Origin of the sequence: Nonomuraea mesophila (assembly GCF_004352805.1) — a bacterium.
Taxonomy (GTDB): Bacteria; Actinomycetota; Actinomycetes; order Streptosporangiales; family Streptosporangiaceae; genus Nonomuraea; species Nonomuraea longispora.
The window spans coordinates 1-52,840 of the sequence record NZ_SMLD01000053.1 but is presented as its reverse complement, the minus strand read 5'-3'; the positions used below and the strand labels follow the sequence as shown (position 1 = coordinate 52,840).

Sequence of the window (52,840 nt, the reverse complement as noted above, 5' to 3'; positions counted from 1 at the left end):
GGCGGTGGTCGGTGGGGGCAGGTCAGGCATCGGTCTTTCCTGAGACGAGGTCGTGTGCGACGGCGCCGGCCCCGACCACGCACACCCCCGCGCCGAGCTGTGCGAGCTCGATGCGGGCGGCGCGGGCGGCGGGAGGCATGGCGTCCCTGGCGACGGCGGCGGTGACGGGGTCGAGGAGCCGGGCTCCGGAACGGGTGACGCCGCCGCCGAGGACGACGAGTTCCGGTTCGAACGCGTTCACCAGGTCGGTGATCGCGGTGCCGAGCGCTTCCGTGGTCTCGTTCCAGATCTCGGTGGCCAGCGCGTCACCGGCGGCCGCCGCGAGGGAGACGTCCTCGGCCGTCGGGAGCTCGATGGCGGACAGGGACGAGGTACGTCCCGCGGCGATGGCCTCGCGGGCGCGTTCGGCGATGGAGGTGCCGGACGCGTACGCCTCGAGGCAGCCCCGCCGGCCGCAGGAGCAGGCGCGCCCGCCGGGCCGGACCATGACGTGGCCGAGTTCGCCGCCGTTGCCGGCCGCGCCCCGGTGCAGGCGCCCGCCGATGACGGCGCCGCCTCCGACGCCGGTGGACACGGTGAGGTAGAGCATCGTGGAGGTGCCGCGGCCCGCGCCGTGGCGGTGTTCGCCCAGCGCGGCGGCCGTGGCATCGTTCTCAAGCGCCGACGGCACGCCGTACGCCTCCGTCGCCATCGCGCCGATGGGGATGTCGATCCACCCCGGCAGGTGCGGCGGGCATTCCAGCACTCCGGCGGCCGCGTCGAGCGGCCCGCCGCAGGAGATGCCGACGGCCGCCACCTGGGGCACGCCCGCCTCGGCGATGGCCTTCCTGCCCAGGTCGAAGAGCCTGGACAGCACCCGCCGCGGCCCGTCGTCCCTGAGGGTGGGGGCGAGTTGCCAGCCGTGGATCCGGCCGTCGCCCGTGACGACGCCGGCGGCGAGTTTGGTGCCGCCGATGTCCAGCGACAGAACGGGGGGAAGATCGTGCTCCATTGGGCCTCCGACGGGAACGCGCGTCACACAGGGGCCGTGTGACATCGTTCCCACACGGGATCCTAGGACGACCTTTCCCCGCGGGTCAACGCGACATATGCCGAAATGTCAGACCGCGGGGGGTGGTGCGGTGGACTCGCGGCTGATCAGCCGCACGTTGAGGACCGTGGTGACGGAGTCGGCGTCGGGCATCTCGATCCGCTCCGACAACCGGCGTACGGCGGTCGCGCCGAGCCCGTAGGTGTTCTGCGAGACCGCGCTGACCGTGGGCGAGACCATGCTCATCCAGGGCGCGTCGTCGAAGGCGACGAGGCTGATGTCGGCGGGCACCCGCAGCCCCAGCTCGCCGATCGCCCGCCAGACGCCCTCGGCGAGCACGTTGTTGGCCGCGAAGACGGCCGTGGGCCGGTCGGGCCCGCGCAGCATGTCGAAGGCCCTGCGGCGGGAGTCGGCGACGTCCCAGCCCGACGAGACGACCAGTTCGGGCTCGACCTTGATGTCGCCGGCCGCGAGCGCCTCCAGATAGCCCTGGTAACGCTCGTAGCCGGTGGTCCAGTCGGTCTCGTCGATGAACAGCGCGATCCTGCGGTGTCCCAGTTCGACCAGGTGGGAGGTGGCGGTGCGGGCGCCGACGCGGTTGCCCACCACCACGCCGTCGGTCGAGCCCGCCGCGAACTGCCGGTCGACCTCGACGACCGGGATGCCATGGGTGCTCAGGTAGGTGGAGACGGCCGAGGAGTTGGGCGTCACGACCACGCCGGCCACCCGGAGCGCGACGAGTGCCTCCGCGGCCTCGCTCTCCGCCTCGGCCGACAGGCTCGTGTCGGCCAGGACCATCGTGTAGCCGCGTTCGCGGGCCTCCCGGCTCGCCCCCGCGGCCAGCTCCGCGTAGAACGGGTTGCGCAGGTCGCTCACCAGGACGCCGACGGACCTGCTCACCTGCTGTTTGAGGGTGCGGGCCATCACGTCGGGGACGTAGCCGAGTTCGGCCGCAGCCCGCAGCACCCGCTCGCGTACGTCACTGGCCGCGTAGCCGCGGCCGGTCAGCGCCCGGGAGACGGTGGAGCGCGAGACTCCGGCGGCCTCCGCGACATCCTTGATCGTGGGACGCCGCGAACGACCAGGGGACGGGCGCCGCTCCATGGTCATCGAAGGCCTTCCCCGACCACGTCGACCAGCGCCTCGGCGTGCTGCCCGAGGCGCAGATCGCCGATGGTCACATCGACGGCGAGGCGTACGCGGCGCCGCGGCACGTCGTCGGCGCCGAGACGGAGACGCACCTGATCCATACCCCCTCCGTCCAGCCTTAGCGTCGAAGACCCGCTTTCGCGGCGCCAGCCCGGTGGAACGACCGGCTCCACCGTGACCGTCGCCTTGCCCGGCCACGGGTTGCGCACCGTGGCCGTCAGCGTGATCTCGCCCCCGGCGGGGACGCTCGAATAGTAAGGGGTCAGGCGGCACAACACCGTGTCGGCCCCCACGTCGAGCCGGTCGAGCGGGAGCAGGTCGTGGTGGAGGGCGACGAGTTCCTCCCCGCGCTCGGTGAGCATGCGCAGGTAGTCGTCGTCGACCCAGCGGGGCCGCCAGTGGCCGCTGACCATGAGGTCGGGGCGGAGCCGCCGGTAGAGTGCGGCGCTCCCGCGGTAGTCCTCGATCCTGAACCGGTTCTTGTACTGGAAGTTCAGGATCTCCTGGCGTTCACCCGGGACACCGCTGCCGTCCTGCTGGTCGCCGGTGACGAGCACCCGATGCCCGTCCACCTCGAACTCGTACGCCGCCGCGTACAGCGTGTGCCCCGGCAGGTCGTGCACGGTGATCTCGTACTCGTGCCAGCGCACCGTCTCCCCCAGCCCCAGCACCCGGTCGGCGGGGATGGGGTCGAACCACTGGCAGGGCAGGTCGTGGTGGAGGGGCGTGGCCAGGATCGGGGCGATGTGGGACGGCGCCCAGATCTCGGTGCCCTCGACGTCGCGCAGCAGGGGCATGCCGGCCACGTGGTCGTCGTGGTAGTGGGTGGGCAGCGCGGCCTCGACCTCGGTGACGCCGTGCAGCTCGCGCAGGGCGGGCAGCGACGCCAGCCACGGCCGGCGGGCCTCACGCGCGGTGCTGCTCACCAGGCCGGTGCACATGTCGTAGCCGAAGTCGAACACCATGGCCGCGCCCGACTCCGACAGCAGGACATAGCTGTAGGACTGGCTGCTCCTGTTCATCAGCAGGTGCGGGGTGACCTCGATGAACGGTTCGGCCAGCAGCCCGCGCACGTTCCAGGGGTGCGGGCGGCGGAAGTCGACGTAGCGCTGCATCGCCGCGGACAGCCGGGTGAGGGCGTCCGCGGGGTCGGTCATCGGCTCGCCGTGCGAGGGCAGCAGCACGTCGGGCCGCTCCCGCTGGAGCAGCTCCGAGCTCAGCACCACCATCGCGGGGCCCTCGTTCTCGGTGTAGGACCACTGGGTGGCGGCCAGCGACCACACCTTCCCCGGGGCGTAGATCAGGTCGCCGGTGAAGGCGGCCCTGGTGCCGCCGGTCTCCACGAGGTAGCTGACGGAGCCGGGGGTGTGACCGGGGGTGGGCACGGCGCGGACGTCCACGCCGCCGTAGCGGGCCGTGCGGTATTCGGGCACCACGCCGTCCACCCGCACCGGCTCCAGCAGCGAGAAGCGGTCGTCGCGCAGGTCGTAGTCGTTGCTGATGCGCCGCCCCTGCCACATCTCGCCGACCTTCTCGAACAGGTCGCGCTCGACCGGCGGCACGTGCACGGCCACGTCGGCCTCGACCGCCTTGGACAGGCCTTGCGCCTGGTCACGGTGGTGGTGTGTCATGAGAACGTCGGTGAGCCGGTCGAGGCCGAGCTCTCCCAGAAGGTCGAGCACCCGGCCGGAGCCGAAGTCGATGGCGATCCCGGTGCGTTCCGCTCCCGGCCGGGCGGGAGCCGCGATGACATAGACGTGGCAGGTGTCCAAAATTCGGAACACCCCGGGCAAAACTTCGGTCACATCCTCACTCACGGGGCGTGATTCTATCCGGTATCGTTCCCACAATGCATGCCCTGGACTGGATCGTCCCCCTTCCGAAAACACTCACGACCGGCCGATCGCACGTCGACCTCAGCGGATGCCGCATCCAGCCCGGCCCCTCCACCGCCACCGCCGCGTTGCGCGCCCTCGAACCGGCGGACGCGCCCGCGGGGCGGCCAGGGACGGGCGAGCCGGTGACGGTGGAGGTCCGGGTGGACGCCGGGACGGAGCTGCCGCCGGAGGGCTACACGCTGAGCGCCGCCCGTGACCGGGTGCTGATCGTGGGCGCGGACCCGGCGGGCGCGTTCTACGGCGCGCAGACCCTGCTGGCCCTCGCCGGGTCCCCGTCGTCGTGCCCGGAACATCGGGTGTGCGTGCCGGAGGCCGAGATCCGCGACTGGCCCGACCTGCCGCTCCGGGGCACCATCGAGGGGTTCTACGGCACCCCGTGGACCCACGCCGACCGCATGGAACACCTGCGCTTCTCCGGCAGGCACAAGCTCAACGCCTACGTCTACGCCCCCAAGGACGACCCGTTCCACCGGGAGCGGTGGCGGGAGCCGTACCCGGAGGAGGAGCTGGCGAGGCTGGCCGAGCTGGTGGCGGAGGCGGCGGCGCGGCACGTCAGGTTCGTGTTCGCGCTGAGCCCCGGCCTGTCCATGGTCTACAGCGACGCCGGCGAGCGGGCGGCGCTGCGGGCCAAGGCCGAGCAGGTGTGGGAGGCGGGGGTCAGGGAGTTCGCGCTGCTGTTCGACGACATCCCGCCCGAGCTGCGGCATGAGCCCGACCGGCGGGAGTTCGGCACGGAGGAGGGCGCGAGCGCGAGCGCCCACGCGGCCGTGTGCCGCGACTTCGCCGCGGAGTTCCTCGCCGCACGCGGGGCCGACCGGCCGCTGACCATGGTGCCCACCGACTACGCGGGCACCGGCGCGACGGCCTACCGCGACCGGCTCGCCGCCGAACTGCCGCCGGACGTGCTGGTCTGGTGGACCGGGCCCGACATCGTGGTGGGCGAGATCTCCGCGCGGGACATGACGGCCGCCGCGGCCTCCTACGGGCACCGGATCGCCCTGTGGGACAACTTCCCCGTCAACGACTTCGACTTCGACCGGGTCTTCCTGGGCCCGCTGACCGGCCGGGCGACCGAGCTGGACGGCGTCCCGCTGGAGGGCGTCACGGCCAACCCGATGGTGGAGGCGGCGGCGTCACGGATCGCGCTGACGACCGTGGCCGACTACGCCTGGCATCCGGCGGCCTACGATCCGGCCCGCTCGCACGAGCGGGCCGTGCGGCTGCTGCCGGGCGCCACGGAGCTGCTGCCGCTGGTGGAGGCGTGCTCGTCCTGGCCGCCCGGCGCCGACCAGAGCCCGGTGCTCACCTCGCTGTGCGCTGCCGCGCTGAAGGGCGAACCTTCAGAACGGCTGCGCGCCGAACTGACCCGGCTGGCCGGGCTGCCGGTGGACGTACCGGGTCCGATCGCCGCCGAGCTGTCCCGCTGGGTGGCGGCCGCCAAGGACATGGCCGCGGCGGGCCTGGCCGCCCTCGACCTGCTCGGCGCCGCCCCGGACGCCCGTTCCGCCCAGGCCCCCGCCGTGGCGCGGGCGCTGGCACGGGCCGAGGAGCACCAGGCGAACGTCCTGCGCCGCGTGATCCCGCCGTTCGTCCGCGCCGCCCTGGAATCCGCCCTGGAACAGGCCGGCCCCTGACCGTATCCCTCACCATCCCGGCCTGCCCACTGCCCGCACCTGCCCGCCCGCGCCGTCACGGCGGCGCGGGCGGACTCACAGGGCGAGCACCTGGCCGGCGGCGGACAGCTCGTCCTGCAGGGCGGTGACGTCGATGTCCTGCACGGCCTCGCCGCCGCCCGCCGCCCGCGCCGCGGCGAGCCCGGCGGCGTGGCCGAGCATCTGGTACTGGACCTCCATCCGGATGGAGGAGAACGCCACGTGCGAGGCCGACACGCAGACCGGCACCACGAGGTTGGCGCATTCCTCCCGCCGGGGCACGAGCGCCGCGTACGGGATCTGGTAGGGGGCGACCCCCACCGACAGGTAGCCCTCGGTGACGACCATCGGCACCGGGTCGGGGTGCTCGTACACCCACCGCCAGGTCCGCTGCACCTCGCGGATGTCGAGGTGGTACGACCCCATCGCGATGACGTCCTCCTGCGGGCGGCTGTGCACGAGGTCGTGTTCCGTCAGGTGCCTGTCCCCCAGCATGCGCCGCGCCTCGCGCACGTACAGCTGGTGGGGCAGGTGACCGGTGTCGCCGAACTCGTCGGGCGGCAGCCCCCAGCGCCCCAGCTCGGCCCGCACGCTCGCGGGCACCTCGGGATCGTGGGAGAGGAAGTACAGCAGGTCCTGGGCGTGGTGCAGGTGGTGCAGCCGGATGCGTTCGCGCTCACCGGGACCGGCCTCCGGATAGTCCCAGGCGGAGCGGTCGAGCACGCTGAGGGAGAACGGCCCGAGCGAGTTGCCGTCGCACTTGCCGTTCGGGAGGTTCGGCGCCAGTCCGACGAGCCGTCCTGCGCGGGGCTCGACGCCCTGCTCGCGCCAGTGCCGGAACAACCGCCGCCCGAGCTCCCAGTGCTCCTCGTCGTAGCCGGGCCGGCGCTCGATCGGGATGCGGTCGGGGGCGCTGGTCAGGCAGACGCGGTAGCCGTACGACATGACGCCGCCGTCGCCCTCGCCCACCTCGGCCATGGGCCCGTCGGCGACCTGCGGCAGGAGCGTGCCGTCGGCGCGGAACGGCGAGATCCACGGCGGGAAGTTGTGCATGCCGGGCACGACCTCGCGGCGCCCGGCGAAGCTCTCCCCGTGCAGCGTGCGGTCCTCCCTGCCGACCCGGTACGACACGCCGGCGGCGGCCATCAGGTCACCCTCGTAACCGGCGTCCACGAAGGCGCCGGCGCCGTAGTCGCCCTGAGGGGTGACGACGGAATAGATGCGTTCGCCCGAGGTGACCACCGTGCGGAGCGGGGCGTCGTACACGACCTCCACGCCGGCGCGTTCCAGCCACGACAGGAAGATGGCCTCGGCGACGTGCGGCTCGGGACCCGCGTAGTGGCCGGGCTCGACCCCGTAGGCGGCGGCGACGGCCCGGCGGAACTCGGCGGCCATCCCGCCGAGCACGCGCGCGTCGCCGATGTCGGTGTAGCCGAGCCCGCCCGAGGTCATGCCGCCGACGTGCCGGCCGGGTTCGAGCAGCACGGTGTCGAGGCCGCGGCGGGCGGCGGCGACGGCGGCGCACACGCCCGCGGACGTCGCACCGTACACGACCACCTCGGCCTGCCTCATCGCCGCCACCACGTCGCCACCTGGCGCAGGTCGTCGCCGGTGATCTGCTCGCCGGTGTTGTCGATGGACTCGACGTAGTACAGGGCGGGCACGCCGAGCGAGGGCTGCTCCCGCGCGTACGCGAGCCAGTCGGCCCTGCTGGGCATGGGCCACTGGTCGGTGTCGACGAGGTGTTCCGGCATGGCGTGCGCGGCCACCGCGTGTCGGAAGCGGAGCTGGTCGACGGCGGGCACGGGCTCGCCGCGGGCGTCGAGCTCCAGCACGTCGTTGAGCCTGATCATGTCGGTGACGTCCCCGAACGCGGGGTGCGGGGTGTGGGTGATCATGAGGGCGTCGGGTTTGACGCGCTTGGCGGCGGCGTACATGGTGGCGAGCAGCTCGTGCAGGAGGGAGAACCCCCAGGTGGAGCCGTACGCCTTGAGGTGCGACCCGCTGGGGAACCACTGCGTGAAGTCGATCTTGAATCCGTCGGCGTCGAGGTCGCCGAGCAGCCGCCGCATGATCTCGCCGATCCTGCGCCGGTAGGCGGGGTTCGACGGGTCGGCGGCCACGGCTCGGCCGGCTGCGTCGGTCACGCACTCCTCGGCGGGCAGGCCGTCGGGCGACCACGCGCGCCACCACAACAGCACCCGCTGCCCGCGCGCGTGCCGGTCGGCGATCCATTCGCGCAGTCCGGGCCACTTGGCGGGGTCGGGCTCCTGGTTGCCGTAGGTGAGCTGCCACCGGTCGTCGATGACGACGGTGGCGGGCACGACGCCGTGCTCCTCCAGCCTGGCCAGCCACTCGTCGTAGAGGTCCTGCCGGGACAGCTCGACCGGGGAGCGTCCGGCGGCCCGCGCGCACTGGGCGCCCCAGCCGCAGAAGATGGTCCCGCTCCACCAGTCGTGCCGCTCCGCGACCGGGCCCTGGGGGGCCAGGCCGTGCTCCACGAGGTCCTCCCGGTGGTGGGAGACGGCCTCCCAGGGGGACGACGCCGCGCGGAAGACCACGGCCGGCGACGTCCACGCGCCGCTCACCGCCGTCTGGCACTCGTAGTCGAAGCGCAGCAGCGCGCCGCCATCGAGGGGTTCGTACCGGAGCTCGGTGAAGGTCAGGTCCGCGATCCCGGCGCGCACCGACGCCCCGAGCCAGGGGCCTTCCGGTACGGAGGTCGCGCCCCCGTCGGGCTCCCCCTTGCCGAAGGCGAGAGCCAGCGGCGGCGGCGAGAAGACGGCGTGCAGGCGGCCCGGCGAGGCGTCGCCGATCACGGTGAGGGCGAGCGGCGCCGACGCCGGCCGCACCACGTGCACGGGGTGCGTGGGCGTGGGGTTGAAGACGCCGCGGGCGTGCACCCCCGAGCGGAACGTGCCGGCCGCGCGGGTGTTGAGCACCGCCCGCCCGCCGAGCAGCGTCACGTCGCCGATCACGCCGTCGCCCTCGACCCGCACCTCCAGCGCGATCGTCTCGGGGGTGCAGGTGAGGCGGACGGTCTTGGCCTCCCACGCGGTCGAGCGCTGCGGGAAGTCGAAGACCGCCACGTCGCCGCGCTCGGCGAGCACGGGCGGCAGGGTCTCGTACGTCTCGTCGCGGTCGCTCCTGGTGGCGACGGAGGCGATGAGACTGAGGGTCATCCAGCCTTCCAGCTCGGCGCTGGGGTCGGTGCGCGAGACGGTCAGCCGGTAGTGCCCGCTGTCCAGGTGGTAGGCGGTGTCCGTGGTGGTGATCCGCATGGTCTAGCCGTAAGCCTCGATCCTGGGCAGGGCGGGGGCGGTGCCGCCCCCGGCGATGAGCCGGGCGTAGTAGCGCCCGGAGTCCTTGATCGTCCGGGCGCCGGTCGCGTGGTCGACGTGGACGAGCCCGAATCTGGGCCGGTAGCCCAGCGCCCACTCGAAGTTGTCCATGAGCGACCAGTGGAGGTAGCCGCGCACGTCGGCGCCCGCGTCGATGGCCTCGCCGACGGCCGCGACGTGGTCGCGCAGGAAGGCGATCCTGCGCTCGTCGTGGACCTGGCCGTCGTGGGAGGGCGTGTCGCCGAAGACGCCGCCGTTCTCGGTGATCATCAGCGGCGTTCCGGGGAAGCGGCGGCTCAGGCCGATCAGCAGGTCGCGCAGCGCGCCCGCGTTGATCTCCCAGCCTTCGTCGGTCCGCGCCACGTCGCCGCTGGGCCCGACGACCCGCCAGGGGAACGGTCCCGGCGGCGCCGCCGCCATGACGCGCCTGGTGTAGTAGTTGACGCCGAGGAAGTCGCTGCGCCCGCCGATGGCGGCCTCGTCGCCGTCCCGGATGAAGTCCAGGCCGTGGCCGAGCGCCCGCTCCCAGTGCCCGCGCATGTCGGCGGGATAGCCGCCGGCGAGCAGCGGGTCGAGGTACCACCGGTTGACGTAGCCGTCGGAGCCGGTGGCGGCGGCCCGGTCGGCCTCGCTGCCGGTGGCCGGGTCGCAGGGGAAGAGGCTGAGCGCCGAGCCGGCCAGCACGCCGGGATGGGCGTGCAGCACGTCGGCCGCCGCGCCGTGGCCGAGCAGCACGTGGTGCCCGGCCTTGACGGCCGTGCCGAGGTCGGCGACCCCGGGGGCGTGCAGCCCGAGCTGGTAGCCGAGCAGCGCGATGATCCACGGCTCGTTCTGCGTGATCCACCAGGTGACGCGGTCGGCCAGCCGCGCGGCGACCGCCTCGGTGTAGGCGGCGAAGGCGGACACGGTGGCCCGCTCGGCCCAGCCTCCGGTCAGCGCGGAGGGCATGTCCCAGTGGTTGAGCGTGAGCACGGGCTCGGCGCCGGCGTCGAGCAGCGCGTCGGTGAAGCGCTCGTAGTGGTCGAGCGCCTTGGGGTCGGGGTGCACGCCGTCGGGCATGACCCGCGACCAGCCGGTGGAGAACCGGTAGGCGCGCAGCCCGAGCTCCTTGACCAGCTCGACGTCCTCACGCCAGCGCACGTAGGAGTCGCACGCCCGCGAGCCGTCGCCGCCGCCCTCGACGGCGCCGGGCCGGCGGCAGAACACGTCCCACACCGACTCGCCCCTGCCGTGGTGGCCCTCGATCTGGTACGCGGACGTGCCCGCGCCCCACAGGAATCCGCCGGGGAAGCTCATCCCTTGCTCCCGGTGGTCGCGATGCCCTTGACGAAGTGCTTCTGGCCGAGGAAGAACAGGATGATCATCGGAATGGTGGTGATCACGCTGGCCGTCATGACGATCTCCCAGTGCCACTCGCCGCCGAACCCGAACTGGTCGAGCAGCGCCTTCAGCCCGCGCGGCACGGTGAACGTGCTGGAGTCGCGCAGGTAGATGAGCGGCCGCATCAGGTCGGTCCAGGCCGCCTGGAACTCGAACAGCAGCGTCACCACGACGGCCGGCTTGCACAGCGGCAGCGCGACCCTGGTGAAGATCTGCCAGTTGTTCGCGCCGTCGATCTTCGCCGCCTCGAACGGCTCGCGCGGCAGCCCGAGGAAGAACTGGCGCAGCAGGAAGATGTAGAAGGCGCTGCCGAACAGGTTCTGCGCCCACAGCGGGGTCAGCGTGCCCACCATGCCGAGGGAGTTCCAGATGAGGAACACCGGGATCATGGTCACCGCGCCCGGCAACATCATGGTGCCGAGCACGACGCTGAACAGCGCGCCCCTGCCGGGGAAGCGGAAGTAGGCGAAGCCCCACGCCACCATCGCGCTCGTGATCGTCACGGCGACCGCCGCCAGCACGGTCACGAACAGCGTGTTCACCATCCACAGGGCCAGCGGCGCCTCCTGCCAGACCTGGATGTAGTTGTCGAAGGTGAACGTCTCGGGGATCAGCCGGTGGTCGAACACCTCGCTGCGCGGCTTGAAGGAGGCGCTGAGCAGCCAGACGAACGGGTAGATGAACGCGATGGCGAACGCGCTCAGCGCGGTCCAGATCAGGATCAGCCGGGCGCGCCTCACGGGTTCCCCCCTTCGTAGTGGACGAACCGCCTGGTCACCAGGATCTGCACGACCGTGATCGCCATGATCACGATGAACAGCAGCCAGGCCAGGGCCGAGGCGTAGCCCATGTGCAGGAACTCGAAGGCCTGCTGGAACAGGTAGATGGCGTAGAACAGCGCGGCGTCGTTGCTGTAGGTGGTGTTGCCCGAGCCGAAGAAGGCGGTGTACGCCTCCGTGAACGACTGCAGGGCGTTGATGCTGTCCACGATGAACAGGAAGAACAGGGTGGGGCTGATCATCGGCACGGTGATCCGCAGCGTACGCCGCCACCAGCCGGCCCCGTCGACGACGGCGGAGTCGTACAGCTCCTGGGGGACGCCGCGCAGCGCGGCCAGGATGATGACCACCGACGAGCCGACGGTCCACAGGCTCATCAGCACCAGGCCGGGCTTGACCCAGTTCGGGTCGGTCGTCCAGGCGGGGCCGTCGATGCCGAAGATGCCGAGGAAGCCGTTGATCAGGCCGCTCTGCCCGTTGAACAGCATCAGCAGCAGGATGCCGACGGCGACCGGCGGCGTCATCTTGGGCAGGAAGAAGGCCGTACGGAAGAAGCCGGTGGCCTTCGTGGCGCTGTTGAGCAGCAGCGCCAGGCCAAGGGAGACGATCAGCTGGGTCGGGACCGACATCACCATGAAGATGAACGTGTTCCTGAGCGCCAGGCCGACCTTGGGATCCTCGAAGAGGGTCCGGTAGTTCTCGAGCCCGACGAACGACGGGTCGTTGATCACGTCGTAGTCGGTCAGCGACAGGTAGGCGCTGTTGATGACGGGCCACGCGGTGAAGATCAGGAAGCCGAGGATCCAGGGGCTGATGAACAGCAGCGCCGCCCGGGTCTCGACGAACCGCATGGACTTCCGGAACAGGGGCCGGGAGTGGGATCGGGAGCGGGGCATCTCAGTTCGTACGCTTCGTCCAGCCGGCCCATGCCTCGTCGAGCGCCTTCTGGGCGTCCTGCTGGGCCTTGTCGAGTGCGGCCTTCGGCTCGTCCTGGCCGTTGAGCACCCGGTTCACGGCGCCCTGCCAGGCGTCCTTGAACTCCTTGTCGGCCGGGTTGGCGGGAAGGCTGAAGGTGTTCGCGTTGGCCTCGTAGATGGCCTTGACGCCGGCGTCCCAGGTCTCACCGCCCGAGGTGAGCATCTTCTCGATCTCCGCGTCGGCCTTGACGTTGCCGGTGAGCACGCCGGTGAACGGCTTGCCGTCGGCCTTGCGCTTGTCCAGGCGGGCCTGGGCGGCGGCCTTCCAGGTGTCGACGAGCGTCATGGTCTTGGCGAAGCGGCAGGCGGCGCCGGGGTTCTTGGAGCCCTTGGGGATGGCCCACGACGAGCCGGACGAGTAGGCCAGGGGCTCGCCCTGCGGGGTGCGGAAGGTGTCGAACACCAGGGGCGCCTTGGGCGAGACGTCGTTGAGGACGTTGACGTACCACTGCTCCATCGGCATGGCGCCCAGCTCGTTCTTGGCGAACTGGTTGCCCTTGCCGAAGAAGTCGGCGGAGTCGCGCACGGCCTTGACCTTGGCGAAGCCGCCCTGCGCGGTGTAGATGCCGACGGCGAACTCCAGCGCCTTGACCACGGCGGGGCTGTTGAGCTGGGCCTTCCTGCCGTCGGCCGACAGCAGGTCGGCGCCGTTGGCCTTGGCCCACAGCGGCAGGAACTCCGGCAGCTTGCTGTCGTAGCCGATCACCTTGAGCTTGCCGCCCGGGGCCTTGACGAGTTTCCTGGCCGCCTCGGTGACCTTGCTCCAGTCGGAGCCGTTGACGTCCTCGATCGTCAGCCCGGCCGCCTTGAGCAGGTCGCCGTTGGCCATGGTGATCTGGACCTGGTTGAACTCGGGGATGGCCCAGACCTGCTCGCCGAACGTCACCTGGCCGAGCGCGTTCTTGTTGTACATCGAGGTGTCGATCGACTCGCCCTTGATGCACTCGGTCAGCGGCATGATCGCGCCGCGTGAGGCGAACGTGCCGATCTGGTCGCGGTTGGCGTAGATGATGTCCGGCGGGTCGCCGGCGGCGACGGCGGACAGGAACTGCTGGATGTCGAGGTCGCCCTCGATCAGCTTGATCTCCGCGCCGCCGAGGGCCTTCTCGGCCAGGTCGACGCGGGTCGTCCCGATCTCGTCGGTCGCGCCGAAGCCCATCACGGAGATGGAGCCGCTGAAGGTGGCACCGGGGTCGAACTGGCCGGCCGACGGGGTCGGGGCGGCTCCGCCACCGGTGCCCTTGGCACACGAGGTGAGCGCCAGAGCCAGCGACACCGACAGGACGGACCAGCGGACGAGGGGGGATCTCATGGGGTTTCGCCTCCACACTGAGCAAGCGGGGCATCAGGCATGCTGATGACGGCCACGTGGCGCCAGGCCAGTGTGGCAACGTTCACACATCTGAGAACGTACCCATATCGCCGAAAAGGCGTCAACCACTCAGATCACTGCGTTTCAGTGTCGTTAACAACAGCCACCGGTGTGGGACGCCCGCCCGAACGCCGCAAACCCCTACGAGACAGCCCGCAACAGCACAAAGGCCCGGCCTGGGAAGGCCGGGCCTTGAGCGAGAAAGGTGTCAGTGCTTGACGGCCTTCTCCGAGCCGACGCCGGTGAGGGAGCGGACCTCGATCTCGGCGTACTTGGCGGCGTTGTACTCCTTGCTCATGATCGTGCCGATCCAGCCGCAGAGGAAGCCGATCGGGATCGACAGGATGCCCGGGTTGCTCAGCGGGAACCAGGAGAAGTCGGCGTCCTTGAACAGCGCCGCCTCGCTCCCGGAGACCACCGGCGAGAAGATCACCAGCAGCAGGGCCGAGATCAGGCCGCCGTAGATCGCGCTGACCGCGCCGGAGGTGTTGAACCTCTTCCAGAACAGGCTGTAGAGGATCGCCGGCAGGTTGCCCGAGGCGGCGACGGCGAAGGCCAGCGCCACCAGGAAGGCGACGTTCTGGCTCTGCGCCAGGATGCTCAGGCCGATGGCGATGGCGCCGATCACCAGGGCGGAGATCCTGGCCACCACGACCTCCTGCCGCTCGCTGGCCTGGCCGCGCCGGAAGACGTGCGCGTACAGGTCGTGGGCGAAGCTGGAGGAGGAGGCGAGCGTGAGGCCGGCCACCACCGCCAGGATCGTGGCGAAGGCGACGGCGCCGATGAACGCCAGCAGGATCGTGCCGCCCACCGGGCCGAAGATCTCCTCACCGATCCGCAACGCGAGCAGCGGCGCCGCCGTGTTGCCTCCCGGGTCGCCGGCGACGATCTCCTCACGGCCGACCAGGGCCGCGGCGCCGAAGCCGAGCACCAGCGTGAGCAGGTAGAACACGCCGATGATGCCGATGCCCCACAGCACGGACTTGCGGGCGTCCTTGGCGGTGGGGACGGTGTAGAAGCGGATGAGGATGTGCGGCAGGCCCGCCGTGCCGAGCACCAGGGCGAGGCCGAGGCTGATCAGGTCGATCTTGCCCGCGATGCCCTGCGCCTCGGTACCGTACTTCAGGCCCGGGACGAGGAAGCTGCCGGTGTTGCCCGACGGCCCGCTCGTGGCCGCCGCCTGGCTCAGCAGCGCCGACAGGTTGAAGCCGAACTTGCCCAGCACCAGCACCGTCACCAGGGCGGCGCCGGTCATCAGCAGCACGGCCTTGACGATCTGCACCCAGGTGGTGCCCTTCATGCCGCCGAACACGACGTACACGATCATCAGCGTGCCCACGCCGACGATCGTCCACAACTTGCCCGCCTCCGACTCGATGCCGAGCAGCAGGCCGACCAGCGCGCCCGCGCCGACCATCTGGGCCAGCAGGTAGAAGATGCTGACGACGATCGTCGACGCCCCGGCGGCGGTGCGCACCGGGCGCGGGCTCATCCGGAAGGCGAGCACGTCGGCCATGGTGAACTTGCCGGAGTTCCGCATCAGCTCGGCCACCAGCAGCAGCGCGACCAGCCACGCCACCAGGAAGCCGATGGAGTACAGGAACCCGTCGTAACCTGACAGGGCGATGATGCCGGCGATGCCGAGGAAGGAGGCGGCCGACATGTAGTCGCCGCCGATCGCCAGGCCGTTCTGCGCGCCGCTGAAGGACCGGCCGCCCGCGTAGTAGTCGGCGGCCGTCTTGGTCTGCCGGCTGGCCCAGACGGTGATCCCCAGCGTCGCGGCGACGAACGTGAGGAAGAGGATCATCCCCAAGGTTGTCGAGCTCACTTGGCCTTCTCCTCAACCTCGTGACGGAGCTTGTCGGCGATCGGGTCGAGCGCCTTCTCCGCGTGCCTGGAGTACGCCCACGCGATGAGGAAGGTGGAGACGAACTGCAGCAGGCCCAGAATGAGACCCACGTTGATGTCGCCCCACACCTTGATTCCCATGAAGTCGCGCGCCCATCCCGACAGCACCACGTACAGCAGGTACCACGCGAGGAACGCGACGGTCATGGGGAAGGTCCAGCGGCGGAATCGCCTCTTCAGATCCTGGAACTCACTGCTCCCCTGCACTTGTTCATAAACCGATGCGTCATGTTCTTGAGACGTCACGAGCCCTCCACTGTGATGCGGATCACGCCCAACGTAAGAGCGCAACCTACCGCTCGTGGAGATCTACGGCCGAGTTGTTCGGCGAGCCGCCGTCGCTCGGCGCTTAGTTGGCACTGTCCTGCGGTGAAAGGTCTGTATGACGCGGTGAGCGGTCGGCTTTCCCTTTCACCCCTTTACGGCCCCAGCGGTCAGCCCTTCGACGATGTAGCGCCGGATCGCGGCGAAGAGCACCAGCGTGGGCAGCACGGAGATCACCGTGGCGGCCGCCATCGAACCCCAGTCGATGTCGTACTGGGTGATGAAGGAGTTCATGGCGACCGGGATGGTCTTGGCGTCCTCGCTGTCGATGAAGGTGATCGCCAGGAACAACTCGTTCCAGCACTGCACGAACGCGAAGATGAAGGTCGCCGCGATGCCCGGCAGCATGACCGGGATCACCACCCGTACCATCGCCACCAGCCGCGAGGCGCCGTCCACCTGGGCGGCCTCCTCCAGCGCCACCGGCACCCGCTCGTAGAAGCCGCGCATGATGATCGTGGCGAACGGCACCAGCATCGCGACGTACACCAGCATGAGCCCCGCCAGCCGGTTGAGCAGGTCGAGGTCCGACATGAGCAGGTAGAGCGGCCCGAGCGCGATGAACAGCGGGATCATCTGGGTGACCAGGAAGGCCAGCATCACCGCTCCCCTGCCGGGGAAGGCGAAGCGGGCCAGCGTGTAGCCGCCCAGCACGCCGATGGAGGTCACCGCCCCGGCCGAGACCAGCGAGACGAGCAGGCTGTTGCCCAGGTAGACGCCGAAGTCGGCGAAGGAGAACAGCTCCTCGTAGTGCTCGAACGTCACCTCGCCCGGCCAGTACTTCAGCGGCATCGAGAAGATCTCGGACTTGGGCTTCAGCGACGTGACGAGGATCCAGTAGAGCGGGAACAGCGTGACCAGCAGCCAGACGCCCAGCACGACGGCCTTGGCCGCGGTAGCGACGTGTCTCATCGTGCCGTTCACCGGGCCTTCTCGAATCGGGTGGCGTTCAGGTAGAAGACGCTGAAGGCGAGCAGCAGGCCGAGCACGAGCAGGCCGACCGCGCCCGCGCGGCCGTAGTCGCCGCCGATGACCTGCTGGATGAGGAACGTCGTGATGATGTCGGTGCCGCCCGCGGGGCCGCCGCCGGTCATCGAGTAGATGAGGTCGGGGAAGTTCAGGATCCAGATGATGCGCAGCAGCACGATCAGGGCCAGCGTGGGCCGGATGTGCGGCAGCGTCACGTGCCAGAACTGCCGCAGACGGGAGGCGCCGTCCACGGACGCCGCCTCGTAGAGGTCACGGGGCACCGACTGCAGCGCGGCCATGATCATGATGGCGAAGAACGTGACGCCGTACCAGATGTTGGCCACGATCACCGAGGTCATCGCCCAGCCCGGGGTGGCGAGGAAGCCGATGCGCTCGTCGATGAGACCTGCCTTCAGCAGCAGGTCGTTGATCACGCCGAACTGGCCGTTGAACATCCACCGCCACAGCAGCCCGATGAGGAAACCCGACATGGCCCACGGGAAGAACACCCACGCCTGGTAGAGGCCGCGACCGCGGAAGTGCCTGCGCAGCAGCAGCGCGAGCCCGAAGCCGAGGAAGAACTGGAAGAACAGCGACACCGCCACCCACGTGCCGGTGTTGCGCAGCGCCGTCCAGAACCGGTCCTCGGCCAGCACGGCCCGGAAGTTCTCCAGCCCGGTGAACGGCGTCGAGGTCAGGTCGAACAGGTTGTAGCGCTGAAAGGCGATCACCGCGCCGCGGATCATCGGATAGTAGGTGAACAGCGCCACGAAGACCGCGCCGGGCAGCAGGCACAGCAGGATGAAGCGTGCTCTGCGGAGCGTGAAGGCGCGGCCCGCGGGGGTGCGTGCCGTGCTCAAGAGACCTTCTTCGCCTGGTCCGTCCAGAAGGCGTCCCACGACTTGAGCACCTCGGCGACGGTCTTCTTGCCGGTGATCAGCGCCTGGATGTCACGGTCGGAGTCGACGGTGAACTGGCTCCAGCCCGGATAGTCCACCGGCCTGATCGTGATCACCTGCTTGGGGTCCTCCTGCGCCTCCAGGTACGCCTTCCACGCGCCCTGCGAGAACTGCGGGTCGTTCTGGGCCTGCTTGGAGATCGGGATGAGCGAGTTGCCCTTGGCGAAGGCGATGCTCTGCTCGGCCTCCGACAGGAACTGCACCAGCTTGACCGCCTCCTTCGGGTGCTCGCTGAAGGAGGTCGCGCCCCATCCGGCGTAGCCGACGGGCTGGAAGGCGTAGCCGGTGGGCCCCTTCGGGATGGGAGCGGTGGACCAGGCCGTGACGCCGCTCTCCTCCACCGACTTGATCACTTCGGGGTCCTGGATGAGCATGCCGGTGACACCCGAGGTGAAGCCCTGCACCATCTCGGGGAAGCCCCACGACACCGAGTCGGGCGGCGAGGTCTCCTTGAAGATCTTGACGAAGAGCTCCAGGGCCTCGGCCGCCTCGGGGGTGGAGAAGATCGTGCTCTTGTCCTTCAGGAAGAAGGACTTCTCGGGGTCGAGCCTGTCGCCGTTGTACGCGCTGATCATCATGACCGCGTAGTCGGCGCCGCCCTTGCCGCCCCTGAACGAGTAGCCGAACCGGTCGCCCGTGGTCATCTTCTTGCCGGCCTCGTAGAGCTCCTGCCAGGTGGCCGGCGGCCGGCTCATGCCCCAGTCCGTACGGTAGAACAGCGTGCGCTGGTAGAACCCGTACGGGATGAGGTAGGGCTTGCCGCCGACCTCGACGGCCTTCTTCTGGGCCAGCTCGGTCAGGTCGGACCAGCCGGCCCAGCCGGTGGTGGGCAGCTCGGCCAGCCAGCCGTTGTTGGAGAAGGACTTGGCCGTGTGGTCGCGCACCTCCAGCACGTCGAGGTCCTTCTTGGTCTGCAGGATCTGCAGGATCTTCTGGTCGGCGCTGTCGAGCGGGGGCGAGATCAGCTCGACCTCGATGCCGGGGTTCGCCTCCTCGAAGTCGGCGATCAGCTTCTTGATGAGTTTCGTACGGTCGGGGCTGGTCAGGCTCTCGATCATGCGCAGGCGTACCTCTCCCGAGGACGAGCCCGAGCCGCAGCCCGCGAGCACCAGCGTGACGGCGACCGCGGTCGCCAGAAGGGGGGTTTTCATGGCTGTTCTCCCGCGTGTTCTGGACAGCGCTGTCAGTCACGCTATGGTCAGCCGCGTTCGCCGGTCAATCGCCTGGGGCCGCCCCGCGTTCTAGGCGAGCGACGCCTCCAGGGCGTGATCGAGGTCCTTGATCAGCGCGTCGGCGGGCTCCAGCCCGACCGAGAGCCGGACGAGGCCGACGGGGATGCCCATGGTGGCGCGTACGCTCTCCTCGGTGGAGAGGGCGGGTGCGTTCACGAGACTCTCGAAGCCACCCCACGACACCCCGATCCTGAAATGTCGCAACTTATCGAGGAACGCCGCGACCTCCTGGCGGGACTCCGTGTTCAGCACCAGGCTGAACAGGCTGGAGAACCCCGACATCTGCCGCAGCGCGATCGCGTGCCCGGGATGCGACGGCAGGCCCGGATGGTGCACCGCCCGGACGGCCGGATGCCCCTCCAGGAAGCCCGCCACCGCCAGCCCCCGCTCCTGGTGCGCCGCCATCCGCACCGGCAGCGTGCGCAGCCCCTTGATCACCTTGGCCGCGTCGTGCGGCGACATGGCGGCGCCGTAGAGCTGGTACTCGGTCAGCGCCAGCGGCCGGACCAGGCGCGACGGCCCTGCCACGACGCCTCCCACCAGGTCGCTGTGCCCGCCCACGTATTTCGACAGAGAGTGCACCACCAGGTCGACGCCCATGGTCAGCGGCTTCTGGAAGATCGGCGTGGACCAGGTGTTGTCCATCACGCTCACCAGCCCCCGCTCCCGCGCCCACGCCGCCACCTCCGCGATGTCGACCACGGCGTAGGCCATGTAGGACGGCGACTCGAAGTAGAGTAGGCGCGTGCTCGACCTGATAGCGCTGTCACATCCCGCGAGGTCGTCGACGTGCGTATGCGTGACCCCGAACTTCTCCAGATAGCGCAGGAACTGCGTGGTCGGCCCGTAGACCGCGCCCAGCACCAGCACGTGGTCGCCCGCCGACACGAGCGACGAGATCGTCGCCGAGATGGCCCCCATGCCCGAGCCGAAGCACTTGGCCCGCTCTCCCCGCTCCAGCGCGGCCAGCTTACGCTGAGCGAGATCGACCGTCGGGTTGGTCCCCCGCCAGTAGACATAGCGCTCGTCCTCGTTCCTGACCGCCTCGCCGAGCTCCTCCGCCGTCGCGAACGCGAACAACGAGTTCTCGAACACCGGCGGGTTGACCGCGCCCAGCATCCACGGCTCGTCCTCACCCAACCGGCCACAGATCCATTCGTCATCCATGGGGGCACACTATGACAACGAGGAAACGGGCCGAGGAGCCCCGCCCGCGCACGAGCACGCGCAAGCCGACCATGGCCGACGTCGCCAGGCACGCGGGCGTGAGCCTCAAGACCGTTTCCCGCGTCGTCAACCAGGAGCCGCACGTCAGGGCGTCGCTGCGGCAGCGGGTGCAGACCTCCATCAGCACGCTCGGCTACCGCCGCAACGAGGCCGCCGCCCGCCTGGCCAGAGGCGCCACCATGCTGACGCTCGGGCTGGTGATGGAGAACATCTCCAACGAGTTCTACTCCCGCCTGGCCGCCGCCGTCGAGGCCGCCTCGGCCGAGCACGAGGCGCTCGTCGTGTTCGGCTCGTACGAGGAGAGCCCCGACAAGGAGCGCATGCTGATCGAGTCGATGTACACCCGCGGCGTCGACTCCCTCATCGTCGTCCCGTCGGCGGCCGACCACGGCTGGCTGGCCGAGCACGCGAGCCTCACCACGGTCTTCGTCGACCGCGTGCCCTTAGGCCTGGAGGCGGCCGACGTCGTCATGCTCGACGACGTGCGCGGCGGCCGGGCCGCGACCGGGCACCTGCTCGCCGGCGGACACCGGCGGATCGCGCTGATCTCCGACGACGACGGCGTCAGCTCCGTGCACGACCGCGCCGACGGCTACCGGCAGGCGCTGCGCGCCGCCGGGGTGCCGGCCGACGACGCGCTCGTGGTGCGGGGGGTGTTCGACCCGCCGCGGGTGTCGTACGAGGTGGGCAGGCTGCTCGACCTGGCCGACCCGCCCACGGCCTTCTTCGCCACCAACAACCGGGCCGCGATCGGCATCCTGCACGCGCTGCGCGAGCGGCCCGAGCGGCCCGCGTACGTGGGGTTCGACGACTTCGCGCTGGCCGGCGTCTTCAACCCGGGGGTGACGGTGGTCCGCTACGACGTCGCCCACCTGGCCCGCAGCGCCGTCGAGCTCCTGCTCCACCCGGCGAGGGCGCCCCGCAGGGTCAAGGTGCCGGTGGAACTGGTCGCCAGGGGCTCCGGCGAGCTCCCGCCCCCATGACCCCCTCCTTCACGAGGAGCGCGGCCGCCAGTCGCCGCGGTCGAGGTCGAGGGCCTCGGGCGTGTGCAGCCTGACCATCGTCCTGGCCACGCCGAGCGGCACCCGGTCCGGGGTCAGGAACGACACCGACACCATCACGGCGAACGCGATCGGCACCGTCCAGGCGGCCGGCTGGGCCAGCAGCGCCCCCGCCGGCCCCTCGAACGGCCCGGCGACGATCGTGACGAGCACCGCCGCGCACGCCAGCCCGCCGCCCACGAACAGCCCGGCCAGCGCCCCCGTGGTGCTCAGCCGCCGCCACCAGATGCCGAGCACGAGCAGCGGGCAGAACGACGAGGCCGCCACCGCGAAGGCCAGCCCCACCACGTCCGCGACGGGCAGCGCCCGCGCCCACAACGCCAGGGCCAGCGGCACGGTCACCGCCATCAGGGTGGCGATCCTGAACGACCGGACCCCGCCCTTGAGCAGGTCCTGCGCGATCACGCCCGCCACGGACACGGTCAGCCCGGACGACGTGGACAGGAAGGCCGCGAACGCCCCGGCCGTGACGAGCGCCGTCAGCACGTCGCCCAGCGTGCCCCCGACCATGCGCGAGGGCAGCGTCAGCACGACCGCGTCCGTACGCACCAGGTCGGGCGCGTAGATGCGGCCCAGCCACCCGTACACGGCGGGCAGCAGGTAGAAGGCGCCGAGCAGGGTCAGCACCACCAGCGTCGTGCGGCGCGCGGCTCGCCCGTCGGGGTTGGTGTAGAACCGCACGAGCACGTGCGGCAGCCCCATGGTGCCCAAGAAGGTGGCCAGGATCAGCGAGTACGTCGTGTAGACCCCGTACTCCTTGCCGCCGCCCAGCGGCACCTGCCAGGTGGCCTCGTCCAGCGCGGTCACCCCGGGCGCTCCGTCGGCCTGCCAGGCCATCAGCAGGAAGACCAGCGGCACGGCCAGTGCGGTCAGCTTGAGCCAGTACTGGAAGGCCTGCACGAACGTGATGGACCGCATGCCGCCCGACAGGACGTTCACCGCGACGACGCCCGCGACCAGCAGCCCGCCGGCCCACACGGGCGCGCCGGTGATGGTCCGCAGCACCAGGCCGGCGCTCTGGAACTGCGGCATCAGGTAGAGCCCGCCGATCAGCACGACGAGCACGCTCGCGGTGCGGCGCACGGTCATCGACTCGAGCCTGGCCTCGGCGAAGTCCGGCAGCGTGTACGCCCCCGAGCGCCGCAGCGGCGCCGACACCAGCACCAGCAGCACCAGGTAGCCCCCGGTCCAGCCGACGGGCAGCCAGAGCATGTCCACGCCGAACGACAGGATGAGCCCGGCGATGCCCAGGAAGGAGGCCGCCGACAGGTACTCGCCGCCGATGGCGGAGGCGTTCCAGAGCGGGCTGACCGTGCGGGAGGCGACGTAGAAGTCGGAGGTGGTGCGCGAGACCCTGATCCCGAACGCACCGATGAGGATGGCCGCGACCACGACCACCAGCACCGCCGTCAGGCTCATGCGCGTGGCTCCGCCCCGGAGAAGTCCCTGCTCACCGGCGTTCGACCAGTTCGGAGAAGTGGCGTTCGTTGCGCTCGGCCTGGCGCACGTACAACCATGCGCCGACGACGAAGGCGGGGTAGATCAGCCCCGCGAGCACCGCCCACGCGAGGGGCACGCCCAGCAGGCGCACCTCGCCCAGGTCGGGCATCAGCAGGAACAGCAGCGGCAGCCCGCCGATCACGCAGGCCAGCACCGTGCACACGAACAGCGCCAGCCTGAACTGGGTGCGCAGCAGCGAGCGCATGTAGACCTCGCCGAGCCGGGTCTGCTCGTCGATCTCCCGGGTGGCCGGGTAGCGGGGCCGGCGGGCGGCGGTGGTGCGCGGGCTCGTCACGGTGATCCGCCGCGAGGTGGCCTCCCGCGACAGGGGCGTCCTGCGGCTCGGACGGGGCTCGTGGCGGCGCGCCTCGATCCGGCGGGGCTCCTGGCGGCGTGGCTCCTGGCTCAATCGGGCCTGCCTTTCCTCGCGCGGCGTACCAGCAGGTCGCGCAGCTCGCGCGTGTGGCGGCGGCTCACCGGGATCTCGGTGTCGCCGACCCGGACCGTGCACTTGCCCGAGTCGATGTGCAGTTCCTCGATGTGCTTGACGGCCACCAGGTGACTGCGGTGCACCCGCATGAACCCGGCCGAGGCCCACCGTTCCTCCAGGGTGGCCAGCGGGATGCGCACCAGGTGGCTGCCCCCGGCCGTGTGCAGCCGCGCGTAGTCGCCTTGCGCCTCCACGTAGATGACGTCGGCGCTGGACACGAAACGGGTGACCCCGCCCAGTTCGACCGGGATCGTGTCCGTCTCACCGCCTTCCACGGGCACGTCGGCCGAGACCGCGACACGTCTGATCGCCTCGGCCAGCCGTTCGGGTCTGACGGGCTTGAGCAGGTAGTCCTCCGCCTTGATCTCGAACGCGTCCACCGCGTGTTCCTCGTACGCCGTCACGAACACCACGCGCGGCGGGTTCGCGAACTGCGACAGCAGCCGCCCGAGCACCACGCCGTCGAGACCGCGCATCCGGATGTCGAGGAACACCGCGTCGATCGGCCTGCCGTCGGCGATGGCCCGGTCGAGCAGGCGCAGCGCCGCCGCGCCGTCCCGCGCGGTCGCCACCTCGCCGATGCGGGGATCGGCGCGGAGCAGGTAGGACAGGTCTTCGAGGGCCGGCAGTTCGTCATCGACCGCGAGGACCCGTAGTTGTGCCATAGACAGTGATAAAACCGACAAGAAAGATCGAGGTCAACGGGCAGAGACGCCTGGGTGATATTTCGGCAACCTGATGTTGACCTTGGTGCCCGCGCCGGCGCCCGTCTCGACGGACAGGCCGTAGTCGTCGCCGTACACGTGGCGAAGCCGCTCGTCCACGTTCGCCAGGCCGACGCCGCCTTTGGGAGCGACGTCACCTGCGAGGATGCGGCGCAGCCTGTCGGGGTCCATGCCGAGCCCGTCGTCCTCGACGCTGATGCGGCACTCGGCGCCGGCGTCCTCGGCGATGATCGTGATGCGGCCGACGCCGTTGCGGCTCTCCAGGCCGTGCCTGACGGCGTTCTCGACCAGCGGCTGCAGGCACAGGAACGGCACCGCGACCGGCAGCACCTCGGGCGCGATGCGGAGCGTGACCTGGAGCTGGTCGCCGAACCTGGCCCGCTCCAGGATCAGGTAGCGGTCGATCGAGCGCAGCTCCTCCGCGAGCGTGGTGAACTCGCCGTGCCGGCGGAAGGAGTAGCGGGTGAAGTCGGCGAACTCCAGCAGCAGTTCCCTGGCCCGCTCCGGGTCGGTGCGGACGAAGGAGGCGATCGTGGTCAGGGAGTTGTAGATGAAGTGCGGGGAGATCTGCGCCCGCAGCGCCCGCACCTCGGCCTCCATGAGCAGCGTGCGCGAGCGGTCCAGCTCGGCCAGCTCCAGCTGCGAGTCGACCCAGCCGGCCACCTCCTGCGCGGCCCTGACCAGCCCGGCCGAGGCGCTCTGCCCGTAGGCGGCCAGCGCGCCGACCACGCGGTCGTCGGTCGTGAGCGGCACGACCACGGCCTGCCGGATCGGGCATTCGAGCAGGTCGCACTCGATGGTCAGCACCTGGGTGCGGCCGTCCTGCAGGGTCGCCTCGGCGTGCTCGAAAGCCACGTCGGCGTGGTGGTCGTCGCCGGCGCCGTCGTACACCAGCAGCCGCTCGCTGTCGGTGATCGCGACGGCGGCGGAGCCGAGCAGGGCCCGCAGGTGCCGGGAGGCGCGCTCGGCTCCGTCGGCGGTCAGCCCGGCCCGCAGCGGCGGCCCCGCCAGGGAGGCGGTGTGCAGGGTCTCGAACGTGGCGCGCTCCGCCGGGCTGGTGCCGAGTTCCCTGCGGCCCCGCATGACCCGCCACAACACGATCGCGGGCACGCTGACGAGCACGGCCACGACGGCGACCCCGACGAGGTACTCCACGCGGCCTGAGCTTAACGGGTGCGTCGCAGGGCGGTGGCGATCGCGTCGGCGTAGGAGACGGCCTCGTCGGCGGAGGCGTATTTCGTACGTGGCCAGAAGAAGCCCCGCAGGCCGTCCTTCTTGGTGCGCGGCACCACGTGCACGTGCAGGTGGGCCACGCTCTGGCTGACGCGGTTGTTCATCGCCACGAACGTGCCGCCGGCCTCCAGGCCGTCCTCCACCGCCCGCGCCACGGCCTGCACCCGCTCGAAGAACGGGCCGACGTCGGCGAGGTCGGTGAGGGTCTCGACGTGGGCTCTCGGCACGACCAGCACGTGTCCCTTGAAGACGGGCCGGGCGTCGAGGAAGGAGACGGCCACGTCGTCGGAGTGCACGATGTGGGCCGGTCGCTCGCCCGCGACGATCTCGCAGAACAGGTCGGCGCTCACCGGCCGGCCCGGTCCGCGAACGCCGTCCAGCTCGTCATGTTGGGGCCCGACCACTCGGCGGGCGCGCGCAGGAACCGCTCCCCCACCCGCTCGCTCAGCCGCCGCGGCACCTCGCTCACCTTGGCGCCCCTGCAGTGGTAGACCAGCCCGCCGCCGCGCTGCCCCATCGCCATCCACGGCAACCACGGCGAGACGCGGCACCAGGAGAACACGCACGGCACGCCGGGAGCGCCGGAGTCGAGGTCCTTCGCCGCGACGAAGAACTGGAACAACTCCATCGCGCGGTACGTGTCGCTCGCGGAGTTGTCGGGGTGGTCGGCGACCTTGAGCGGCGAGGGGTAGGCCAGCCGGACGTCGACGTTGTAGACGAGCTGGTCGCCGAGGCGGGTCACGGGCACCGGATAGGCGCCGAGCCGCTGGTTGACCGGGTCGTTGAAGACGTGCTGCACCTCGACCGCCCGCCCGGTCAGCGGGTTGTCCCAGGTGCCGAGCACCTCACGGGTCCGCGGGTCGAGGTAGAGCGCGGCCTCCCTGGTCAGCAGCTGCCAGCCGCCGTCGGCCTCGACCGCCCTGGCCACGTTGAGCCCCTCGAACCCGAACAGGTGGTGCGGGCCGTCGTCGTCCTGCCACCCGTAGACGTCGCCGGTCCAGTAGGAGATCGTCTCCGCCCCGTCGGCGGACGCGCGCACCCGGATGAAATCCATGATCTGGAGCTTATCCGGTCCTTTTCGCGACAGGGTGTTGCTATGTTGGGGACATGGTGTCGCTAACCGAGCGGACCCGGCAGAGCTGGCTTCCCCTCATCGTGCTCGGCGTCGGCATGTCGATGATCATCATCGACGCGACGATCGTGAACGTGGCCGTACCCACGATCATGGACGAACTCAAGCTGGCGGCCACCGACGTCGAGTGGGTCAACTCGATCTACTCGCTGTCGTTCGCCGCCCTGCTCATCCCGCTCAGCCGCATGGGCGACGCGCGCGGCCGGCGCAGGACGTTCGTCATCGGGCTGATCGTGTTCCTGGCCGCCAGCATGCTGGCCGCGGCGGCGACCAGCGGCGCGCTCCTCATCGGAGCGCGGGTGCTGCAGGGCGTGGGCGCCTCCATGGTGGTGCCGATGACCCTCGCGATCATCAACGCGCTCTACACCGGCCCGCGCAGGACCATCGCGTTCGCCGTGTGGGGTTCCATCATCGGCGGCATGGCCGCGCTCGGGCCGCTGCTCGGCGGCTGGGTCGTGACCGACTTCGGGTGGCGCTGGGCGTTCTGGGTGAACCTGCCGATCGGCCTGCTCGTCCTGCTCGGCACGGTCAAGGTCCCCGAGTCGAAGGACCCGGGCGCGGGCGGCTCCGACGTGCCCGGCGTGCTGCTGTCGGTGCTCGGCACGTCGGCGCTCGTGTTCGGGCTGATCGAGGGCCAGCGCTACGGCTGGTTCACGCCGACGGGCGACCCCGGCTCCGCCTGGCCCTTCGACGGGCTGTCGCCCATCCCGTTCGCGTTGGGGCTGGCCGCGTGCTCCCTCGTCGCGTTCGTCCTGGTCGAGCGGGCCAGAGCCAGGGCCGGCCGCCCGGTCGTCCTGGACCTGTCGCTGTTCGCCATCCCCTCCTTCAGGTACGGCGGCGCCGCCGCGATGATCATCACGCTGGGCGAGTTCGGCCTCATCCTCGTGCTGCCGCTGTTCCTGCAGACGGCCATCGGGTTCAGCGCGTTCACGACCGGGCTGATCATCGCCTCGCTGGCGGCCGGGACGTTCCTGGCCGGCGGCATCGTGCCCAAGCTGCCGCTGGCCCCGCGCCTCATCGTCCGGCTGGGGCTGACGCTGGAAGCGGCCGCCGCCATCGCGATCGGCCTGGCCGTCTCCCCCTCGCTCGGCCCGTGGACCCTGGTGCCGTGGCTCGTCACGTACGGCGTCGGCGTGGGGTTCGCCTCCGCCCAGCTGCCGAACGTGATGCTGGCCGAGGTGCCCGCGCACCAGTCGGGCGTGGCCTCGGGGCTGCAGAGCACGATCCGCCAGCTCGGCGCCGCCATCGGCATCGCGGTGCTCGGTTCCGTGCTCGTCACCGGGCTCGGCTCGGCCATGGCCGAGCGCCTGCCTCACGAGCCGGCGCTGGCGCGGACCGTACGCGAGAGCGGCGGCGCCGCCATCCCGGGCATCAGGAACCCCGCGCAGCACGACGCGGCCGTCGCCGCCGCGGCCGACGCCACCCGCCGGGTGACCGTCGTCACCGGGATCGTGCTGTTCGCGGGCGTCGGCGCCACCCTGCTGCTGCCCGATACTGGAGGCAGGCGTCGCGAGGAGGAGTGAGTACGGTGCCGAGGATCAGCGCGGCGACGGTTGCCGACCATCGGGCGGGCCGGCGAGCGGCCCTGCTGGAGGCCGCCATGGAGATCCTCGTGGCCGAGGGCCCGTCGCGGCTGACCCCGGCGGCCGTCGGAGCGCGCGTGGGGCTGGCCCGCTCCAGCGTCTACCGCTACTTCTCCTCGACCTCCGACATCCTCGCCCAGCTCGTCGAGGACGCCATCCCGCGCTGGACCACCAGGCTCGAGAAGGCCGTGTCGCGGGCGAGCGGCCTGGAGGGACAGGTGCGCGCTTTCGGGGAGGTGACGATGTCGTTCGTGACGAGCTCCGACTACGCCCTGCTGCGCGCCCTGTCCGCCGTCGACCTGCCGCCTCCCTGCCAGGAACGCCTCGACCGGCTCCACGAGACCATGATCGCGCCACTGCGCTCCGTCCTGGCCGACGCCGGCCACGACCAGCCCGACCTGGTCGCCCACCTCGGGTGGAGCATCCTCGGCGAGGCCCAGCGCCGGATCGCGGCGGGTGCCGACGCCGGCACGACCACCGCCACCACCATCACGGTCCTGGGCCGGGCCCTGCTGCCCTGACCGCCGGCGCGTCCCCCGCCACCGTGACCGGACCCGCGGCCGCTTGCCCGAACCACACCGTGGCCGGGCCTGCGACCGCGTACTCACATCTTCCTGAACCACCGCGGCCGGGTCGCCTGCTGCCGGGCCCGCCGCTTCATCATCATCCTGCGCACCATGAAGCCGAGCACGGCGCCGAGGGCGGCGACGAGCAGCACGGGTCGTCTCCTCGCCTGCGCGGCGACGTCCTTGGCATGCTCGGGGGTGCTTTCGCGAGCCTTGCCCGCGACGTCAGAAGCCCTGCCCCGCACCGTCTCGGCGGCGCGGCCCGCCCTGCCCTTGGCCGTCTCCGCCACGTGACCCGCCCTGCCCTTGGCCGTCTCCGCCACGTGACCCGCCTTACCCTTGGCCGTCCGCGCGGCGTGGCTCGCCCTGGACTTCACGTCGGCCTTGCCCGCCAGCGCGCTGACGGTCTCGCCCAGGTTTCTACGGGTCCGCTGGATGTCCTCGCGCACGTCGTCCTCTTCCCCGACGTCCGCCCCGCCCTCGCCCCTCAGCGACTCCTCCTCGGTCCGCTGGTTGCGCGCGGCCTCGGACCGCTCGTCGGCGACGGGGGCTTCGGGGATGAAGGTCTCGTGTTCCTCGCGGGCGGCCTCGGCCTGCCTCGCGTTCTCCGCCGCGCCCGGCCGCGTCGGGGGCACGTTGACGGACTCGCGCTCCGTCGACGTGCCCACGGTCGCCCTGTGCGCGCCGACGTCTCCTGCGTGCTGCTGCCCGGTGTATCCGGGATCGGTCTCGCTCATCGTCGTGCCTTCTCCTTGACCATGTCGATATCGGCTCTGACGCTCGCGAGGGTTTCCCTCGGCACCGGCGGGGCGGCGCGTTTCACCTGCTTCCTGCCGGTCAGGCCGAGTACGGCGGCGACGATGAACAGGACCACCGCGACGATCACGGCGGCCACCCAGCCGGGCATGACCAGGGCGAGCAGCATGATGACGGCGGCCACGAGCGCGCCACCGCCGAACAACGCGACCACGCCCGCCGCGCCGAACAGCCCCGCGCCGAACCCCGCGTGCTTGCCCTTCTCCTGGAGCTCCATCCTGGCCAGCCGCAGTTCGTCCCTGACCAGTCTGGAGACCTGCTCGGAGAGGTCGTTGACCAGCTTGTGGGTGTCGTTCACGACGATCGCCTCCTCCGCTGCGGAAGGCGACTACCCAGACAACCGGCCTTCTATCACGCGCTGAAGCGCGCGAAGCTAGCGCCTGGCGGCCTTGAGGACGAAGCGCAGGACCGACACCACGGGGTCGTTCTTGTCGGTCTCGCACCAGTTGCGAGGCTGCTTCGGCTTGCTCCACGGGGACGGGAGCTCGCACGAGGGAGCCTGCGGCTTGGGACGCTCGCACCACGATCCGGGAGGGTTCATACCTTTCATGCTACGCGGCCGGTCAGCTCCCGGCGTGCGCAGCGGCGGTAACCTGCCAGGGTGCGGGTACACGGAGTGTGGGCAGGCGACGGGCTCGCCTTCTGGGCCGAGACCACGGACACCGACGCTCCTTTCCCGCCGGGCCCCGCCCATCCGAGTGGGCAGGCGGGCCGTGGTGGTGGAGGGGGCCGGGGTGCGGGAGTGCGCCCGCATCCGTACGCTCCGGCCGCGTGCGTGGTCGCCGCCGCCCTCGGGCTCGACGAGCCGCCGTCACGGACACTCGAACTGCTTCTGCCCGGCTCGGCCAAGGAACCCCTGCCGTCGCCGGAGACCGGGCGGCCGACGGAGGTGACCAGGCCCCGGCTGCGGCTGTGGCAGGTCCCCGCCGTGGTGCCGCCCCCCGCCACGGCTCTGCGGGTGCTGGACGGGCACACGGGCACCGCGACGTTGCGCCACTGGGCCGCCGTGGCCGCCTTCGCCCGCGACCTGGTACGCCGGGGGCGCGTCATCCCCCAGCTCGTCGTCGCTCACGGCACGGCCCGGGCGGTGTGGTGGCCGGTGGTGACAGGGGTGGATGCCGGATATTTCCGGGAGCTTGCGCTGGCGATGCCGCCCGCCTGCCGCACCTCCCGTACCGAACGCCCCTCCACGGACGTCCAGCGCGAGGCGCTCCAAACGTTCACCGACGCACTCGTCAGGCGCGCGCTCACCCAACCCCACCCTGAACCGGCCGCCGATCCGGTCACCCGAACGGCCCCCGAGACGGTTTCCGCCCGCCGGGGCACGCCGCGCGAGCGGTGGCTGGCGGCGCTGACCGGTGACGACCCGGCCTGTCCCGACGTGCCCGAGCTGCGCCGCGAGCTGGAGAAGTGGTACGACGCCGTGACGACGGCGGAGGGCGCGGCCCGTGTGTGCTTCCGCCTGATCGAACCCGCCTCCCCCGACGACGACGCCGACCTCACCCCCGACGACAGCGCCCATGACAGCGCCGGCGACAGCGCCGGCGACAGGGGCGGCGGGTGGCGGGTGGACCTGGCGTTGCAGGCCGCCGACGACCCCAGCCTGTACGTCCCCGCCGCCACCGTCTGGAGCGAAGGCGCGCTGACCGGTCTGCCCGGGAGACCGGAACGGGAGCTGCTGGCCGGGCTGGGACGGGCGGTCAGGCTCTATCCCGAGCTGGACCGCGCCCTGCGCCTCCCCCAGCCGAGCGAGCTCACCTTGGACACCGCGGGCGCGTTCGGGTTCCTCAGGCAGGCGGCGCCGCTGTTGCAGGCGGCCGGGTTCGGGGTGCAGCTGCCGCGCTGGGCGGGCCGTACGAGGCTGGGGCTGAAGCTCACCACGAGGACCAAGGCGCAGACGGCGGCCGCGGCGCAGGGGTTCGGGATGCGGGAGCTGGTCGGCTTCCGCATCGACCTGGCGGTGGGCGACGAGACGATCAGCGAGGCGGAGCTGGAGGAGCTGGCCCGGCTCAAGGTGCCACTGGTACGGGTGCGCGGCCAGTGGGTGGAGCTGGACGACCGGCAGCTCAAGGCGGCGCTCAAGGCCGTCGAGGGCGCCCGTACGGGTGAGGCGAGCGCCGCCGACCTGCTGCGCCACGTCGTGCAGGCCGACGACGATGAGCTGCCGCTGCTGGAGGTCGACGCCGACGGCGTGCTGGGTGACCTGCTGTCCGGGCAGGCCGAGCGGCGGCTGAGGCCGCTGGCCACCCCGGCGGGCCTGGACGCCACCCTGAGGCCCTACCAGGAACGGGGCCTGGCCTGGCTGAGTTTCCTGTCGGAGCTGGGCCTGGGCGGCGTGCTGGCCGACGACATGGGCCTGGGCAAGACGATCACCACGCTGGCGCTGCTCGTGCACGAGCGGGCGCAGACCCCGACGTTGCTGGTGTGCCCGATGTCGCTGATCGGCAACTGGCAGCGGGAGGCGGCCAAGTTCGCGCCGGGCCTGCGCGTGTACGTGCACCACGGTAGCGGCCGCGACGCCACGGAGATCGAGCACGCCGATCTGGTGATCACCACGTACGGCACCGCCCAGCGCGACCTCGAGACGCTGCGGCGCCACGAGTGGCGCAGGGTGGTGTGCGACGAGGCGCAGGCGATCAAGAACAGCGGGACGTTGCAGGCCAGGGCGGTACGGTCGATCCCCACGGGCACCCGGCTGGCGCTGACGGGCACCCCGGTCGAGAACCATCTCGCCGAGCTCTGGTCGATCATGGAGTTCGCCAACCCGGGCCTGCTGGGGCCGCGCGCACGGTTCAGGACGAGGTTCCAGGAGCCGATCGAGGCGCGGCAGGACGAGCAGGCCGCCAGGGCGCTGCGGCGGGCGACGGGTCCGTTCATCCTCCGCCGCCTCAAGACCGATAGATCCATCATCTCGGATCTGCCGGAGAAGCTGGAGATCAAGGAGTGGTGCCCGCTCACCACGGAGCAGGCCACCCTCTACCAGGCGGTCGTCGACGACATGCTGGCCAGGATCGACGACAGCGAGGGCATCGAGCGGCGCGGCCTGGTGCTCTCGGCCATGGCCAGGCTCAAGCAGGTCTGCAACCATCCGGCCCACCTGCTCAAGGACGGCTCACGCCTGTCGGGCAGGTCGGGCAAGCTGGCCCGCCTGGAGCAGTTGTCCGAGGAGATCCTGGCGGAGGGCGAGAAGGCGCTGCTCTTCACGCAGTACGCCGAGTTCGGCACCATGCTCCAGCCGTACCTCGCCCAGCGCCTCGACGCGACCGTCCTGTGGCTGCATGGCGGGCTGCCGAAGAAGACCCGTGATCGCCTGGTCGACCGGTTCCAGAACGACGACGAGCCGATGTTGTTCGTGTTGTCGCTCAAGGCGGCCGGCGTCGGGCTCAACCTCACCGCCGCCAGTCACGTCGTCCACGTCGACCGCTGGTGGAACCCGGCCGTCGAGGACCAGGCCACCGACCGCGCGTTCCGCATCGGGCAGCGCAGGAACGTACAGGTGCGCAAGCTGATCTGCGCAGGCACCCTCGAAGAACGGGTCGACCAGATGATCGAGCGTAAGAAGGCCCTGGCCGAGCGGGTGGTCGGGGCCGGCGAGGACTGGCTCACCGACCTGTCCACCGACGAACTGCGCGAGGTGTTCAGGCTGACCACGGAGGGGGTGAGCTGACCATGGCCTGGTACGACGGCGCCCAGCCGATCCGGGTCGAGGGCGGTATCAAGGCCCGCACACGGCGGGGCAGCATCGGCTCGACGTGGTGGTCACGGCGCTTCATCGACATCCTGGAGCGCGTCTGCGACAAGGGACGGCTCTCGCGCGGCCGCGCCTATGCCCGCCAGGGTCAGGTCCTGTCGATCGACCTGGCGGCCGGGGAGACGCGGGCCGCCGTGCAGGGTTCGCGGCGCGACCCGTACGAGGTCGTGATCAGGATCGAGGCGTACGGCGAGCCGCGCTGGGCCGCCGTCGAGGAGGCGATCGCGGCGCAGGCCGTGCACCGGGCCAAGCTGCTGGCCGGGGAGATGCCGGCGGAGATCGAGGAGGTGTTCGCCGGGCTCGGGATCGACCTGTTCCCGCGTGAGCTCGACATGGAGTGCTCGTGCCCCGACTGGGGTTTCCCGTGCAAACACCTGTCGGCGGTGCTCTATCTGCTGGCCGAGTCGTTCGACGACGACCCGTTCCTGGTGCTGGCCTGGCGCGGGCGGACCCGCGAGCAGCTGCTCGGCTCGCTGGCGGAGGATCCGTCCGGGGATGCGCTGCGCGTGGACGACGTGCCGTTCGCCGACCGGCCGGCCGACTTCTACGCGCCCGGCGCGACGGCCCACCGCCCCGAGCGGCGCCCATCCGCCGTCACCCCCGACCTCCTCCTGCGCGTCTTCCCGCCGCCCGCCGGCCTGGCGGAAGCGCTGGAGCCCGCCTACCGGCGCCTGGACGACGCCTAGACGCCTGGAGCGTGCCGCGGCCCAGAGCCGGCCCAGAGCCGGCCCAGAGCCGGCCCAGAGCCGGCCCAGGGGCGCTCAGTTGTCCTCGAACGAGGACGGCACCATGACGCGCACCCCGTTGGGGACCACCCGCAGCCTGATGGGCGTGCGCAGCCGCACCTCGCCGTCGACGTCGGCGGCCATCGGCGGCTCGGTCTCCAGGAGCATCTCGCGGCCCGTCACGAACGGGCCCCCGGCGAGGCTGCGCCAGCGCCCGGTGGTCGCCCGGAGCAGGGTCTCGCCCAGCAGGCGCAGCTTCTTGCCCGACCCGAGCTGGTAGGCCACCAGCATGCCGTTGTCGATGCTGATGTCCTTGGCGACCTGCCAGCCGCCGTGGAAGCGGCCGTTGGCGATGTTGAGCTGGTGGGTGAGCAGCTCGTGCCGCTGCCCCTCGACGGTGATGAAGGCGCGGAACGGCGTGTGGCCCGGCAGGATCGTCAGCGCCGTCAGCGGATAGGCGGGCCGCCCGACGATGCGCTTGAGCCACGGCTTGACCCTGCCCGCCACCTCGACCGACACCCCGAAGCTGGCCAGGTTGGCGAACGGCCGGTCGTCGGCCAGGCCGAGGTCGATGTCGGCCACCTTGCCGGTCTCGAACACCTTGATCGCCCCGGCCAGGTCGAGAGGGAGGCCGAGGCTGCGGGCGAAGTTGTTGGTGGTGCCCAGCGGCAGCACGCCGAGCGCCACGTCGCGGTGGGCGACGTGGCGCACCGCCGAGGAGAGCGTGCCGTCACCGCCGCCCACGATGAGCAGGTCCGGCTCGGTGGCCAGGGCGGTGTCGAGCAGCTCGCGCAGCCGCTTGGGGTTGTAGACCGACAGCTCGGCCAGCGGCTCGAACCCGAGGTTGTGGATCTGCTCGATCACCTCGAAGTAGTGCCGCCGGCCACGGCGCGAGCGAGTGTTCACCACGACCGCCACCCGGCGATCTTTCCGGATCGCCTCGGTGTGCTCGTCCTTGGTGCGCAGTTCGGTCATGGTCATCAATCGTAAGTGCAGAAACCGCTACCTTCGGCCGCCGGAAGCGGGCGGCCGAAGGTAGCGCGAGCCCCTTGGGAGGGGCCGGCCGCGCGGAAGGCGGCCGGCCCCTCGGGGTCACTTCTTCGGCGGGACCACCCGGACGATGGCGCCCAGGTTGCCCGGCAGCGGAGTGAGCAGCTGGAACTGCACGCCCAGCGCCTTGCCCTCGTCACCGGGGTTGCCGGTGCCGAGCACCGAGCCCGCGGCCACCTGGCCGTACAGCTCGGTGGCGGGGGCGCCGTCCTGGTGCACCACGCGCGTGCTGTACGTCTGGTCGTCCTTCGACGGCACGACCGCGGAGGCGTCGAAGTCGCGGTAGTACAGCGCGTCGTCGATCTGCTCGATGCCGGGGTACCAGGTCTTGGCGTCGGTGAAGGTCTTGACGCCCTTCTGCGCCTTGAAGTCGGTGCAGTACTCGCTGAACGGCTCGTCCGCCGCCTCCAGGCACTCCTTGAACGGGTACGTCTTGCGGAAGCCGAACGCGGCGTTCGAGGTCTGGGCGCGGCCCGGGAGGTTCTTGTTGAGCGTCGGGTCCTTCTCGGCCGCCGTTCCCGTACGGCGCAGCGGCTCGTAGTGGGAGTCCACGACCAGCAGACTGCCCTTCGGGCCGAGGCTCGGCGGGCCCGTGATGTCGGCGGTCACGTGGTTGTTGACGTAGGTCGAGTCGCGGTACCAGACCAGCAGCCCGGGGGCGTTGTACTTGATCTTCTGCACCTTCCACGCCCCGTCACGGGAGTAGTCGGTGTCGTAGGTGTACTGCAGGCCCTTGTCGAACCCGTCGAAGTTGCGCCACTCGGCCAGGTAGAAGCGGGAGACCTCGCGCTCACCGTTGTTGCGGGTCCAGCCCTGGCCGCTGGTGTTGGTGAACGTGCCGCCCGTGGCCTGCCAGCCGTTGTCGCCGCCCTCGACGTCGTCGCTCCACACGGACGTGCCGCCGTTGGTGAGCTCGAAGTCGTCGGCGTGCCAGCCGCGCGGCATGAACGCCGCGTCGGTGTTGTACGTCAGCCGCAGCTTGATCGTCTGCCCGGCGAACGGCGTCAGGTTGACGTAGTCGTGCCGCCAGCCGTCGGTGTTGCCGGTGATGCCGTACTTCTTGTTGCCGAACGTCGCGAGGTTCTTGTTCGGGTCCGGGTAGTCGTCCGGCGTGGTGATCTCGTTGCCGGCCTCGTCGAAGACCTTCTGCTGGGCCCAGGTCTCGCCGCCGTCGGTGGAGATCTCGACGAAGCCGAAGTCCCAGTCGGACTCGATCTCGTAGTTGTTCCACATCCAGAAGCGCACGTCGTCGCCTTCGGGCACGGGCACGTCGCGGGTGAGGCCGATGTTGCCCCACTCCTGGTCCAGGCCGGTCCACCAGGCGTTCGATCCGCTGTGCGGCTCGATCATCTTCAGCGGCGACGAGGTGAGGTTGACCCGGACGCCGTCCGCGGTCAGCTTGGGCGTGCGCGAGGTCTGGCCGACGGTGACGAGCTTGGCGCGGTCACCGGGGTCGAACGTCTTCGGGTTCGCCCAGCCGAGCACCCACTTGTCCCACAGTCCCATGTGGGTGGGCATGGACTGGAAGATCGGGCCGGAGTGGGAGCCGCTGGACATCAGGTCCCAGAAGTCCACGGCCGAGCTGCCCGCTCCGGAGGTGTCGTACAGGTCGGGCAGGCCGAGGTCGTGGCCGTACTCGTGGGCGAAGACGCCGACGCCGGAGTCCTCGGGCTGCACGATGTAGTTGGAGATCTTCTTGTCGGTGCCGGGGACGGTGTAGCCGCCGGCGACCGCGCTGGAGTGGGCCCAGATGGCGTAGGTGCCCTCGGCGCCGCCGTCGGACGACTTGTCCTTGCCGGCGTGCACCAGCACCAGGTGGTCGATGACGCCGTCGGGCTCCTGGAAGTCGCCGTCGCCGTCGGCGTCGGAGACGTCCTCCACGTCGTAGTCGGCCCAGGGGAAGTCCGGCTGGGCCTGGACGAGCGCGTTGACCGAGTCGACCGGGAGCTGCTGGGCGCCGAGCTGGTTGTCGGGGTGCCCGGACATGTCCTGGGGTGCGCCGCCGCAGGCCGCGGCGCCGTACCAGGCCTCGGAGTGGGGGACCTTGACCCAGCCGACCGCTTCACCGGTGACGGAGTAGGCGCCCTTCGACATCTCCTCGTACATCTTCTTCATCGTGTGACCGGAGATGTCGATGCCGGGCTTGCCGTCGCGGGGGTCCTTCAGGTCGGGGCGGACCCGCTCGGTGATGCCCTTGTCCGTGTAGAGCATCTTGTTGAAGTGCTGGGTGCTGAAGTCCTTGACCCAGAAGGAGTTGTTGTCCTTGTGCGGCAGCGTCGCCGGGTCGGGGATGTTGTTGTGCAGGGGGCCGTTCAGCAGCGTTCCGGCCGGCTCGACGACGCAGTCGTCCGGGGCGCTGCCGACCGTGCGCAGCCGGTTGAATCCGGAGAAGTCGTCGTTGGCCTGCTCGTTGAACTCGACGAGGATCGTCAGGAGCTTGGCCGTACGGGTCTGCTTGGTCTTCTTGAAGATCCATTCAGCGGGGTTGAGGCCGGTTCTGATGGCCTCCTTCTCGCGTGCGACGAGAATGCGGCCGGCCGCCGGGTTTCCGCTGCTGAACTTCCTGTCGAACTTCTGCGCCGGCGTGAGCGAGCGCGCCTTCGGATCGTTGAGCTTGGGCTCCTTCGGGTCCTCAGCGACCCTGGGCGGAGCGTAGTTGATGTAGAAGTCCGAGGCTGCGGGCTCGTAGACCGCCACCGACGACGCTTGCGCGGAAGGAACGGTCAGGGCGGCGCCGAGAAGGGCGACCGCGGGAAGCGTTGCTAACAGGCGCTTTGTACGTGGCACCAGGAACCCTTTCTGCCCGGGGTCGCCGGGCGCATGGCCAGAGGGTGTGCAATGCCGGACGTTAGAGGGTTAATAAACCGGTCGTAAAGGGGATTGTTGAAACGTGATCAAACTACGACATCAGAACATCATCCACAGGGCCACGGCGACACCCGCCAGCGCCGCCCCGTAGCAGATCACGGCCAGCGCCCGATCGAACTTCGCGATGCCGAACAGCTCCTCACTGGTGAAACGGATACGGTGCGCCGCGTGGAAAAGGCACAGCGTCACGACGACGAGCAGCGCGAGCCGTACGACCAGGTTGTCCAGCAGCGCGCGCAGGTGCTCCACGTCCGGCCAGCCGACCACGCCGAGCGGCATGAGCACCCCGAACAGCAGCACCAGCACGGGTAGCACGAGCGCCGCCACCACTCCCCCGCCGCTGAACAGCAGCCACAGGTACGGCTCCGGCGTGCGTTTCATGGCGACCTCAGCACGAAATAGGCGATCAGCACGGAGATCAGCACCCAGGCCGAATGGTTGCCGCCCTGGATCATCCACGCGGGCACCCGCCAGCCGTCCAGCCGGACGACCGTGGCCTTGGGCGCCAGGTTGAGGAACGTGATCGTGTGGAAGGCGGTCGCGGCCAGCGCGACCACGTTGAGGGCGATCATCCAGGGCCGGGAGGCCAGCGCCGCGAAGTCCCGCAGCGACCCTCCGAGCACCGCGTCGACGAGCATCAGCAGGTAGACGATCGTCCACGCCACGAAGACACTGGTCAGTTCGCGCAGCACGAAGAGGGTGTAACGGCGGGTGCGGGTGAACCACAGCCGGTCGGGCGGCGGCCGGTAGGTGGCTGTCATCGCCTGCTCCACGGGAGCACCGAACGCAGGGCGGCGGTCAGCTTGTAACGCTGGATGGCCTCGGCCGGGTCCACGTGCTTGGGGCAGGCCCGCGTGCACTCGCCGACGAACGTGCACCCCCACACGGCGTCCTCCAGGTTGAGCACGTCGAACCGGTCGTCCATGTCGCGCGAGTCCAGGTTGTAGCGCTGGGCGAGCGCGATGGCCGCCGGGCCGAGGAAGTCGGGTTCGAGCACGTAGACCGGGCAGGCGGAGTAGCACAGCATGCAGTTGATGCACATGCTGTACTGCCGGTACGCCTCCAGCTGCTCCGGCGTCTGGGCGTATTCCGTGGTCAGCGGCAGGTCCTCGCCCTCCCTGACGAGCCACGGCCGCACCGACGACAGCTTGGCCAGGAAGTCGTCGATGTCCACGACGAGGTCCCTGATGACGGGGAACCCCTTCAGCGGCTCGATCCGCACCGGGCCGTCGCCGTACTCGGTGAGGAACGTGCCGCAGGTCAGCCTGGGCTCGCCGTTGACCGTCATGCCGCACGAGCCGCACACGCCCATCCGGCACGACCAGCGGTAGGACAGGCTGCCGTCGAGCTGGTCCTTGATGTAGTTGAGCCCGTCGAGCACGGCCCAGTCGGGCATGAGCGGCACGTCGTAGCCCTGCAGCACCGGCTCGTCGTCCTCTCCTGGCCGGTACCGCGAGACCTCCATCCGCAGGGTCCTGGTCCCCGCCGTCGCGCCGCCCTGTCCGTCGGCCCGGCTCACCGCGTCGGGTTCAGTCACGGCCGTACACCCTTTCTCCCGGGGGCCAGCGGGTGATCGTCACGGGGAGCAGGCCCACGGACGGCGTACCGTCGGGGGCGCGGTGCACCAGCGAGTGCGCCAGGAACGCCTCGTCGTCCCTGACGGGGAAGTCGGTGCGCTGGTGCGCGCCGCGCGACTCCCGCCTGTTGAGCGCGCAGGCGACGATCGTCTGCGCGATCTCCAGCATGGCGTGCAGCTCCTGCAGGTTGATCAGCTCGGTGTTGAACGTCGTGCTCGTGTCGTCGACGCGGGCCTCCTCGGCGCGCTCGCGCAGCTCGGCCAGCGTGTCGGCGGCCTTGGCCAGCGCGTCGCCCGTGCGGTAGATGCCCGCCGCTCCTTCGAGCGTGTGCTGCATCTCCTCGCGCAGGTCGGCGATCCGCTCACCGTGCCCCCTGCCCCCGCGCGCGCGTTCCAGCCGCCGCCGCTCGTCCGCGCCCTGGATGCGTACGCAGGACGGCTCGCCGTTCCGGTGCGAGCGGGCGAACCCGGCGGCGGCGACGCCCGCCCGCCGGCCGAAGACGAGGATCTCGGGCAGGGAGTTGGAGCCGAGCCGGTTGGCGCCGTTGATGCTGACGCAGGCCGTCTCCCCGGCCGCGTACAGCCCGGCGACGGGGGTCGCGCCGTCGATGTCGGTGTGGACGCCGCCCATCATGTAGTGCACGACCGGGCGCACGGGGATGAGGTCGGTGGCCGGGTCGAGGTTCTGGTAGCTGCGGCACAACTCGCGCACGAACGGGATGCGGGCGTCGATCTTGCCCGCTCCGAGGTGGCGCAGGTCCAGGTGGACGACCGGCCCGTACGGCGTGTCGACGGTGCGGCCCTTCTCCTGCTCGTGCACGAACGCCTGGGAGAGCCGGTCGCGCGGGCCGAGCTCCATGCTGCGCAGCTTCGGCGTGGGCGTGGGGGTGCCGAGGTCGTAGTCCTGGAGGTAGCGGTAGCCGTCCTTGTTGATCAGCCAGCCGCCCTCCGCCCTGGCCGCCTCGGTGATGAGGATGCCGGTGAACGGCAGGCCGGTCGGGTGGTACTGGACGAACTCCATGTCCTTCAGCGGCGCCCCGGCCCGGTAGGCGAGGGTCATGCCGTCGCCGGTCTTGATGGCGGCGTTGGTGGTGAAGGGGAAGGCGCGGCCGCAGCCGCCGGTGGCGAGGATGACGGTCCTGGCGGGGATGGTCTCGATGCGGCCGGTCCTGATCTCGACGGCCACGACGCCGTGGACGCGGCCGTCGTCGACGACGAGCTTGGTGACGAACCACTCGTCGTACCTGATGATGTCCTGATATTTCAGGGTTGTTTGGAAGAGGGTGTGCAGGAGGTGGAAGCCGGTCTTGTCGGCGGCGTACCAGGTGCGCATCTTCTTCATGCCGCCGAACGGGCGCACGGCGACCCGCCCGTCCGGCTCACGGCTCCACGGGCAGCCCCAGTGCTCCAGCCGCATCAGCTCGCGCGGCGCCTCGGCCACGAACGCCTCGACCGCGTCCTGGTCGGGCAGCCAGTCGCCGCCGGAGATCGTGTCGTAGCAGTGCTCGTCGAGCGTGTCGTCGAGGCCGATCACCCCGGCGGCGCCGCCCTCGGCGGAGACCGTGTGGCTGCGCATCGGATAGACCTTCGACGCGACCGCCACCTTGAGCGCGGGTTCCTCCTCGGCGACCGCGATCGCCGCGCGCAGGCCCGCTCCGCCTCCTCCGACGATGAGCACATCGATCATGTACGTCACTTCCCGTGGTCGGGCTGGATCGGGTCCTTCACCCGCTTGCCGTCGTGGCGGATGGCGGACAGGTGGATGCTGCCGTCGTGGTACTCGTGCCGGATCATCCGGCAGCCGCACTCGAAGAACTGGTCGCGGATCACCAGGCCGTACTCGTCGTCGTCGATGAGGCGTTCGCCACCGGACCTCTTCCCGCAGGGAGCCGTCTCGGGGTCGAAGGGGCGCTTCGTGCCGGTCATCGCCGATCTCCCTAGATAGGCGAAACGTCACTTCCACACAAGCACCGCGCACCCGTGAGGGAAAGGTCAGTCACCCGTACCCTCGCGCGGCCCTACCTCGGGAGCGCCGCCCCCGCGCGTCGCCTCCTCCCCTTCATGCGGGTAGTGCAGGTCGAAGGCGGGCCTCTCGGAGCGGATCGGCGGCATGTACGTGAAGTTGTGCCGCGGCGGCGGGCAGCTCGTGGCCCATTCCAGCGAGTTGCCGTACCCCCACGGGTCGTCGAGGGTGACCTTGGGCGCGCTCCTCGCGGTCTTGAACACGTTGTAGAGGAACGGCAGGGTCGAGGCGCCCAGCAGGAACGCGCCGGCGGAGGAGACCTCGTTGAGGAAGGTGAAGCCGTCGCCCGGGCCGTAGTCGGCGTACCTCCGGGGCATGCCGATCTGTCCCAGCCAGTGCTGCACGAGAAACGTCATGTGGAAGCCGACGAACAACGTCCAGAAGTGCACCTTGCCGAGCCGGTCGTCCAGCATGCGGCCGGTCATCTTCGGCCACCAGAAGTAGAACCCGGCGAACATCGCGAACACGACGGTGCCGAACACCACGTAGTGGAAGTGCGCGACGACGAAGTAGGTGTCGCTGATGTGGAAGTCGAGCGGCGGCGAGGCCAGGATGACCCCGGTCAGGCCGCCCAGCAGGAAGGTCACCAGGAAGCCGACCGAGAACAACATCGGTGACTCGAACGTCAGGTGCCCGTGCCACATCGTGCCGATCCAGTTGAAGAACTTCACGCCGGTCGGCACCGCGATGAGGAACGTCATGAACGAGAAGAACGGCAGCAGCACCTGCCCGGTCGCGAACATGTGGTGCGCCCAGACCGTCATCGACAACCCGGCGATGGCGATGGTCGCGCCGACCAGTCCCATGTAGCCGAAGATCGGCTTGCGGCTGAAGACCGGGATGACCTCGGTGATGATGCCGAAGAACGGCAGCGCGATGATGTAGACCTCGGGATGGCCGAAGAACCAGAACAGGTGCTGCCACAGCAGCGGCCCGCCGTTCTCGGCGAGGAAGACCTGCGTGCCGAGCTTGCGGTCCGCTTCGAGCACGAGCAGCGCGGCGGCCAGCACCGGGAACGCCATCAGCACGAGCATGCTGGTCAGCAGCACGTTCCAGCAGAAGATCGGCATGCGGAACATCGTCATGCCGGGCGCCCGCATGCCGATGATCGTGGTGATGAAGTTCACCGCGCCGAGGATCGTGCCGAGCCCCGACAACGCCAGCCCCATGATCCACAGGTCGCCGCCGACCTGGGGCGTGTAGACGGACGACGACAGCGGCGTGTACCCGAACCAACCGAAGTCGGCCGCGCCGTCCGGGGTGAAGAACCCGGCCAGCACCATCAGCCCGCCGAACAGGAACAACCAGTACGCCACCGCGTTGAGCCGGGGGAAGGCCACGTCGGGCGCCCCGATCTGCAGCGGCATGATCACGTTCGCGAACCCGGCGAACAGCGGCGTGGCGAACAGCAGCAACATGATCGTGCCGTGCATGGTGAACAGCTGGTTGTACTGCTGCGTACTGACCAGTTGCAGTCCCGGCCCGGCGAGCTCGGCCCTGATGATCATGGCCATGACGCCCGCCACGAGGAAGAACCCGAACGAGGTGATCAGGTAGAGGTAGCCGATCACCTTGTGATCGGTGGTCGACAACCAGGAGGCGAGCACGGTCCCGGTGCGCCGGCGCCTGACCTGTTCGATCGAGGGTGTGCGAACGGTCGTCACGGCCGCTCCCTCCAGTATGGAGTGCCACTGACTGCCCCGATCTACCCATTCCACGCCAACGTGCGCCTGTCGGGAAGTCGTTCTTTAACCATCGCCGCCAAAGCTTGGCTCTCCCGTGGGCCGCCGGCGATCCGCTGTCGCGGGGCAGGTGCCCCTTCACGTCGCGGCGTCTTCTATCCTTCGTAACCGGACCGACGTGGAGGAGATCTCGTGACCGCTCAGCGTGACTACGCCGCCCTCGTGGAGAGAGGGCTCAAGCTCGACCTCACCAGGGGCAAGCCGTCACCGCGCCAGCTCGATCTCTCCAACGACATGCTCAGGCTGCCCACCTCCTACCGCGCGGCCGACGGCACCGACGGCCGTAACTACGGCAACCTCCAGGGCCTGCCCGAGCTGCGCGAGCTGTTCGCCCCGCTGGTGCAGGTGCCCGCGGACCAGCTCGTCGTCGGCGGCAACGCCAGCCTGGCCCTGATGCACGACACGATCGTGCACGCGCTGCTGACGCCGCTGCCGGGCGCCGCGCGCCGGTGGGTGGAGGAGCCGAAGGTCACGTTCCTGTGCCCGGTGCCGGGATACGACCGGCATTTCACCATCTGCGAGCGGTTCGGGATCACGATGGTGCCCGTCCCGATGGACGCCCACGGGCCCGACATGGACGTCGTCGAGCGCCTGGTCGCCTCCGACGCCGGCGTCAAGGGCATGTGGTGCGTGCCGAAGTACAGCAACCCGTCCGGCATCGTCTACAGCGACGAGACCGTGCGCAGGCTGGCCACCATGCCTGCCGCCGCGCCCGACTTCCGCATCTTCTGGGACAACGCCTACGCGGTGCACCACCTCACCGACACCCCGGCCGAGCTGGCCGACGTGCTCGCGCTCAGCGCCGCGCAGGGCAACGCCGACCGCGTGTTCGTCTACGCCTCCACCTCGAAGGTGACGCTGGCGGGCGCGGGCGTGTCCTTCTTCGGATCCTCGCCGGCCAACGTCGAGTGGTTCCTGCGCAACACCGCCAAGCAGTCCATCGGCCCCGACAAGCTCAACCAGCTCCGGCACGTGGAGTTTCTGCGCGACGGCGCCGGAGTCGCCGCCCACATGCGCCGCCACGCCGAGCTGATCGGGCCGAAGTTCGAGCTGGTCGACAAGATCCTGACCGAGCAGCTCGGCGGCCTGGCCACCTGGACGAGCCCGAAGGGCGGCTACTTCATCAGCCTCGAGGTGCCGCACGCCGCCGAGGTCGTGGCCAGGGCGAAGGCGGCGGGCATCGCACTGACCCCGGCGGGCGCCACCCACCCCTACGGCGACGACCCCGCTGACCGCACCATCAGGATCGCGCCCACCTACCCCGAGCTCGACGAGCTGGAGCAGGCCATCAACGGCCTGGCGGTCTGCGTGCGCCTGGTGGCGGAGGAGCGCGGCTGAGTCAGCGGCCCGGCCGGAAGCCGAAGATGTACTCGCGCGTCTCGCTCGGATGGAACGAGACGCCGACCTCCGGCTCGAACACGACGTTGTCGCGGGCGCAGTAGCACAGGCGCTCCCACACGGTCATGGCCTTCTCCCTGGCCGGGGCCTCGCTGTCGTCGCGCTTGCGGGCGCCGTACGAACCGAGCACGTTCAGCAGCCCGAGCCCCCAGAACAGGCCGGTCAGGCAGAACGGCGCGAGCAGCACCTCACCCCAGTTGGGGTCCTGGCCCATCGCGATGACCAGCGACATGACCAGGTGGGCCAGGGCCGCGAGGAGCAGCATGATGTAGCCCTGGTTCCTGGCCCACGGGGTGTAGTGGCGGCTGGGGAACGACAACCAGACCGCGAGCTGCGTGCGGCTCATGACGTGCTTCGAGGCGCCGAGGGAGGCCGCCATCGGTAAGTCGGCCACCTCGCGCGCCCCCGGTAACCGGACCCGCCCGATCTTGTACGTGGTCCCCGCGGCGACCGCACCGGGGACCGCCACGACCTGGCCGGTCTCCGCACACACCGGGCACCTGACTTTCACTCGGGCAGTTTGGCCCTAAGCCACGGCCTGCGCAAACCGTACTCAGGGGGTCCTCTCCGAGTTGCGGCGATCTGCACCTTAAGGTGCATGGTGTGAGACCGATTGATGCGTTGGCGAACTCCCTCCCCGAAGGTCGCGTTCTGACCGATCCGGACGTGATCGACTCCTATGCCCGCGATCGGACGTACCTGGAACCCGGCAAGCCGGCCGGCGTGGTGCTCGCCGCCTCCCGCGACGACGTGGTGACCACCATGAAGTGGGCCACCGAGCACCGGGTGCCGGTCGTGCCGCGCGGCGCGGGGACCGGCCTGGCGGGCGCCTCCGTCGCCGGCGACGGCTCGGTCGTCCTGTCGCTGGCCAGGATGACCGCGATCAGGGAGCTCTCCCCCGCCGACGAGATCGCCGTCGTCGAGCCCGGCGTCATCACCGCCGACCTCGACAGGGCCGCCAGGGAGCACGGCCTGATGTACGCGCCCGATCCGTCGTCGTACGAGATCTCCACGATCGGCGGGAACCTGGCGACCAACGCCGGCGGGCTGCGCTGCGTCAAGTACGGCGTGACCAGGGACTCGGCGCTCGGTCTCGAGGTCGTGCTGGCCGACGGGCGCATCCTCGACACCGGCCGCCGCACGATGAAGGGCGTCACGGGCTACGACCTGACCGGGCTGTTCGTGGGCTCGGAGGGCACCCTGGGCGTGATCACGGCGGCCACGGTCCGGCTGCGCCGCGCGCCCGCCACGGCCCCGGCCACCTTCGCCGCGGAGTTCGGCTCGCTGCGGGACGCGGGCGCCGCCGTGTCGGCGATCATGGCGGCCGGCTGCCAGCCCTCCCTGATGGAGCTGCTCGACCGGGCCACGCTGGAGGCCATCGACGACTGGCGCAACATCGGTCTCGAACCGCAGACCCAGGCCATGCTGATCGGCCAGTCGGACGCGACGGACGGCCAGGCGATGGCCGCGCGCATGGACGAGTTGTGCATGGCGAACGGCGCCTCATTCGTGGCCGTCTCCTCCAGCCCTCAGGAGGCCGAGGAGCTGATCGGGCTGCGCAGGCTCGCCTACCAGGCCAAGGAGCGGCAGGGCGCGTGCCTGGTCGAGGACGTGTGCGTGCCGCGTTCCGTCCTGCCCGACATGATCACGGCGATCGAGGCGGCGGCGGCCCGGCACGGGGTGCGCATCGCCACGGTCGCGCACGCGGGGGACGGCAACCTGCACCCCGTCTTCATCTTCGAGCACGGCACCATCGAGCCGCCCCCGGAGGTGTGGGCCGCGGCGGACGAGGTGTTCACGCACGCGCTGGAGCTGGGCGGCACCCTGACGGGAGAGCACGGCGTCGGCCTGCTCAAGCAGCGCTGGCTGGCGCTGGAGGCCGGGCCGGTCGCCACGGAGGTGCAGCAGGGCGTCAAGGCGGTCTTCGACCCGCTGGGCATCCTCAACCCGGGCAAGGCGATCTGACATGTGATCTCGGCTTCATCAAGCCGTGACCTAGGGGTTGGCGAAGCACACGACCTGCGAAGGAACGTTGACTTACACCGTCAAAACGTGAAGGTTCTGACAGGTCCGGCAGACGCCCCAACGGTCTCGCTGGTAGCGTTTTGCCTCATCTACTGGGTTGTGATGGGGGTCCGACGTGAATCAGTTCCAGCCGCTGGAGGCGGACGATCCGCGGCGGCTGGGGACGTATGACATCGTCGCCCGGCTCGGCGAGGGCGGCCAGGGGATCGTTTATCTCGGCGAGAGCGACTCGGGGGAACAGGTCGCCGTCAAGCTGCTGCACAACGCCCTGGTCGCCGACACCGACGCCAGGACGCGGTTCCTGCGCGAGGTCGCGGTGGCGCAGCGGGTGGCCAGGTTCTGCACCGCTCCCGTGCTCCACGCCGACCTGGAGGGCAGCCGCCCGTACATCGTGAGCGAGTTCGTCCCCGGGCCCTCGCTGCGCGAACTGGTCATCAACGAGGGGCCGCGGCGGGGCGCCGCGCTCGAACGGCTCGCGATCAGCACGGCCACCGCGCTCGCCGCCATCCACCGCGCCGGCATCCTGCACCGCGACTTCAAGCCCGCCAACGTGCTCATGGGCCCCGAGGGGCCCGTCGTGATCGACTTCGGCATCGCCCGTGCGCTCGACTCCCCCGGAGCGACGGCCACGGGCATGGCCATGGGGACGCCGTCGTACCTGGCGCCCGAGCAGCTCACCGGGGCGGCCGTGTCGGAGGCCGCGGACGTGTTCGCCTGGGGCGTCACGATGGTGTTCGCGGCGACGGGCAAGCCCGCGTTCGGCGCCGACTCCATCCCCGTGGTGATGAACCGCATCCTGAACGAGGAGCCCGAGCTCGGCTCGATGGAGGGCGTGCTCGCCGAGCTGGTGGCCGCCTGCCTGTCCAAGGACCCCGCGCAGCGGCCCTCCGCCGACGAGCTCATCGTCAACCTCACCGGCCAGCCGGTCCCGAAGGCCGCCGTCGAACCGACGGTCCGGCAGGCCGAAGCCGCCCAGCCCGAGACACCGGCGCAGCAGGAGGGCGAGCGTTCCGACGCAGGGGCCGGTCCCGCCGGCGCAGCTGCCGGTCCCGGCGGCCAGGAGGATGTCTACCCCGGCCCGTGGACGCAGCCGACCGGTCCCAACCTCGTGGGCGGCCCGCTCCAGACGGGCCCGCAGCCCGTGGGGCCCCCGCAGACCGGCCAGTACGTCACGCCTCCCGCCGCCGCCCAGCACGGCCAGGGCAACCCCGGTCAGAGCGGCCCCGTCCCCGGACAGAGCGGTCCCCTCCCGGGTGCCGGGCACAATCCAGGACTCAGCGGGCCCATTCCGCACATCCCTGGCCAGAGCAGCCCCGGGCAGAGCGGCCCCATCCCGGGTCAAGGCAATCCGGGCCAGAGCGGCCCCGTCCCCGGACAGGGGCACCCCGGGCAGAGCGGGCCCATCCCCGGACAGGGACATCCCGGTCAGGGCGGGCCAGGTCAGGGCGGAGCAGGTCAAGGGCACCCCGGTCAGGGCGGGCCAGGTCAGGGGCATCCCGGCCAGAGCGGGCCCGTACCGGGCGCCGGCCACAACCCGGGGCTCAGCGGGCCCATCCCCCACGTCCCCGGCCAGGCCGGTCCCGCGATGGGAGCGGCGGGCGCTCCCCAAGGCGGCATGGCGCACAACGGCCCCCACTCCGCCGGCGGTCCCGTTGGACCGCACCATCCCGGCGCTCAGGGCGGCCAGCAGTCCCCGATGCCCGGAGCGGCGGGTGGCGGCTCCCAGAACCCTCAGGGCCCCGGCTCCCCGTACGCGGGGGCGCCACAGGGCGGTCCACAGGGCGGTCCACAGGGCGGTCCACAGGGCGGTCCACAGGGCGGTCCACAGGGCGCGGGTGCCGGCATGCCGCCCCACGGCCCCGGCGTGCCCCCGGGCGGCGGGTACCAGCAGGGCGGCGGTTCGCCGCGGCCGGGCGACGGCTCGTCCGGCAAGCAGCGCCGTACGCTGACCCTCGCGCTCTCCGGCGCCGCCGCCGCGGCCCTGCTCGTGGTCGTCGGCGCGGTCGTGGTGCAGGCGAACAGCCAGGAAGTACCGGTCGTGCCGGTGGGGAACGCCTCGAACGGCACCCCGGGTGACGGCTCGGGGGCCGGGCAGCCCGGCAAGCCGCCCGCCACGACGTCCCCGACGGAGACAGTGCCCGTCCCCACCCTGGACATCGACCCGACGACCAAGAAGCCCAGGAAGCCCAAGCGGACCGTCACGCCGCGTCCGCGCTACACCCAGGCGCCCGTCCCGCAGAACCGCAGGCCGCAGCCGACGCCCACGCAGACCAGGAAAAAGAAGAAGACGATGGTCGACCCCGATCCGGAGCCGACCCTGCGTCCGACCGCGGGCCCCACGCGGACCCTGCCGGTGGTCAAGCGGCCCAAGCAGGCCGCCGCCCCGAAGAAGGTCGCGCCCAAGAAGAACCCGTACAGCCCGACGAAGGTGTGCGGCTCCGGCTACAAGATCATCAACTCGCACGAACTGGGCAGCAACGCCACGATCTACCTCGCCTACCACGCGAAGTCGGGCAAGAACTGCGTGGTCACGATGTCGCGCCTGGTCGGGACGGGCAAGATCCCGATGAACGCCCTGCTCCAGGTCAAGAAGGGCAGCAAGGCGAGCAACCCCGGCAAGTTCAGCGCGTACGCGGGCCCCGTCAGGCTGGCGGCGAAGAAGAAGTGCGTGATCTGGGGCGGTTCGTGGGGTACGCAGAGCTGGAAGTCCGGCTGGAGCCACTGCGGCTGACCTCCGCGCTGCCACGCTGCCGCGCTCCCGGGCTTACGGGCTCCCCGGGCTTGTGGGCTCACGCGCCTTCGGGCTCGCGTCGGGCCGCCGTGCCCGGTGACCCGAGCGCTCGCGTACGCTAGCGTGGCTGACGTGATCGTCAAGTCTCCGGCGCCCACCTCCAGAGGCAGGCGCACGCGGGCCGCGTTGGTGCAGGCCGGGCGCGAGGCGTTCGAGGAGCACGGCTACGACGCCGTGCGGATCGACGACGTGTGCGTGCGCGCCGGGGTCTCCCACGGCACCTTCTACACCTACTTCGGCTCCAAGGACGCGTTGTTCGGCGAGGTCGCGGAGGCCGTGGTCGGCGAGATGTTCGCGGCGAGCGTCGTGGGTGCGGCCGCTCCCGCCGACCCGTACGCCCGCATCGAGGCCGCCAACCGCCTCTACCTGCGGGCCTGGGCGGCGAACTCCCGGCTGATGCGCATGTTCGAGCAGGCCGCGACCGGCGGCGACCGGTTCGGCCCGCTGCTGCTGGAGCTGCGCGAGGTGTTCGTGCGGCGGGGCGCCGAGGGGCTGCGGCGGCTGCAGGAGCAGGGCCTGGCCGACCCGGCGCTCGACCCCCGGCTGACCGCGATCATGCTGGGCGGGATGGTCGAGCACTTCGCCCACGTCTGGCTCCACCTGGGCGAGCAGGCGGCGGAGGAGACGGCCGTCGACCACCTGACCCGGTTGTGGGCGCGGGCCATCGGATTGACGGACGCGTCACCTTCGGCGCGGCCGGAGGAGGGCGCGTGATCAGAAGCAGGATCGACCCGGCGAGCGAGGAGCACCGGAGCCGCCGCGCGTCGATGCTGGCCAAGCTGGCCGAGCTGGACGCCGAGCACGCCAAGGCGGTGGGCGGGGGCGGCGGGAAATACGTCGAGCGGCACCGCGCGCGCGGCAAGCTGCTGGCGCGTGAGCGCGTCGAGCTGCTGATCGACGCCGACTCCCCCTTCCTGGAGCTGTCGCCGCTCGCCGCGTGGGGCAGCGACTTCCCCGTCGGGGCGAGCCTGGTGTCCGGAATCGGCGTGATCGAGGGCGTCGAGTGCGTGATCACGGCGAACGATCCGACGGTCCGCGGCGGCGCCTCCAACCCGTGGACGCTGAAGAAGTCGCTGCGCGCGGCGGACATCGCGCTGCGCAACCGCCTCCCGTACGTGAACCTGGTCGAGAGCGGCGGCGCGGACCTGCCCACGCAGAAGGAGATCTTCATCCCCGGCGGGCAGATCTTCCGCGACCTGACGCGGCTGTCAGCGGCGGGCGTCCCGACCGTCGCGCTCGTGTTCGGCAACTCCACCGCCGGCGGCGCCTACGTGCCCGGGATGAGCGACTACGTGGTGATGGTCCGCGAGCGGGCCAAGGTGTTCCTGGGCGGGCCGCCGCTGGTCAAGATGGCGACCGGCGAGGAGTCCGACGACGAGTCGCTGGGCGGGGCGGAGATGCACGCCAGGGTGAGCGGGCTCGCCGACCACCTGGCGGAGGACGAGCACGACGCGCTGCGCATCGGGCGCTCGATCGTGCGCTCGCTCGGCTGGCGCAAGCAGGGTGTCGTCCCCGGGCCCGCGCGCGAGCCGTTCTATCCGGCGGACGAGCTGCTCGGCATCGTCCCCGAGGACCTGAAGGTGCCGTTCGACCCCCGGGAGGTGATCGCGCGGGTGGTGGACGGCAGCGAGTTCGAGGAGTTCAAGCCGGCGTACGGTGTCTCGCTGGTGACGGGCCGGGCGAAGATCCACGGTTATCCGGTCGGCGTGCTGGCCAACGCCCAGGGCGTGCTGTTCAGTGAGGAGTCGCAGAAGGCCACGCAGTTCATCCAGCTGGCGAACCAGTCGCGCACGCCGCTCGTCTTCCTGCAGAACACGACCGGCTTCATGGTCGGCAAGGACTACGAGCAGGGCGGCATCATCAAGCACGGCGCGATGATGATCAACGCGGTGTCCAACTCGACCGTGCCCCACCTGACGATCGTCATGGGCGCCTCCTACGGCGCGGGCAACTACGGCATGTGCGGGCGGGCCTACGACCCCCGGTTCCTGTTCAGCTGGCCGAGCGCCAAGTCGGCGGTGATGGGGCCCGCGCAGCTCGCCGGCGTGCTGTCCATCGTGGGCCGGGCTTCGGCGCTGGCCAAGGGGCAGGTCTACGACGAGGAGGCCGACGCGGCGATGCGCGCCATGGTGGAGGACCAGATCGAGGCCGAGTCGCTGGCGTTCTTCCTGTCGGGCCGCCTCTACGACGACGGGGTCATCGATCCGCGCGACACGCGCACCGTGCTCGGCATGTGCCTGTCGGCGATCAACAGCGCGCCGGTCCCGGAGCCGGCCGGATTCGGGGTGTTCCGCCCGTGATCACCCGGCTGCTCGTCGCGAACCGGGGCGAGATCGCCCGCCGCGTCTTCCGCACCTGCCGCTCGCTCGGCATCTCCACGGTCGCCGTGCACTCCGACCCCGACGCGGAAGCGCCGCACGTCGCCGAGGCCGATCTCGCCGTACGCCTGCCGGGTGCGCACCCCTCGGAGACGTATCTGGACGCCGGGCTCATCCTGGCCGCCTGCCGCGCCACCGGGGCGGACGCCGTGCACCCCGGCTACGGCTTCCTGTCGGAGAACGCCGAGTTCGCGCAGGCCGTGCTCGACGCCGGGCTGGTGTGGGTCGGCCCGCCGCCCGAGGCGATCGCGGCCATGGGGTCCAAGGTCGCGGCCAAGCGGCTGATGGCGGAGGCGGGGGTGCCCGTCCTGCCCTCGCTCGACCCGGCCGCTCCCGGCGATTTCCCGCTGCTGGTGAAGGCCTCCGCCGGTGGCGGCGGCCGGGGCATGCGGATCGTACGCGAGCCGGGCGAGCTGGCACGAGAGGTCGAGTCGGCGCGGCGGGAGGCGGCTGCGGCCTTCGGCGACGGCACCGTGTTCGTGGAGCCGCTGCTGGAGGCGGCCCGGCACGTCGAGGTCCAGGTGGTCTCCGACCGGCACGGCACCGTGTGGGCGCTGGGCGAGCGCGAGTGCAGCGTGCAGCGGCGGCACCAGAAGGTCATCGAGGAGTGCCCGTCGCCCGGGATCTCCGCCGGGCTGAGGGAGCACCTGTTCGAGGCCGCCGTCAGGGCCGCGCGGGCGGTCGGCCACGTCGGTGCGGGGACGGTGGAGTTCCTGGTCAAGGACGACCGGGTCGCCTTCCTCGAGATGAACACCCGGCTCCAGGTCGAGCACCCCGTCACCGAGCTGGTCCACGGCGTCGACCTCGTACGGCTGCAGCTCGAGATCGCCGAGGGCGCCGCGCTGCCGGCGAGCCCGCCCGAGCCCGCCGGGCACGCGGTGGAGGCCCGGCTGTACGCGGAGGACGACGACTACCTTCCGCAGACAGGGGTGCTGCGGCGGTTCGAGGTGCCCGGTGACGTGCGCGTGGACGCGGGCGTGGAGTCGGGGTCCGTGGTGTCGCCGTACTACGACGCGATGCTGGCCAAGGTGGTGGCGCACGGCTCGTCGCGGGGGGAGGCGGTACGGCGGCTGGTCACGGCGTTGCGGCGGGCGAAGCTCCACGGGCTCACCACTAATCGGGACCTGCTCGTACGAATCCTGACAAATCCCGCTTTCCTTGCCGGCGACACCCACACCGGCTTCCTCGCCCCCGACGGCCCCCTCCACAC

The 52,840-nt window shown here is 70.8% G+C and carries 45 protein-coding genes; 12 read left to right on the top strand and 33 right to left on the bottom strand.

The annotated features are described in order from the left end of the window. Positions 1 to 22 precede the first annotated feature (22 nt). The 3 genes from E1295_RS21075 to E1295_RS21065 form a co-directional block, all read right to left on the bottom strand. Positions 23 to 991, bottom strand: coding sequence for an ROK family protein (locus tag E1295_RS21075; RefSeq protein ID WP_132632039.1), 969 nt, complete (start codon positions 989 to 991; stop codon positions 23 to 25). Positions 992 to 1,099: 108 nt separating this feature from the next. Continuing rightward, the gene (locus E1295_RS21070) at positions 1,100 to 2,140 is read right to left on the bottom strand and encodes a LacI family DNA-binding transcriptional regulator (RefSeq protein WP_220448826.1); all 1,041 of its coding nucleotides are present in this window, start codon (positions 2,138 to 2,140) and stop codon (positions 1,100 to 1,102) included. Beyond that, complete coding sequence (locus tag E1295_RS21065) at positions 2,137 to 3,996, bottom strand: MBL fold metallo-hydrolase (RefSeq protein ID WP_220448825.1); 1,860 nt, start codon at positions 3,994 to 3,996, stop codon at positions 2,137 to 2,139. Before E1295_RS21065 ends, E1295_RS21070 begins: the two co-directional genes overlap by 4 nt. A gap of 32 nt (positions 3,997 to 4,028) precedes the next feature. Between E1295_RS21065 and E1295_RS21060 the strand changes: the two genes are divergently transcribed. Further along, positions 4,029 to 5,711 (top strand): glycoside hydrolase family 84 protein, encoded by a 1,683-nt coding sequence (locus tag E1295_RS21060; RefSeq protein ID WP_132632038.1) that lies wholly within the window; start codon positions 4,029 to 4,031, stop codon positions 5,709 to 5,711. Positions 5,712 to 5,786: 75 nt separating this feature from the next. On the opposite strand, the gene E1295_RS21055 is transcribed toward E1295_RS21060, so the two are convergent. The 12 genes from E1295_RS21055 to E1295_RS21000 all read right to left on the bottom strand — a co-directional run bounded on the left by E1295_RS21055 (position 5,787) and on the right by E1295_RS21000 (position 20,137). Beyond that, positions 5,787 to 7,313, bottom strand: coding sequence for an FAD-dependent oxidoreductase (locus tag E1295_RS21055; protein ID WP_220448824.1), 1,527 nt, complete (start codon positions 7,311 to 7,313; stop codon positions 5,787 to 5,789). Beyond that, positions 7,298 to 9,010: an alpha-amylase family protein gene (locus E1295_RS21050; protein ID WP_132632037.1), complete on the bottom strand. Its 1,713-nt coding sequence runs from the start codon at positions 9,008 to 9,010 to the stop codon at positions 7,298 to 7,300. Before E1295_RS21050 ends, E1295_RS21055 begins: the two co-directional genes overlap by 16 nt. 3 nt (positions 9,011 to 9,013) lie before the next feature. Then, entirely contained in the window at positions 9,014 to 10,366 is a 1,353-nt protein-coding gene (locus tag E1295_RS21045; protein WP_132632036.1) for a GH1 family beta-glucosidase, read from the bottom strand. Then, positions 10,363 to 11,190: a carbohydrate ABC transporter permease gene (locus E1295_RS21040; protein ID WP_166427335.1), complete on the bottom strand. Its 828-nt coding sequence runs from the start codon at positions 11,188 to 11,190 to the stop codon at positions 10,363 to 10,365. Before E1295_RS21040 ends, E1295_RS21045 begins: the two co-directional genes overlap by 4 nt. Further along, positions 11,187 to 12,080 (bottom strand): carbohydrate ABC transporter permease, encoded by an 894-nt coding sequence (locus tag E1295_RS21035; RefSeq protein WP_220448823.1) that lies wholly within the window; start codon positions 12,078 to 12,080, stop codon positions 11,187 to 11,189. Before E1295_RS21035 ends, E1295_RS21040 begins: the two co-directional genes overlap by 4 nt. A gap of 46 nt (positions 12,081 to 12,126) precedes the next feature. Next, a complete protein-coding gene (locus E1295_RS21030) occupies positions 12,127 to 13,518 on the bottom strand; it encodes an ABC transporter substrate-binding protein (RefSeq protein ID WP_132632034.1) in 1,392 nt (463 codons plus the stop codon). 268 nt (positions 13,519 to 13,786) lie between these two features. Then, entirely contained in the window at positions 13,787 to 15,385 is a 1,599-nt protein-coding gene (locus E1295_RS21025) for a solute symporter family protein (protein WP_132632045.1), read from the bottom strand. A gap of 17 nt (positions 15,386 to 15,402) precedes the next feature. Continuing rightward, on the bottom strand, positions 15,403 to 15,693 hold the full coding sequence (locus E1295_RS21020) for a DUF485 domain-containing protein (RefSeq protein ID WP_342775901.1): 291 nt from the start codon (positions 15,691 to 15,693) through the stop codon (positions 15,403 to 15,405). A 204-nt stretch (positions 15,694 to 15,897) separates the two neighbouring features. Further along, positions 15,898 to 16,722 carry a carbohydrate ABC transporter permease gene (locus tag E1295_RS21015; protein ID WP_132632032.1) on the bottom strand — a complete coding sequence of 275 codons (825 nt, stop codon included), beginning with the start codon at positions 16,720 to 16,722 and terminating at the stop codon, positions 15,898 to 15,900. 8 nt (positions 16,723 to 16,730) lie between these two features. Beyond that, positions 16,731 to 17,639: a carbohydrate ABC transporter permease gene (locus E1295_RS21010; RefSeq protein ID WP_220448822.1), complete on the bottom strand. Its 909-nt coding sequence runs from the start codon at positions 17,637 to 17,639 to the stop codon at positions 16,731 to 16,733. Beyond that, positions 17,636 to 18,889: an ABC transporter substrate-binding protein gene (locus E1295_RS21005; RefSeq protein ID WP_132632031.1), complete on the bottom strand. Its 1,254-nt coding sequence runs from the start codon at positions 18,887 to 18,889 to the stop codon at positions 17,636 to 17,638. Before E1295_RS21005 ends, E1295_RS21010 begins: the two co-directional genes overlap by 4 nt. Before the next feature lie 90 nt (positions 18,890 to 18,979). Continuing rightward, complete coding sequence (locus E1295_RS21000; protein ID WP_132632030.1) at positions 18,980 to 20,137, bottom strand: trans-sulfuration enzyme family protein; 1,158 nt, start codon at positions 20,135 to 20,137, stop codon at positions 18,980 to 18,982. 11 nt (positions 20,138 to 20,148) lie between these two features. Between E1295_RS21000 and E1295_RS20995 the strand changes: the two genes are divergently transcribed. Beyond that, complete coding sequence (locus E1295_RS20995) at positions 20,149 to 21,180, top strand: LacI family DNA-binding transcriptional regulator (RefSeq protein WP_132632029.1); 1,032 nt, start codon at positions 20,149 to 20,151, stop codon at positions 21,178 to 21,180. 9 nt (positions 21,181 to 21,189) lie between these two features. Here E1295_RS20995 and E1295_RS20990 read toward each other — a convergent pair whose 3' ends face one another. From E1295_RS20990 to E1295_RS20965, 6 genes are read right to left on the bottom strand one after another with little or no spacing between them, the layout of a single operon-like run. Next, positions 21,190 to 22,677, bottom strand: a complete 1,488-nt coding sequence (locus tag E1295_RS20990) for a sodium/solute symporter (RefSeq protein WP_132632028.1) — start codon at positions 22,675 to 22,677, stop codon at positions 21,190 to 21,192. Positions 22,678 to 22,708: 31 nt separating this feature from the next. Continuing rightward, complete coding sequence (locus E1295_RS20985) at positions 22,709 to 23,167, bottom strand: DUF485 domain-containing protein (protein ID WP_246080177.1); 459 nt, start codon at positions 23,165 to 23,167, stop codon at positions 22,709 to 22,711. After that, on the bottom strand, positions 23,164 to 23,913 hold the full coding sequence (locus E1295_RS20980; RefSeq protein WP_132632027.1) for a LytR/AlgR family response regulator transcription factor: 750 nt from the start codon (positions 23,911 to 23,913) through the stop codon (positions 23,164 to 23,166). Before E1295_RS20980 ends, E1295_RS20985 begins: the two co-directional genes overlap by 4 nt. A 33-nt stretch (positions 23,914 to 23,946) precedes the next feature. Continuing rightward, on the bottom strand, positions 23,947 to 25,128 hold the full coding sequence (locus E1295_RS20975) for a sensor histidine kinase (protein WP_132632026.1): 1,182 nt from the start codon (positions 25,126 to 25,128) through the stop codon (positions 23,947 to 23,949). Positions 25,129 to 25,139: 11 nt separating this feature from the next. Continuing rightward, positions 25,140 to 25,556, bottom strand: a complete 417-nt coding sequence (locus tag E1295_RS20970) for an HIT family protein (RefSeq protein ID WP_132632025.1) — start codon at positions 25,554 to 25,556, stop codon at positions 25,140 to 25,142. Continuing rightward, positions 25,553 to 26,260 (bottom strand): DUF1838 family protein, encoded by a 708-nt coding sequence (locus E1295_RS20965; protein WP_132632024.1) that lies wholly within the window; start codon positions 26,258 to 26,260, stop codon positions 25,553 to 25,555. Before E1295_RS20965 ends, E1295_RS20970 begins: the two co-directional genes overlap by 4 nt. 53 nt (positions 26,261 to 26,313) lie before the next feature. Between E1295_RS20965 and E1295_RS20960 the strand changes: the two genes are divergently transcribed. Together E1295_RS20960 and E1295_RS20955 are read left to right on the top strand one after the other, a co-directional pair. After that, on the top strand, positions 26,314 to 27,861 hold the full coding sequence (locus tag E1295_RS20960; protein WP_132632023.1) for an MFS transporter: 1,548 nt from the start codon (positions 26,314 to 26,316) through the stop codon (positions 27,859 to 27,861). 5 nt (positions 27,862 to 27,866) lie between these two features. Beyond that, a complete protein-coding gene (locus E1295_RS20955) occupies positions 27,867 to 28,442 on the top strand; it encodes a TetR/AcrR family transcriptional regulator (protein WP_132632022.1) in 576 nt (191 codons plus the stop codon). 83 nt (positions 28,443 to 28,525) lie between these two features. Here the strand turns inward: E1295_RS20955 and E1295_RS20950 are convergent, their stop codons facing one another. The 3 genes from E1295_RS20950 to E1295_RS48850 all read right to left on the bottom strand — a co-directional run bounded on the left by E1295_RS20950 (position 28,526) and on the right by E1295_RS48850 (position 29,844). After that, positions 28,526 to 29,224, bottom strand: a complete 699-nt coding sequence (locus E1295_RS20950; RefSeq protein WP_132632021.1) for a DUF3618 domain-containing protein — start codon at positions 29,222 to 29,224, stop codon at positions 28,526 to 28,528. Then, positions 29,221 to 29,601, bottom strand: coding sequence for a phage holin family protein (locus E1295_RS20945; RefSeq protein ID WP_132632020.1), 381 nt, complete (start codon positions 29,599 to 29,601; stop codon positions 29,221 to 29,223). Before E1295_RS20945 ends, E1295_RS20950 begins: the two co-directional genes overlap by 4 nt. Before the next feature lie 75 nt (positions 29,602 to 29,676). Beyond that, positions 29,677 to 29,844 (bottom strand): hypothetical protein, encoded by a 168-nt coding sequence (locus E1295_RS48850; protein ID WP_166427334.1) that lies wholly within the window; start codon positions 29,842 to 29,844, stop codon positions 29,677 to 29,679. A gap of 60 nt (positions 29,845 to 29,904) precedes the next feature. Between E1295_RS48850 and E1295_RS20940 the strand changes: the two genes are divergently transcribed. After that, entirely contained in the window at positions 29,905 to 32,970 is a 3,066-nt protein-coding gene (locus tag E1295_RS20940) for a DEAD/DEAH box helicase (RefSeq protein ID WP_132632019.1), read from the top strand. A gap of 2 nt (positions 32,971 to 32,972) precedes the next feature. Further along, complete coding sequence (locus tag E1295_RS20935) at positions 32,973 to 33,740, top strand: SWIM zinc finger family protein (RefSeq protein ID WP_132632018.1); 768 nt, start codon at positions 32,973 to 32,975, stop codon at positions 33,738 to 33,740. A gap of 75 nt (positions 33,741 to 33,815) precedes the next feature. On the opposite strand, the gene E1295_RS20930 is transcribed toward E1295_RS20935, so the two are convergent. From E1295_RS20930 to ctaD, 8 genes are all read right to left on the bottom strand, one after another. Beyond that, on the bottom strand, positions 33,816 to 34,754 hold the full coding sequence (locus tag E1295_RS20930; protein WP_132632017.1) for a diacylglycerol/lipid kinase family protein: 939 nt from the start codon (positions 34,752 to 34,754) through the stop codon (positions 33,816 to 33,818). A 117-nt stretch (positions 34,755 to 34,871) separates the two neighbouring features. Next, entirely contained in the window at positions 34,872 to 37,616 is a 2,745-nt protein-coding gene (locus E1295_RS20925) for an immune inhibitor A domain-containing protein (RefSeq protein WP_246080175.1), read from the bottom strand. A gap of 120 nt (positions 37,617 to 37,736) precedes the next feature. Next, positions 37,737 to 38,078 carry a fumarate reductase subunit FrdD gene (gene frdD / locus E1295_RS20920; RefSeq protein ID WP_132632015.1) on the bottom strand — a complete coding sequence of 114 codons (342 nt, stop codon included), beginning with the start codon at positions 38,076 to 38,078 and terminating at the stop codon, positions 37,737 to 37,739. After that, a complete protein-coding gene (locus tag E1295_RS20915) occupies positions 38,075 to 38,458 on the bottom strand; it encodes a succinate dehydrogenase/fumarate reductase transmembrane subunit (protein ID WP_132632014.1) in 384 nt (127 codons plus the stop codon). Before E1295_RS20915 ends, frdD begins: the two co-directional genes overlap by 4 nt. Continuing rightward, positions 38,455 to 39,234, bottom strand: coding sequence for a succinate dehydrogenase iron-sulfur subunit (gene sdhB, locus E1295_RS20910; protein WP_220448821.1), 780 nt, complete (start codon positions 39,232 to 39,234; stop codon positions 38,455 to 38,457). The genes E1295_RS20915 and sdhB overlap by 4 nt, the downstream gene beginning before the upstream one ends. Continuing rightward, entirely contained in the window at positions 39,227 to 40,960 is a 1,734-nt protein-coding gene (frdA, locus tag E1295_RS20905; protein WP_220448820.1) for a fumarate reductase (quinol) flavoprotein subunit, read from the bottom strand. The genes sdhB and frdA overlap by 8 nt, the downstream gene beginning before the upstream one ends. A gap of 5 nt (positions 40,961 to 40,965) precedes the next feature. Continuing rightward, positions 40,966 to 41,199: a hypothetical protein gene (locus E1295_RS20900; RefSeq protein WP_132632012.1), complete on the bottom strand. Its 234-nt coding sequence runs from the start codon at positions 41,197 to 41,199 to the stop codon at positions 40,966 to 40,968. A 66-nt stretch (positions 41,200 to 41,265) separates the two neighbouring features. Then, positions 41,266 to 42,960: an aa3-type cytochrome oxidase subunit I gene (ctaD, locus tag E1295_RS20895; protein WP_246080173.1), complete on the bottom strand. Its 1,695-nt coding sequence runs from the start codon at positions 42,958 to 42,960 to the stop codon at positions 41,266 to 41,268. 210 nt (positions 42,961 to 43,170) lie between these two features. Here ctaD and E1295_RS20890 point away from each other — a divergent pair, with 210 nt between their 5' ends. Then, complete coding sequence (locus E1295_RS20890) at positions 43,171 to 44,376, top strand: aspartate aminotransferase type Ic (protein WP_132632011.1); 1,206 nt, start codon at positions 43,171 to 43,173, stop codon at positions 44,374 to 44,376. Between the two features lies 1 nt (position 44,377). Here E1295_RS20890 and E1295_RS20885 read toward each other — a convergent pair whose 3' ends face one another. Beyond that, positions 44,378 to 44,947, bottom strand: coding sequence for a hypothetical protein (locus E1295_RS20885; protein WP_132632010.1), 570 nt, complete (start codon positions 44,945 to 44,947; stop codon positions 44,378 to 44,380). Between the two features lie 92 nt (positions 44,948 to 45,039). Here E1295_RS20885 and E1295_RS20880 point away from each other — a divergent pair, with 92 nt between their 5' ends. From E1295_RS20880 to E1295_RS20860, 5 genes are all read left to right on the top strand, one after another. Next, positions 45,040 to 46,401, top strand: a complete 1,362-nt coding sequence (locus E1295_RS20880) for an FAD-binding oxidoreductase (RefSeq protein ID WP_246080171.1) — start codon at positions 45,040 to 45,042, stop codon at positions 46,399 to 46,401. 175 nt (positions 46,402 to 46,576) lie between these two features. After that, positions 46,577 to 49,192 (top strand): serine/threonine protein kinase, encoded by a 2,616-nt coding sequence (locus tag E1295_RS51035; protein ID WP_246080169.1) that lies wholly within the window; start codon positions 46,577 to 46,579, stop codon positions 49,190 to 49,192. A gap of 132 nt (positions 49,193 to 49,324) precedes the next feature. Further along, complete coding sequence (locus E1295_RS20870) at positions 49,325 to 49,966, top strand: TetR/AcrR family transcriptional regulator (protein WP_166427333.1); 642 nt, start codon at positions 49,325 to 49,327, stop codon at positions 49,964 to 49,966. Positions 49,967 to 50,019: 53 nt separating this feature from the next. Then, complete coding sequence (locus E1295_RS20865; RefSeq protein ID WP_132632040.1) at positions 50,020 to 51,552, top strand: acyl-CoA carboxylase subunit beta; 1,533 nt, start codon at positions 50,020 to 50,022, stop codon at positions 51,550 to 51,552. Beyond that, a partial coding sequence (locus E1295_RS20860) for an acetyl-CoA carboxylase biotin carboxylase subunit (RefSeq protein ID WP_132632008.1) occupies positions 51,549 to 52,840 on the top strand: 1,292 nt, incomplete at its 3' end. The genes E1295_RS20865 and E1295_RS20860, both read left to right, overlap by 4 nt.

Coding starts and splice junctions, on each gene's coding strand:
- E1295_RS20950 (WP_132632021.1), bottom strand. CDS start 29,224: ATGAGCGAGACCGATCCCGGATACACCGGGCAGCAGCACGCAGGAGAC.
- E1295_RS21015 (WP_132632032.1), bottom strand. CDS start 16,722: ATGAGACACGTCGCTACCGCGGCCAAGGCCGTCGTGCTGGGCGTCTGG.
- E1295_RS20960 (WP_132632023.1), top strand. CDS start 26,314: ATGGTGTCGCTAACCGAGCGGACCCGGCAGAGCTGGCTTCCCCTCATC.
- frdA (WP_220448820.1), bottom strand. CDS start 40,960: ATGATCGATGTGCTCATCGTCGGAGGAGGCGGAGCGGGCCTGCGCGCG.
- E1295_RS21025 (WP_132632045.1), bottom strand. CDS start 15,385: ATGATCCTCTTCCTCACGTTCGTCGCCGCGACGCTGGGGATCACCGTC.
- E1295_RS21045 (WP_132632036.1), bottom strand. CDS start 10,366: ATGAGCTTCCCCGGCGGATTCCTGTGGGGCGCGGGCACGTCCGCGTAC.
- E1295_RS21075 (WP_132632039.1), bottom strand. CDS start 991: ATGGAGCACGATCTTCCCCCCGTTCTGTCGCTGGACATCGGCGGCACC.
- E1295_RS20935 (WP_132632018.1), top strand. CDS start 32,973: ATGGCCTGGTACGACGGCGCCCAGCCGATCCGGGTCGAGGGCGGTATC.
- E1295_RS21005 (WP_132632031.1), bottom strand. CDS start 18,889: ATGAAAACCCCCCTTCTGGCGACCGCGGTCGCCGTCACGCTGGTGCTC.
- E1295_RS20915 (WP_132632014.1), bottom strand. CDS start 38,458: ATGACAGCCACCTACCGGCCGCCGCCCGACCGGCTGTGGTTCACCCGC.
- E1295_RS20995 (WP_132632029.1), top strand. CDS start 20,149: ATGACAACGAGGAAACGGGCCGAGGAGCCCCGCCCGCGCACGAGCACG.
- E1295_RS21060 (WP_132632038.1), top strand. CDS start 4,029: ATGCATGCCCTGGACTGGATCGTCCCCCTTCCGAAAACACTCACGACC.
- frdD (WP_132632015.1), bottom strand. CDS start 38,078: ATGAAACGCACGCCGGAGCCGTACCTGTGGCTGCTGTTCAGCGGCGGG.
- E1295_RS20990 (WP_132632028.1), bottom strand. CDS start 22,677: ATGAGCCTGACGGCGGTGCTGGTGGTCGTGGTCGCGGCCATCCTCATC.
- E1295_RS48850 (WP_166427334.1), bottom strand. CDS start 29,844: ATGAACCCTCCCGGATCGTGGTGCGAGCGTCCCAAGCCGCAGGCTCCC.
- E1295_RS21035 (WP_220448823.1), bottom strand. CDS start 12,080: ATGCGGTTCGTCGAGACCCGGGCGGCGCTGCTGTTCATCAGCCCCTGG.
- E1295_RS21050 (WP_132632037.1), bottom strand. CDS start 9,010: ATGCGGATCACCACCACGGACACCGCCTACCACCTGGACAGCGGGCAC.
- E1295_RS21030 (WP_132632034.1), bottom strand. CDS start 13,518: ATGAGATCCCCCCTCGTCCGCTGGTCCGTCCTGTCGGTGTCGCTGGCT.
- E1295_RS21000 (WP_132632030.1), bottom strand. CDS start 20,137: ATGGATGACGAATGGATCTGTGGCCGGTTGGGTGAGGACGAGCCGTGG.
- E1295_RS20930 (WP_132632017.1), bottom strand. CDS start 34,754: ATGACCGAACTGCGCACCAAGGACGAGCACACCGAGGCGATCCGGAAA.
- E1295_RS20980 (WP_132632027.1), bottom strand. CDS start 23,913: ATGGCACAACTACGGGTCCTCGCGGTCGATGACGAACTGCCGGCCCTC.
- E1295_RS21070 (WP_220448826.1), bottom strand. CDS start 2,140: ATGACCATGGAGCGGCGCCCGTCCCCTGGTCGTTCGCGGCGTCCCACG.
- E1295_RS20965 (WP_132632024.1), bottom strand. CDS start 26,260: ATGGATTTCATCCGGGTGCGCGCGTCCGCCGACGGGGCGGAGACGATC.
- E1295_RS20865 (WP_132632040.1), top strand. CDS start 50,020: ATGCTGGCCAAGCTGGCCGAGCTGGACGCCGAGCACGCCAAGGCGGTG.
- E1295_RS20900 (WP_132632012.1), bottom strand. CDS start 41,199: ATGACCGGCACGAAGCGCCCCTTCGACCCCGAGACGGCTCCCTGCGGG.